The sequence below is a fragment of the Streptococcus constellatus genome, from assembly GCF_902167705.1.
Lineage (GTDB): Bacteria > Bacillota > Bacilli > Lactobacillales > Streptococcaceae > Streptococcus > Streptococcus constellatus_A.
In genome coordinates, this window is the sequence record NZ_CABHMZ010000029.1 from 1 (window position 1) to 57,671 (window position 57,671).

Annotated in this window: 53 protein-coding genes and 3 pseudogenes (1 of these 56 running past the window's edge); 50 read left to right on the forward strand and 6 right to left on the reverse strand. The window is 36.9% G+C overall.

Annotated elements, in window-relative coordinates; all coding sequences use genetic code 11:
• Positions 1-282 precede the first annotated feature (282 nt).
• From FQ204_RS08980 to FQ204_RS08995, 5 genes and pseudogenes are all read left to right on the forward strand, one after another.
• A complete protein-coding gene (locus tag FQ204_RS08980) occupies positions 283-693 on the forward strand; it encodes a sigma-70 family RNA polymerase sigma factor (protein ID WP_064605320.1) in 411 nt (136 codons plus the stop codon).
• Between the two features lie 485 nt (positions 694-1,178).
• Positions 1,179-1,343 carry a hypothetical protein gene (locus FQ204_RS08985; RefSeq protein ID WP_144210815.1) on the forward strand — a complete coding sequence of 55 codons (165 nt, stop codon included), beginning with the start codon at positions 1,179-1,181 and terminating at the stop codon, positions 1,341-1,343.
• An 87-nt stretch (positions 1,344-1,430) separates the two neighbouring features.
• Positions 1,431-3,107 carry a recombinase family protein gene (locus FQ204_RS08990; RefSeq protein WP_144210818.1) on the forward strand — a complete coding sequence of 559 codons (1,677 nt, stop codon included), beginning with the start codon at positions 1,431-1,433 and terminating at the stop codon, positions 3,105-3,107.
• Between the two features lie 324 nt (positions 3,108-3,431).
• Positions 3,432-3,605, forward strand: coding sequence for a hypothetical protein (locus FQ204_RS10545; protein WP_186286795.1), 174 nt, complete (start codon positions 3,432-3,434; stop codon positions 3,603-3,605).
• A pseudogene (locus tag FQ204_RS08995) lies at positions 3,602-4,419 on the forward strand (replication initiator protein A). Before FQ204_RS10545 ends, FQ204_RS08995 begins: the two are co-directional and overlap by 4 nt.
• A gap of 141 nt (positions 4,420-4,560) precedes the next feature.
• Here FQ204_RS08995 and FQ204_RS09000 read toward each other — a convergent pair.
• Together FQ204_RS09000 and FQ204_RS09005 are read right to left on the reverse strand one after the other, a co-directional pair.
• Positions 4,561-5,406, reverse strand: coding sequence for a nucleotidyl transferase AbiEii/AbiGii toxin family protein (locus FQ204_RS09000; RefSeq protein ID WP_144210822.1), 846 nt, complete (start codon positions 5,404-5,406; stop codon positions 4,561-4,563).
• Complete coding sequence (locus FQ204_RS09005; RefSeq protein ID WP_144210824.1) at positions 5,403-5,993, reverse strand: type IV toxin-antitoxin system AbiEi family antitoxin domain-containing protein; 591 nt, start codon at positions 5,991-5,993, stop codon at positions 5,403-5,405. The genes FQ204_RS09000 and FQ204_RS09005 overlap by 4 nt, the downstream gene beginning before the upstream one ends.
• A gap of 193 nt (positions 5,994-6,186) precedes the next feature.
• Between FQ204_RS09005 and FQ204_RS09010 the strand changes: the two are divergent.
• The 4 genes and pseudogenes from FQ204_RS09010 to FQ204_RS09025 all read left to right on the forward strand — a co-directional run.
• A pseudogene (locus FQ204_RS09010) lies at positions 6,187-6,462 on the forward strand (putative cross-wall-targeting lipoprotein signal domain-containing proteiin); the annotation flags it as partial.
• A gap of 86 nt (positions 6,463-6,548) precedes the next feature.
• A pseudogene (locus tag FQ204_RS09015) lies at positions 6,549-6,713 on the forward strand (cell filamentation protein Fic); the annotation flags it as partial.
• Between the two features lie 357 nt (positions 6,714-7,070).
• Positions 7,071-7,556, forward strand: coding sequence for a hypothetical protein (locus FQ204_RS09020; protein WP_144210826.1), 486 nt, complete (start codon positions 7,071-7,073; stop codon positions 7,554-7,556).
• A 25-nt stretch (positions 7,557-7,581) separates the two neighbouring features.
• Positions 7,582-8,205 (forward strand): HNH endonuclease, encoded by a 624-nt coding sequence (locus FQ204_RS09025; protein WP_144210828.1) that lies wholly within the window; start codon positions 7,582-7,584, stop codon positions 8,203-8,205.
• Here FQ204_RS09025 and FQ204_RS09030 read toward each other — a convergent pair.
• On the reverse strand, positions 8,138-8,926 hold the full coding sequence (locus FQ204_RS09030; RefSeq protein ID WP_144210830.1) for a helix-turn-helix domain-containing protein: 789 nt from the start codon (positions 8,924-8,926) through the stop codon (positions 8,138-8,140). The genes FQ204_RS09025 and FQ204_RS09030 overlap by 68 nt on opposite strands.
• Positions 8,927-9,168: 242 nt before the next feature.
• Here FQ204_RS09030 and FQ204_RS09035 point away from each other — a divergent pair, with 242 nt between their 5' ends.
• The 28 genes from FQ204_RS09035 (at position 9,169) to FQ204_RS09170 (ending at position 38,557) form a co-directional block, all read left to right on the forward strand.
• Positions 9,169-9,858, forward strand: coding sequence for an McrC family protein (locus FQ204_RS09035; RefSeq protein WP_260843579.1), 690 nt, complete (start codon positions 9,169-9,171; stop codon positions 9,856-9,858).
• A gap of 472 nt (positions 9,859-10,330) precedes the next feature.
• The gene (locus FQ204_RS09040) at positions 10,331-10,768 is read left to right on the forward strand and encodes a GNAT family N-acetyltransferase (protein ID WP_144211000.1); all 438 of its coding nucleotides are present in this window, start codon (positions 10,331-10,333) and stop codon (positions 10,766-10,768) included.
• A 332-nt stretch (positions 10,769-11,100) separates the two neighbouring features.
• On the forward strand, positions 11,101-11,586 hold the full coding sequence (locus FQ204_RS09045) for an acyl-CoA thioesterase (RefSeq protein WP_144210834.1): 486 nt from the start codon (positions 11,101-11,103) through the stop codon (positions 11,584-11,586).
• Between the two features lie 270 nt (positions 11,587-11,856).
• Positions 11,857-12,552, forward strand: a complete 696-nt coding sequence (locus tag FQ204_RS09050) for a glycosyltransferase family 2 protein (protein ID WP_144210836.1) — start codon at positions 11,857-11,859, stop codon at positions 12,550-12,552.
• Positions 12,553-12,559: 7 nt separating this feature from the next.
• A complete protein-coding gene (locus tag FQ204_RS09055; RefSeq protein WP_144210838.1) occupies positions 12,560-12,901 on the forward strand; it encodes a DUF2304 domain-containing protein in 342 nt (113 codons plus the stop codon).
• Complete coding sequence (locus FQ204_RS09060; RefSeq protein WP_144210840.1) at positions 12,885-14,153, forward strand: lipopolysaccharide biosynthesis protein; 1,269 nt, start codon at positions 12,885-12,887, stop codon at positions 14,151-14,153. Before FQ204_RS09055 ends, FQ204_RS09060 begins: the two co-directional genes overlap by 17 nt.
• A gap of 2 nt (positions 14,154-14,155) precedes the next feature.
• On the forward strand, positions 14,156-15,157 hold the full coding sequence (locus tag FQ204_RS09065) for a glycosyltransferase family 2 protein (RefSeq protein WP_144210842.1): 1,002 nt from the start codon (positions 14,156-14,158) through the stop codon (positions 15,155-15,157).
• Between the two features lie 33 nt (positions 15,158-15,190).
• Positions 15,191-16,735 carry a DUF2142 domain-containing protein gene (locus FQ204_RS09070; RefSeq protein WP_144210844.1) on the forward strand — a complete coding sequence of 515 codons (1,545 nt, stop codon included), beginning with the start codon at positions 15,191-15,193 and terminating at the stop codon, positions 16,733-16,735.
• A gap of 25 nt (positions 16,736-16,760) precedes the next feature.
• Positions 16,761-17,411 (forward strand): excalibur calcium-binding domain-containing protein, encoded by a 651-nt coding sequence (locus FQ204_RS09075; protein WP_144210846.1) that lies wholly within the window; start codon positions 16,761-16,763, stop codon positions 17,409-17,411.
• A gap of 103 nt (positions 17,412-17,514) precedes the next feature.
• Positions 17,515-18,441: a glycosyltransferase family 2 protein gene (locus FQ204_RS09080; protein ID WP_144210848.1), complete on the forward strand. Its 927-nt coding sequence runs from the start codon at positions 17,515-17,517 to the stop codon at positions 18,439-18,441.
• A 72-nt stretch (positions 18,442-18,513) separates the two neighbouring features.
• Positions 18,514-19,365, forward strand: a complete 852-nt coding sequence (gene rfbD, locus FQ204_RS09085; RefSeq protein ID WP_144210850.1) for a dTDP-4-dehydrorhamnose reductase — start codon at positions 18,514-18,516, stop codon at positions 19,363-19,365.
• Between the two features lie 107 nt (positions 19,366-19,472).
• Positions 19,473-20,621 carry a beta 1-4 rhamnosyltransferase Cps2T gene (gene cps2T / locus FQ204_RS09090; protein ID WP_144210852.1) on the forward strand — a complete coding sequence of 383 codons (1,149 nt, stop codon included), beginning with the start codon at positions 19,473-19,475 and terminating at the stop codon, positions 20,619-20,621.
• Positions 20,618-21,553, forward strand: a complete 936-nt coding sequence (locus FQ204_RS09095; RefSeq protein WP_144210854.1) for a glycosyltransferase family 2 protein — start codon at positions 20,618-20,620, stop codon at positions 21,551-21,553. The genes cps2T and FQ204_RS09095 overlap by 4 nt, the downstream gene beginning before the upstream one ends.
• A gap of 2 nt (positions 21,554-21,555) precedes the next feature.
• On the forward strand, positions 21,556-22,362 hold the full coding sequence (locus FQ204_RS09100) for an ABC transporter permease (RefSeq protein ID WP_144210856.1): 807 nt from the start codon (positions 21,556-21,558) through the stop codon (positions 22,360-22,362).
• Positions 22,362-23,582, forward strand: a complete 1,221-nt coding sequence (locus FQ204_RS09105) for an ABC transporter ATP-binding protein (RefSeq protein ID WP_144210858.1) — start codon at positions 22,362-22,364, stop codon at positions 23,580-23,582. Before FQ204_RS09100 ends, FQ204_RS09105 begins: the two co-directional genes overlap by 1 nt.
• A gap of 24 nt (positions 23,583-23,606) precedes the next feature.
• A complete protein-coding gene (locus FQ204_RS09110) occupies positions 23,607-25,358 on the forward strand; it encodes a glycosyltransferase family 4 protein (RefSeq protein WP_144210860.1) in 1,752 nt (583 codons plus the stop codon).
• Positions 25,355-27,115 carry a rhamnan synthesis F family protein gene (locus FQ204_RS09115; RefSeq protein WP_144210862.1) on the forward strand — a complete coding sequence of 587 codons (1,761 nt, stop codon included), beginning with the start codon at positions 25,355-25,357 and terminating at the stop codon, positions 27,113-27,115. Before FQ204_RS09110 ends, FQ204_RS09115 begins: the two co-directional genes overlap by 4 nt.
• A 114-nt stretch (positions 27,116-27,229) precedes the next feature.
• Positions 27,230-29,692 (forward strand): LTA synthase family protein, encoded by a 2,463-nt coding sequence (locus tag FQ204_RS09120; RefSeq protein WP_144210864.1) that lies wholly within the window; start codon positions 27,230-27,232, stop codon positions 29,690-29,692.
• 330 nt (positions 29,693-30,022) lie between these two features.
• Positions 30,023-30,712: a tRNA (adenine(22)-N(1))-methyltransferase gene (locus tag FQ204_RS09125; RefSeq protein ID WP_144210866.1), complete on the forward strand. Its 690-nt coding sequence runs from the start codon at positions 30,023-30,025 to the stop codon at positions 30,710-30,712.
• Positions 30,699-31,496 carry a Nif3-like dinuclear metal center hexameric protein gene (locus FQ204_RS09130; protein ID WP_144210868.1) on the forward strand — a complete coding sequence of 266 codons (798 nt, stop codon included), beginning with the start codon at positions 30,699-30,701 and terminating at the stop codon, positions 31,494-31,496. The genes FQ204_RS09125 and FQ204_RS09130 overlap by 14 nt, the downstream gene beginning before the upstream one ends.
• A 12-nt stretch (positions 31,497-31,508) precedes the next feature.
• Complete coding sequence (locus FQ204_RS09135; RefSeq protein WP_144210870.1) at positions 31,509-32,606, forward strand: NAD(P)/FAD-dependent oxidoreductase; 1,098 nt, start codon at positions 31,509-31,511, stop codon at positions 32,604-32,606.
• Positions 32,607-33,083: an 8-oxo-dGTP diphosphatase gene (locus tag FQ204_RS09140; RefSeq protein WP_144210872.1), complete on the forward strand. Its 477-nt coding sequence runs from the start codon at positions 32,607-32,609 to the stop codon at positions 33,081-33,083.
• Between the two features lie 18 nt (positions 33,084-33,101).
• On the forward strand, positions 33,102-33,929 hold the full coding sequence (locus FQ204_RS09145) for a ZIP family metal transporter (RefSeq protein ID WP_144210874.1): 828 nt from the start codon (positions 33,102-33,104) through the stop codon (positions 33,927-33,929).
• 201 nt (positions 33,930-34,130) lie between these two features.
• A complete protein-coding gene (gene rfbA / locus FQ204_RS09150; RefSeq protein ID WP_003027717.1) occupies positions 34,131-35,000 on the forward strand; it encodes a glucose-1-phosphate thymidylyltransferase RfbA in 870 nt (289 codons plus the stop codon).
• A 3-nt stretch (positions 35,001-35,003) separates the two neighbouring features.
• Positions 35,004-35,597: a dTDP-4-dehydrorhamnose 3,5-epimerase family protein gene (locus tag FQ204_RS09155; protein WP_144210876.1), complete on the forward strand. Its 594-nt coding sequence runs from the start codon at positions 35,004-35,006 to the stop codon at positions 35,595-35,597.
• Positions 35,598-35,628: 31 nt separating this feature from the next.
• Positions 35,629-36,675 (forward strand): dTDP-glucose 4,6-dehydratase, encoded by a 1,047-nt coding sequence (gene rfbB / locus FQ204_RS09160; RefSeq protein WP_144210878.1) that lies wholly within the window; start codon positions 35,629-35,631, stop codon positions 36,673-36,675.
• 37 nt (positions 36,676-36,712) lie between these two features.
• Positions 36,713-37,732 (forward strand): UDP-glucose 4-epimerase GalE, encoded by a 1,020-nt coding sequence (gene galE / locus FQ204_RS09165; RefSeq protein ID WP_144210880.1) that lies wholly within the window; start codon positions 36,713-36,715, stop codon positions 37,730-37,732.
• A gap of 249 nt (positions 37,733-37,981) precedes the next feature.
• Positions 37,982-38,557, forward strand: a complete 576-nt coding sequence (locus FQ204_RS09170) for a class I SAM-dependent methyltransferase (RefSeq protein ID WP_144210882.1) — start codon at positions 37,982-37,984, stop codon at positions 38,555-38,557.
• A gap of 504 nt (positions 38,558-39,061) precedes the next feature.
• Here the strand turns inward: FQ204_RS09170 and FQ204_RS09175 are convergent.
• Positions 39,062-40,144 carry a M24 family metallopeptidase gene (locus tag FQ204_RS09175; protein ID WP_144210884.1) on the reverse strand — a complete coding sequence of 361 codons (1,083 nt, stop codon included), beginning with the start codon at positions 40,142-40,144 and terminating at the stop codon, positions 39,062-39,064.
• Positions 40,145-40,407: 263 nt separating this feature from the next.
• Here FQ204_RS09175 and ccpA point away from each other — a divergent pair, with 263 nt between their 5' ends.
• The 13 genes from ccpA (at position 40,408) to ftsY (ending at position 55,170) form a co-directional block, all read left to right on the forward strand.
• Positions 40,408-41,412: a catabolite control protein A gene (ccpA, locus tag FQ204_RS09180; RefSeq protein ID WP_144210886.1), complete on the forward strand. Its 1,005-nt coding sequence runs from the start codon at positions 40,408-40,410 to the stop codon at positions 41,410-41,412.
• 91 nt (positions 41,413-41,503) lie between these two features.
• Positions 41,504-42,502 (forward strand): glycosyltransferase family 4 protein, encoded by a 999-nt coding sequence (locus FQ204_RS09185; protein WP_144210888.1) that lies wholly within the window; start codon positions 41,504-41,506, stop codon positions 42,500-42,502.
• 1 nt (position 42,503) lies between these two features.
• Positions 42,504-43,817, forward strand: a complete 1,314-nt coding sequence (locus tag FQ204_RS09190) for a glycosyltransferase family 4 protein (RefSeq protein WP_144210890.1) — start codon at positions 42,504-42,506, stop codon at positions 43,815-43,817.
• 26 nt (positions 43,818-43,843) lie between these two features.
• The gene (locus FQ204_RS09195) at positions 43,844-44,185 is read left to right on the forward strand and encodes a hypothetical protein (protein WP_144210892.1); all 342 of its coding nucleotides are present in this window, start codon (positions 43,844-43,846) and stop codon (positions 44,183-44,185) included.
• A 293-nt stretch (positions 44,186-44,478) separates the two neighbouring features.
• The gene (gene yycF / locus FQ204_RS09200; protein ID WP_144210894.1) at positions 44,479-45,180 is read left to right on the forward strand and encodes a response regulator YycF; all 702 of its coding nucleotides are present in this window, start codon (positions 44,479-44,481) and stop codon (positions 45,178-45,180) included.
• Complete coding sequence (vicK, locus tag FQ204_RS09205) at positions 45,173-46,525, forward strand: cell wall metabolism sensor histidine kinase VicK (RefSeq protein WP_144210896.1); 1,353 nt, start codon at positions 45,173-45,175, stop codon at positions 46,523-46,525. Before yycF ends, vicK begins: the two co-directional genes overlap by 8 nt.
• A 1-nt stretch (position 46,526) precedes the next feature.
• Positions 46,527-47,330, forward strand: a complete 804-nt coding sequence (locus FQ204_RS09210; RefSeq protein ID WP_144210898.1) for an MBL fold metallo-hydrolase — start codon at positions 46,527-46,529, stop codon at positions 47,328-47,330.
• Between the two features lie 8 nt (positions 47,331-47,338).
• Positions 47,339-47,698 carry a YbaN family protein gene (locus FQ204_RS09215; protein ID WP_144210900.1) on the forward strand — a complete coding sequence of 120 codons (360 nt, stop codon included), beginning with the start codon at positions 47,339-47,341 and terminating at the stop codon, positions 47,696-47,698.
• A gap of 135 nt (positions 47,699-47,833) precedes the next feature.
• Positions 47,834-48,532, forward strand: coding sequence for a ribonuclease III (gene rnc / locus FQ204_RS09220; RefSeq protein ID WP_144210902.1), 699 nt, complete (start codon positions 47,834-47,836; stop codon positions 48,530-48,532).
• Positions 48,523-52,056, forward strand: a complete 3,534-nt coding sequence (smc, locus tag FQ204_RS09225) for a chromosome segregation protein SMC (protein WP_144210904.1) — start codon at positions 48,523-48,525, stop codon at positions 52,054-52,056. Before rnc ends, smc begins: the two co-directional genes overlap by 10 nt.
• 1 nt (position 52,057) lies before the next feature.
• Positions 52,058-52,852, forward strand: coding sequence for a Cof-type HAD-IIB family hydrolase (locus FQ204_RS09230; RefSeq protein ID WP_144210906.1), 795 nt, complete (start codon positions 52,058-52,060; stop codon positions 52,850-52,852).
• A complete protein-coding gene (locus FQ204_RS09235) occupies positions 52,852-53,664 on the forward strand; it encodes a Cof-type HAD-IIB family hydrolase (RefSeq protein WP_144210908.1) in 813 nt (270 codons plus the stop codon). Before FQ204_RS09230 ends, FQ204_RS09235 begins: the two co-directional genes overlap by 1 nt.
• Before the next feature lie 12 nt (positions 53,665-53,676).
• Positions 53,677-55,170, forward strand: coding sequence for a signal recognition particle-docking protein FtsY (gene ftsY, locus FQ204_RS09240; RefSeq protein WP_144210910.1), 1,494 nt, complete (start codon positions 53,677-53,679; stop codon positions 55,168-55,170).
• A 52-nt stretch (positions 55,171-55,222) separates the two neighbouring features.
• Here ftsY and zwf read toward each other — a convergent pair whose 3' ends face one another.
• Positions 55,223-56,710 carry a glucose-6-phosphate dehydrogenase gene (gene zwf / locus FQ204_RS09245; protein WP_144210912.1) on the reverse strand — a complete coding sequence of 496 codons (1,488 nt, stop codon included), beginning with the start codon at positions 56,708-56,710 and terminating at the stop codon, positions 55,223-55,225.
• Positions 56,711-56,763: 53 nt separating this feature from the next.
• Positions 56,764-57,671, reverse strand: partial view of an MFS transporter gene (locus FQ204_RS09250; protein WP_144210914.1) — the 3' portion only. It continues 451 nt past the right edge of the window; only the last 908 of its 1,359 coding nucleotides appear in the window; the start codon falls outside the window, past its right edge; its stop codon occupies positions 56,764-56,766.

Sequence of the window (57,671 nt, forward strand, 5' to 3'; positions counted from 1 at the left end):
ATGGGAGTAGCTCATAGTTTTTCCTCGTGTTCTGTTTGTGTGGTTACTTACAGTTTACACCAATGAAACGCTATGAGATTTTTTGTTGAACTATATTTTACAATTTATCATATAGAAAAAAACAATAGACCTTTTTGATACTGGTAATTATCATAAAAAATCAAATTTAAAATATAGAGAAAGAGCAATTTTCTTTCATTTCAGAGGACTTATTATGCCTATGTGCAGAAGTCCTCCTTTTTTGTCTAAAAACGCAGACAAAAAAGAAATGGAGGAAATAAAATGCCAAAAGAATATTACCTTTATGTCAACGGACAAAGGGTTAAAGTCAGCGAGCAGATATATAAAGTCTACTGGCGAGAAAAAGAACACGAAAAGTATTTAGAGCAGGTGGACAAGAAAAACCACTTGCTCTTTTTTTCATCATTGGATCATGACGGACACTTTGTAGACAATATTGTTGATGAAAGTGTTGATGTAGAAAAGATCGTTGAAACACAGATGATGATTGAAGCAGTTAGAAATGCTATATCAAGGCTCAATGCAGAAGAAAGAGATATTATTGAACGCTTGTATTTCAATGATGAGACGGTTCGCTCAGTGGCAAAGCTCAAAAGTATTACACATCCGGCTTTAATCAAAAGAAGAAACAAAATTCTTGAAAAGCTGAAAAAATTCATCGAAGAACTTTAAAACTTCGGTAACCAAAGGGGTCAAATTTTCCTTATGTAAAGTGAAGGGGAGTTTGACCTCCTTTACTTTCTTGGGTAAGAGATATGCCTGCTTATGGCAAATAGGAAAATGTAAAGAAAACAATCCCTTTCAAATATTGCTCTTTGACAACTGAATAGACCAAGGTAGGACTTTATCTACTTACTGAGAGTTATGACCTACGCTAAGACTTTTCTGCTGATGAAAATCGGTTCAAATGAATACCGGCATAATGTCGAGGTTAGAAGAAAACGAGCGATAGATAGGAATACATAAAAGATAAGCGTGGCAGCTTATTTCGATGATGTAAGTGGTGATAATGATACTTCAATAGTTTAAGCTGCCTCGTCTGAAACAAGGGGCGGAGGTGAGATTCCTATGTAGCAGCCAATGCACCTACCAATGTCATAAAACTTAGTAAAAAAAATACTTGATTATAAAGAATTTAAAACGGAGGAGGTGTATTAGTGGATAATGACTGGAATGGATTGGCTGATTTGATAGCAAATCTGATTACAAAATATGCTGGAGTTTTAGATTTAGATAATCTTCAAAATCCAACTCCAGTAAAAAGTACAGAAGGTAAAAATAAATTTGACATGGCAAAAACACAGATTGAGAAAAAGCAATAAAAGTGATATAATATACTTGATATATAAGTCCAAACCATAATTGGTAAAAATATAAAGATATTGAAAAAGGATATTGAGGTTAATGCTATGTCAAAAGAAAAAATAAAAGTATACCTCTATACAAGAGTATCTACATCAATACAGATAGACGGTTATTCTTTAGAGGCACAAAAATCAAGAATGAAGGCTTTTGCTCTCTATAATGATTATGAGATTGTTGGTGAATACGAAGATGCAGGTAAGTCTGGAAAATCTATAGAAGGTAGAGTTCAGTTTACTCGTATGATGGAAGATATAAAATCCGGAAAGGATGGAGTGTCTTTCGTTCTTGTATTTAAATTATCGAGATTTGCAAGAAATGCTGCTGATGTACTTTCGACTTTGCAAATAATGCAAGATTTTGGAGTAAATCTTATTTGTGTTGAAGATGGAATTGATTCATCTAAAGATGCAGGTAAATTGATGATTTCTGTTTTATCAGCAGTGGCTGAAATAGAAAGAGAAAACATTCGTGTCCAAACAATGGAAGGTCGTATTCAAAAGGCAAGAGAGGGTAAATGGAATGGTGGATTTGCTCCATACGGTTATCAACTGATTGATGGAAAGTTGTTAATAAATGAGGAAGAAGCAATTGCAATAAGAACTATTTTTGATCAATATGTAAATACAAGTATTGGAGCTAATGGTCTTTCTAAATATTTAGAAAAGCATGGTATAAGGAAAATACCAAGACAAAATGGGAAAAATCCATTGTTTGACGCAGGTCTTATAAGAAAAATATTAAAGAATCCTGTGTATAACGGGAAAATAGCATTTGGAAGAAGAACTTTAGAAAAAGTTCATGGTACAAGGAATGAATACAGACAAGTAGAGCAGGACGATTATTTAGTAGCAGAAGGCATTCATGAAGCAATAATTCCGGATGAATTGTGGCAGGCTGCACAAGTTAAACTGAAAGCACAGGCTAAAAAGTATGAGCATGTAAATAAGGGCAAGAACATGAGGACACATTTATTATCAGGAATAGTAAAGTGTCCAATATGTGGAGCTGGAATGTTTGGGAACAAATCCATAAAATATAAAAAAGATGGGACGAAGTATAAAGACTTCTATTACTATGGTTGTAAGCATAGACTTATGAATAGAGGACATAAATGCACCTATAACAAACAAATTAGAGAAGAATTGTTAGACGATGCTGTCGCTGAGGTAATAATCAAGTTAGTAAGCAACCCTAAATTTGCGTCTATGATACAAGAAAAAATCAATATGAAGGTTGATACATCAGCTATTGAAAATGAGATAGATAATTACCAAAAAGAGCTGAGAAAAAGTCATTCTACAAAGTTTAAGCTCATTGAAGAAATAGATAACTTAGATGTTGATGATAAACATTATAAGAGAAGAAAAACCGATTTAGATGACAGACTTTATCGTATGTATGATAAAATTGAAGAGTTAGAAGGTCAGTTAATAGAAGCTAAAGCAAAAAAAGAAACAATAGAAGCTGAGAAACTTACGGGCGATAATATATATAAAGTTTTGATTTATTTTGACAAGCTTTATAAAGTCATGAACGATGTTGAACGCAGGCAGCTAATAGAAGCACTCATTTCTGAAATTCAAATTTATGAAGAGAAGCAGCCTAATGGGCAATGGCTAAAATCAATTACTTTTAAGCTACCTATTATTGATGAGGATCTAAATATAAGTTTGGACAATAATGAGCAAGCTGAGGCGGTAAGTTTGCTAGTTAAGGAGTGAAGCGACGAAGAGTAGCAATTACTTCCGCCCATGCGATAGCTGTCGCAGAATGAAATGATGCGGTAACAGCGAACCGCTGAGTGTGTAGTGTTGCTACAACGAAGAAAAGTGTAAAAATCCTTTATTTTAAGCACTTTTTCAAGCATTTCGTCTTTATTGAAAAGAGTGCTTTTGACATAAAAAAGGTTCAAAAAAGTACATTGATGTGAACGTCTGTTTGGATGTCGACTGCGTAGACAAAAAATAGATACGTCGTAAAATATTTTAGTTAGGTGAGAACATCTTAATAAGTGTTCTCACTTTTTTATTTTCAGGAGGAAAATCATGCAAAAAGAAGAAAAGTCCTCACGGTATGCTGTGATGTGTCATCTCATGGCTATCATGAGAATTGATGTTGATGAAGCAACACATTTAGTTGCTGAAATGGAGAAAGCAAAGCTGATTCAATTTGACGAACTGGGGAATGTTGGACTTTTATTGTTGGAGGGACAATCATGAAACGTATTACCGCAAATCACTATCAAACGTCAGAGCGTTACTATAAGCTCCCAAAACTTTTGTTTGAGAGTGCCCGCTATAAGGAGATGAAACTAGAGGTTAAAGTGGCTTATGCAGTCTTAAAAGACCGATTAGAATTATCTCTGAGTAAGGGATGGATTGATGAGGATGGGGCTATTTATCTGATTTACTCTAACTCCAAACTCATGACACTCCTTGGTTACTCCAAGTCTAAATTGCTGACGATTAAGAAAACATTACGAGATTATGGACTGATTGATGAAGTCCAACAGTCTTCCAGTGAAAAAGGGCGTTTGGCTAATAAGATTTATTTAGGGGAGTTGGAACATGACACCACCCCTGTCTTAAATTCAGACGGGGGTAGTGTTCAAAAAACACTAGAAGGGTCTCCAAATCAGCCGAGGCCGGTATTAAATTCAGCCCCTAGTGAGACTGAAAGAAGTGAGACTGAATATAGTGAAACTGAAAAGAGTGATTTCCTTTTTGAGGACGAGGAGGAGAGACAAGTTGTAGTTGAAAAACAAGAAGATACCTTTTCTCCAAAAGTAGACGATGTGACCAAGTACGATCGAGACTATATTTGGGGCTTGGTTCATGACCAGTTAAGACAGACAGGTCTATCTCAGTCGGCTAGTGACTATGCCATGATTTATTTTAGTGACCGTTATCAGTATGCTTTGGAACATATGAGATTTGCTCGGTCGGCAGAAGCGATAGCCGAATACGTGTTTAATGGTATACTGTCTGAATGGACAAGCAACTAAGGCGACAAGAAGCGAAGGGAGGTGAGTGAGATGTTTTGGTGGCTATTATTAGGTGTTTGAGGACTAATGGTAGAAAAAGGATATGCTAACAAAGTATAAAAATGTTAGCATATCCTTTTTGTTTTTTATGGCAAGGTCAGCTGCTACCTTTAAAGTCTTTCAGTCACGACTTAAGCGTTATGATTAGAATTGAGAGCTATCAGGAGGCTGATAATCTCATTAAGTATATCTGTGAATAGAATGTCTTTTGTATAACTATATTTTTTTGAATAATTTTGCCATTGTTGCTGTTGAACAGAGTCAGATTTGAATCTCTCCAGTAGTTCAATGATTTTATTGAAATCGAGTTCAGTTTCACGATAGGAAAAGGTTCTTTCACAAGCAATCTTTAATTGTGAGAAATCAATGTCATCTTTCTTTAGCTTTGAAAGGATATAGACATCGTAAAAATCTTTGCTGCGACTGTTCAAGAAATTTCGTGAATAAATGGTTTGGAGTTTTTCAGCCAAGATTGTTTCAATTGTATAAGCAATGATTGGAAAATTGTCATTATCAAAAATAGCTTTATAGTAGTAAGTAATTGGCTGAGGAGTCACAACATCACCTGTTGCAATATCCAAATGGATAATTTGTTTAATATTTTCTAGTTGACATAAAATGGTTGCTCGGTAACCACCATAATCATCGCTTTCCTTAATAGCTGTTATGGATTGAATTGAAAATTGAATACCATCTTTCGCTTCAGTTAAAATTTCTTTAAGTTGTTGTTTAATATTTTCTTCTGATAAAGTTTGTTTATGAAACAGAAAGTCAACATCCATAGTACTACGAGATTCGACCCCAATGACGTTTGAAAGTAGGAATCCACCTTTGAAAATATAGTGATTCGAATAAGAACTCTGACTTAATTTTTTCAGAATAGCTTCAAGAAAGTAATAGGTCATGACGGAATTAAAAGTTAATCCAGTATTCTTCGATATTTTATGGCAGAGTGCTGTTAATTTTGCTTTATTCATAGTAGAATCTCCAGAGTTCGTTTAACTTCATCTAAGATATTCATTTTTGTAGCATATTTATAGAGCTTTGCGAGATTTTTTTTAGGAAAGTTGCTATAAGTTTGAAGTGTTTTAACAAATAGCTCAGCATCAATGCTATCTCGATTAAGGATAAAATCACACAGAACACGTTCAAAATTATAAACGTTAACGGTGTTTCCCATTGGAGTTTTTACACTGATGACCCCTAGGTTGACAATATCTTTAGAAACAGTGTGGATATTTAAATTTAATGGTGTATTCCTAAAACGGTAGTCCTTTGGAACTGTTACTTCAAAATATTGAGGAATTTCATCTGTAAGTCCCTGTAGATAAAGAGCAGAGATATGAGAAAAAACAGTTCTGGGGTAACGATACTGAAAGAAATAGTATTCATCATAATTTCCACTAGAGGACAGATAGATTCCTTTATCGACCCTAAAGATAACCCCTTCGTTTTCTAGTCTAGTTAGATAAATGGTTGGAATACCTAATTTTTTACAATCTCTATAAGTAATCATGCCATTGTGACTGTCTAAGTACTCAAGTAACAATTCTTTTTTAGACATATTCGACCCTCTCTTTGTTGCTTTTGTACCGCAATTTTAACATTTTTACGGTACAAAAGCAACATTTTTAGATGTTATACATACAGTTTACTATTCTCTTACTTGATGTGATACCAAAATCAAGGCTTCTTTTTTATGATGGGGAAAGAGCGACAGATTGTTGCTACTTATCAAAAGAAAAGAAGGACCTTTTATGATCAAACAATGTTATCCTCACTTTTTAGTCAATCAGAAAAAAGCAGAAAAGCATGTCTTCCGTAAAAGTAAGAAGTATCGTACACTGTGTTCGGTAGCTCTTGGAACCGTGGTCACAGCTATTGTTGCATGGGGTGGTGCAGTGTTGCAGGCTGATGAAGTGACGACACCACAGCTACAAGATAACATCATTCAACGAACGGAAAATCCTGCTACTAATTTAGCTCAAGTTCAACCAGCACCAGTTGTTGAACAGACGAATAGTCTTGCGTCAAATTGTTCCGATAAAAGAACTATTGTTCCGAACTATGGTATAATGAGAGGGAAAGCGAGGATAAACATGGACTATATGAGCGTTAGGCAGGTTATCCACCGATTGATATTAAATTCACGGATAGGTTAGCCTACTATCAAGCCTTTGACCAGTATCATGCAAAAGGAGATTTATCTGCTATGGAGGATTTATTTGCACGATATATCAATGAGAAACTGGATATTTACTTAGGTATTTTAGGGTGGAGATAATCCGTTATTTTGCGTCATCGTAATGAAACTGATTAGAGTATTGACCTCAATTTTTAAAGATAGAATTAATTAGGGATCTAGAAATTTTACTTACTAAATAGTTTTTTAAAATAGTCTTCCTATAATGTAATTCTAAAATCACTTTTGTTCTGTTTCGCCTATTAGTATGGGAGAGAATTATCAGCACATGTTGAGACGGTGAAACTCTTAGTCAAAACCTCAACAGTATAACTCTTGTGTTTCCTTGTTTTAAGGTAGGTTGCTAATCACCCCCCACTGGAGATGATTACTTCTACAAGAAATTACTGGATTTTTGAAAGTCCCTATTATTACTTTTATTTTTTCAGAAAGGGAAAAATGCAACTTATTCTTGATTTAGGTAATTTATGGGAAATGTTATCAGCTATTGGTACAGTTGGAGCAGTTATTATCTCTTTGTGGCTGGCTAGACGAACAGAGAAGCCGAGCTGCTATATTTATTATTGTATAGATTATGATTCAGAAACTGATAAATCTACTCATATTTTTGAAATTTTAAATATTGGACAGGTTCCCACAACCCTCCTTTATGAAGGATTATCTAGGCATAAACGACTAGCCTTTAGTAAACAGGTGGATTTTGATGGGGTATTGGAATGGACTTATAGCGAAAAGAATTTACCTACAAACTATTCTAGTACATTACGACCAGGTGAGAGTGTCTATCTAGAAGTTGAAGATGATATTATGAAGCAAACGATGCATCAGTTAGTCGGTAGTCGGAAACAAGAAAAGTTTATTTTTATATTGTTGATCATCATAATCAGGCGCATGTTGCAGCCTTATCAGTTCAAGATATATTAGAGTAAAGGTTTTATGGAGGTAAATGATGACTAAACGACCACCGATAAGGACAACAATTAACGACATTGTGGCTTATTGGGCCAATAAAGTTTACGAAGGTGATTTGAGTGTTGATTGGTCGGAAGCCCACGAGAGATGTTGGCGATGTGCACATAAAACAAGGTTAGAACGTTGTCATATTATTCCCTATTCTTTGGGAGGAGGAGATAGTCCTTCTAATTTGGTTTTATTGTGCAAAAGATGTCACTTAGAAAATCCAAATGTTGTAGACCCGGAAATTATGTGGTACTGGCTAAAAGCCTATCAGACAAGCTTTTATGATACCTTTTGGATTGTTCAAGGAATGGAGGAATATCAAAAGATTTATGGCCAAGATTTTTTGAAACAATTAGTACAATTTGGAATGACTGATGACAAAAAGCTCCAGCATCTAATTAAAGAGAAAATGAGAGGGAGTATTCATCATTTTGGGGAACCTCATTTCAATAAGGTGACTGTCGCAGGTATTTTTAGGATGATTTATAAGGATATCATAAAAAACACTCAGACTGATTATGATGGTCTGAGTGTTTTTAATGTGATTATTGTGAGTCCATATAGAATTGATTGTCTAACCAATGGCAGAAGTGATAAGGATTGTCTCTATTGATACAGAAATCAGAATAGAGGAAAGTATAGACATCCATGTCATCAAATAAATCAAATATCCAAGTATTAGAATACATAAATTCTTCTTGTTCCTCTTCAGACAATTGTTCGGCCATGTCCTCCATGAGAATAGTGGATTCTTCCATTATTAAGTAGAGGCAGAGTTCCTCCAAAACGGAATGGGCAATGAGTGGAGTGTCAGCTTTGGCCTTTTGTCTAAAGCCCTGAATGGTCTTTGATAGATGGTACATGAATTCATAATCATATTCCATGAGGAATTGTTCAGGAAGTAAAGAACTGATGAAAGAAGTTCCCAATTCGCCGATATGTGTTCCCTTTGGTTTCTCAGCTAATTCTCGTAAGTCGTCAGCGACAAAGTCTGAGATAAGGTCGGAGCCAATAGCAAAAGAAATGGCAGCAGCTAGCCCAAAGTTTTGATAAAGGTAATCTGACCAAGCCTCATGTTCCTTATACTCGCCTAGAAGGGTTGTCAGAGAATGCCCTGACTGAAATTCTTCTGGGATTTCTCGCCATTTTAGTGTTTTAATAATCATGTTTAATTTATCCTTTCTAATAGGATTTCCAGCTTCGTAGCGGCTCCAAGTTTTAGTTCCAATTCCTGCTTTTTTGGCAGCTTCCTCAATGGTTAAGTTTAATTCTAAACGACGTTGCCTGATGGCTTTAGCAGTGTTTTGGTTATTTTCAAAAGATGTTTTTGGCATAATAATCCTCCTTTATTTTTAGTGACCTGTCATTTTATTGTATTTTATCACTAAAATCGTGTTTTGTCAATTATTTATAGTAAAATGTAAGAAGTTACTTCATTATTGTTTTGGTATCCCAAGAGATATTTAATGAAAGGGAACTATATAGCAGTTTACACCAATCGCAATATGTAGTATTTTAAAACAAGATTTTTGTAAATTCGACAACTATATTTTGGGGTTGTGTAAACAAGTATATAATTCCCTTACTTAAATTACAGAGACTAACCACTAGTGCTGAAAACTCAAAAGTAATTAGACAGTTGCTAGCTGCGTTCGAATTGGTAGAGCCATCAACAAATTATACGAAGGACTTTTCACAAGTTAAAATGGATAGAAATATGAAATATTATGACATGCTCATTCAGTGGTCAAGAATATTTCTTATGAATAAATCATTTTCAACATTCTCTGGTGAAGATCACTCGAGGTCATTATTATTCCCAATGGAGAAGGTCTATGAGAACTATGTTGCACAACAGATGAAAAAGATATTAGGATCAGATGGATGGGAGGTTTTAACCCAAAATAAAGGATACTATTTATTCATGGAACCAAGGTGTAAATTTGCTCTTAGACCAGATATTGTCTGTAAACGAGATAATAGAACTATCATTATGGATACAAAATGGAAGAGTCTCATCAATAATGAACGTAAAAATTATGGTATTTCTCAGAGCGATATGTATCAGATGTATGCCTATTCAAAGAAATACAATACTTCTGAGATATGGCTATTATATCCACTGAATGATGAGATGAGAAGTCGCACAGATATTAAGTTTAATTCCGGTGATGGAACAATTGTTCGATTGCATTTTGTTGATTTGGCTCGTATGACAGAAACGTTGGAGGAATTAAGAGATAAATTGGAAATGACTGAGTCATGATCTATAAAATTTATAATTTGTTTCGTTCCATAGTATAATCTCAGACTAACCTGTTTCATTTCGTTCTATAGTATAGGAGTTTGCTATCAACACATGTCAAGTGTGTAGCACTGCTTGTGAGAGCGTGAGAACCTCTTAGCGAAACCTTTCATGAAGTCACTTCTGATAGTGACTTTAGTTAAATTGGCGAGAATGATTTTGAGATTTCGAGTGCAGTTGTTTAATATGCTTCCACATACGAGGGTGGACAACTTGTAAAATCTTGTCAATCGTTATAAAATTTAAATAAGCTAACCCATCGGTTTTAAGTCAATCATCTAAAGCAAGTGAAATTTTAGAACAAATAGGATAGATAAGGTAAAAATCAATTCTTAATTTACTGGAATACAAATATTATTTTCTTGGAACATGAAATGATATAATACTAAAAATGATTTAGGAAGATAAATGAAAAGTTATGTGAGGTGTGATGATGATAAGAGAAGCTGTTAAAGAAGATTTACATGAATTATTGAGTTTATATCTGTTTTTGCACGAGGATAGGATTCCGAGAAATTCAAGTCATTTAGAGAATACATGGAAAACAATGATTGAAGATGCCAACCATCATATCATTGTCAATGAGATAAATGGCAAAATTGTTTCATCCTGTATTTGTGTCATCATTCCAAACCTAACCAGAAATATCCGTCCCTATGCCTTTATTGAAAATGTAGTTACAAACGAAGAGTACCGTGGGAAAGGCTTCGCATCAGAATGCCTTCATTATGCCAAGGAGATAGCGATTCAAAATAATTGCTATAAGATGATGCTATTAACAGGTACAAAAAGCGAAACGACATTAAGCTTCTATCAAAATGCTGGCTATAATAGCGAGGACAAAACAGCATTTATACAATGGCTTGATTAGCAAAATTACCAGTTATCGAACAGAATATCACTAAATTAAAAGCTTCAACAGAGCAATTTGAGGAACAGCCAATCAAAGAGATTGCTGTTTTTTATAGCTCAAAACTAAAAAGAAAGGAGAAGAAGCTCTAAAGCCTCATACAGCTCAGTCTAGCTCTATAGTATTATCGTTCTTAACATTCCAAGATGAGCTTTCCTTCCGCCACCTTTCTATAAATTCAACTTAGACGAACAATTAAAATATCTTGAATGTGCTTCGTATTTACTCTTCACTAAAAGACTGATATAATAACCATGAAAGCGCTTGGAAATTCAGTTTAAAAAGGAGAATAAATGACTTTAGAAACAAAAAATATTGCCATCCAAGATACTTATGGTGAGCGATTCCAGCATTGTTGGGGATGCGGTCCTAAGAATGAGTCAGGTTTGCATTTGAAAACTTATCCTAGCTTAAATGGAACGAGCTGCATTAGTAAGATAACACCAGCTCACCAGTATACTGGCGGTGTTCCAGCTAATCTATTTGGCGGTATGATTGCCATGATTTTTGACTGTCATGGTACCGCTTCAGCAGCTTGGTTTGCCCATCAAAATAAGGGTTTGGATTTGACAGAAGAAACGATGATTGGACGATTTATCACAGCTCGATTGGAAATAGATTATAAAAGTCCAACACCTATTGATGAGGAAATCACGGTCATCTCTCGACTTGAGGAATTGGGTGAAAGAAAAGCCATTGTGACAATGGAAATGACAGTAGCGGGTCAGGTGCGTGCCAAAGCCAGAATGGTAGCAGTCGCAGTGAAAGATAATATGTAGCAGATTTCCCTTGATTCATTATATCAAGGGGATTTTTGTTAAAAAATATCTTTAATAAAGCTTTGGAAAGTATGGCTTTCATTGCAAAAATACTTAACCAGCATTTAGAACTTGTAAAATTTGCTTTTCTAATGCTGAAGTGTTGGTATAAAATAAAAGTATTTTGATTTATAATATTGAGAATTTCTTGTTTCTTTTATGGAAATAGTAGAAAATGCCGCGTGGATATAGTATAATGAGTTATATAATTTTGAAGGAGAATGAGATTAAGTGAAATCTTCGGATTTATTGATTATTATCCCTGCCTACAATGAAGAAGGCTCTATTGAAAATGTTGTAAATAATATTATTCAAAATTATTCACAATATGATTATGTGATTATCAATGACGGATCAAAGGATAGAACATCAGCCATTTGCCATGCAAACGGTTATAATATTGTGGATTTGCCAGTCAATTTAGGATTGGCAGGCGCATTTCAGACGGGTCTTCAATATGCTTATGAGCAAGGGTATAAAAAGGCGGTGCAGTTCGACGCGGATGGGCAACATTTGCCTGAATATATCTCGGTTTTAGAAGCAAAAATGGACGAAGGCTATGAAATGGTTATCGGATCTCGATTTGTGACAGAAAAGCGAGAAACGTCTCTGCGGATGATGGGGAATATTCTCATTAGCGCAGTTATTAAATTAACAACAGGAAAGACAATCAATGACCCAACCTCTGGTATGCGGATGTTTTCTGAAGGACTTATCAAAGAATTTGCTCTCAATATCAATTATGGACCTGAACCAGATACCGTCTCATATCTAATTCGTCATGGTGTGAAAGTAGCAGAAGCCCAAGTGCGAATGGAAGAGAGACAAGCTGGCGAGAGTTATCTGACACTTTCTCGCTCTATTCAATATATGACGCATATGTTTGTATCTATCTTGATTATTCAGAATTTCAGAAAGAGAGGGTAGACATTAAATGACTATTTGGTTTCAAATTGTATTGATTTTTGTCTCTGTTATGACTTGTGCCTTTATTTTGCGTAGCATTCGAAAATCACAAGTTCAAATCAACGATGCTATATTTTGGGTGTTTTTCTCTTTAATTCTATTAGTATTTAGCATTTTCCCAAGTTTAGCAGAAACTATTGCAAGTGCATTAGGAATTGTATCAGCGGTCAATTTTATCTTTTTATTTGTCATTTTTTTATTGCTCATCAATCAGTTCCAACTCACCCTTAAATTATCAAAATTAGATACAAAATTTAAAAATTTAGTTCAAACAATCGCATTGAGGGATAAAGATGAAAATAAAAACTAACCCTTCTGCTAAAGAGATTTATTTTTGGAATTTATTGGGGAATTTAGCGGCTTCAGGAGTTTCTGTCCTTTATCTACTAATTGTAACAAGATTAACTTCTGCCAAAGTAGCAGACCAATTTAGCTTGGCGAATTCCATTGGGACTCTTTGGATTGTTATCGGACTTTTTCAAGTCAGAAATTATCAAGGAACGGATGTGAATCAAAAGCATTCGTTCATAGGATATTTTCAAACTAGGTTGATAACAATTTTAGCGATGTTGGTTACATTGTATCCCTATTTATATATTGTCGGAGAAGGCCGTTATTCTTTTGAAACGATTTTACTGACATTTTTAATGATTTTGTATCGTATGTGGGATGCGGTGTCTGATTTATTTCAAGGCTTATTTCAACAAAGAGAACGTATGGATATAGCTGGGAAAACAATGTTCTATCGCTACTCTACTAGTGTAGTTGTTCTGTTCTTTAGTATTTTGCTTTCCAAATCTGTGATTGTAGGTTTATTTTCATTAGTCGTTTGGAATGGCTTAGTTATCATTTTTTATGAAACCAGTTTTCTTAAGTATTTTGAAACGATTCACTGGAAAGAACTCTTCTCTAGCAATTACAAAAAAGATATAAAAGATATTTTTCTGGCTTGTTGGCCATTATTTGTGAATGGATTTATTTTATTATATATTTTAAACGAGCCTAAGATTATTATTGAAAAAGGCCTAAATCAAGGAGTTTTGCAGACTGGCATGCAACGTGATTTTAACATTCTTTTTATGCCTGTTTTTTTTATGAGTCTCATCATTTTAATGGTTAGACCCCTAATAACCCAAATGGCTATTTTGTGGAATCGAGAAAAGTATGCAGAATTTTCTCTAATTGTGAAAAAGCTCTTGTTCTATTTATTTCTAGGTGGGATAGCCGTTACGATAGTGGCTTACTTCATAGGTACTCCAATTCTTAGTTTGGTATTTGGAGTGGCATTATCACAATACACTCTTCCTTTTGCAATTTTAATCTTTGCAGGAGTTTTATATGCCTTAGCCATTGTTTTTGAAAATATTTTAACCATTATTCGAAAACAACACTTATTAGTAGGTTTATATATCGTATTATTAGTTATCACTAAGTTGGTGACAGAACCATTTATTTATCATCATCATATGTTAGGTGCAGCACTCAGCTTTTTGATTGTTATGACCGCTTATTTAGTCGGTATTTTTGGCATTTATATGGTAGCTGGGAGAAAAAGGAAATAAGAATGAAGTATGATTTAACTGTCGTTATTCCCGTTTATAATACAGAAAAATATTTAAGAAGATGCTTAGATAGTATTGTCAATCAAGACAATTTAGAGAAATGCGCGCTCCGCGTTATTTGTGTTAATGACGGGAGTACGGACCATTCGGAAGAGATCATTAAGGAATATGTTGCAAAATATCCATTTATCGAACTGTTTTCAAAAGAAAATGGAGGAGTGTCAGATGCAAGAAACTATGGATTAAATCAAGTTTGTGATAGTGAGTATACCACTTTTATTGATCCAGATGATTGTATATATCCTAATTATTTAACAGAGTTTTTGTTAGCAAAAGGAAATGATGTTATTTATTTTGATTTTGATTTAATTGATAGTGATGAGAAATTGATAAAACATTTAAATGTCAATCCTTTCTTTAATGATAGTAAAGATTCAAACAATAACATTCGTTCATTCATGCTAACAAAACACGCTTCTTGGACTAGAATTTACAAGTCACATTTTTTTGATTCCAATTATTTTCCAAAAGGGAAAATTTATGAAGATGTTGCATTGATGCCCTATATGACTTCAAAATGCACTAGTATTTCTTATATAAAAAAATATTTATACCGATATACAGTTGATACTTCTGGCTCAATCATGAATTCAAGTAAGTCAAATATTTTTGATATCTATGATGCTTTAGAATATCTGTTTGCTTTATTTGGTGATGATTTTGATAAATATAAAGAAGAATTACAATATTTAGCTTTGGAACATCTATGTGTTGGTCATACCTACAGATTGTTGAAATATCCAGAAGTGAAGAAGCAAGATTTTAAAGATATTATCCTCTTTATGGAAAAGTATTTTGGAAAAAACTGGGAAAAGAATAAATATATCAAACAAGGTGTACAAAAAGTAAATATTCACTCTAAACTAGCTTACGTTGTACCATTGTTTTTAAAAGTATTGAAGAATGAATGGTTTGGGTTACTATTGTTGGCAAAAAAACGCTAATATTCTATTAAAAAGATTGGAGAATGGGTAATTGTGATAAAGAAGTCTATTAATTGGTCGTTTATGTTCAATATAAAAGGCTGGTTTTATTCTTTTGTATTGAATATAACAAAACGCTGGAAATATTTATTTGGATTATGGGGTCTGTTATTCCTTACTTATTTTTATTTAGGTGGTTCAACGGCTACCATTCCAAGGACTTTATTGTTTATAACAGGTTTGGTATTTAGCATAACTATTTGTTTACCTGGAAAATTGCATAATAAGGTATTTTGGAGTATTCTTTTTTCGGGGGGGCTTTTTGTTATTTTAACTCCTGTTTTAGATGTTCCTGATGAGACTGCTCATTATTCAAGAGCTTTGTACATATCAGAAGCGCACCTCTATCTTCCCAAAAAGTCTTCAGAGTTTAGAGTTTCTAAGGATGCTGTAGAAGCTGAAAAAGTATTTAAAAAACCGTTGATACATTCTGGGTTAGATAAAGTTAAGACCTCTTCAAAAACTGCACGTTATCCTAAATTTTTAGCAACGAATGCTTCATCGTTTATTCCTTATTTACCCCAAGTATTTGGCTTGACAATCGCTAAGATTTTAGGATTAAGTGTTCTATCTTCAATCATTTTAGGGCGTTTATGTAATCTTTTGGCTTATGCGTTGTTAATTAGGTTAGCTATAAAAAAAGCTAAGGGGAAAGAATTATTGTTCGCAAGTCTAGCGATGCTACCAATGAGTGTATATTTAGCCTCTTCTTTCAGTACAGACGGTATGGTGAATGGGTTTCTCTTCTTGATTATTGCTTTGTTTTGTGAGTATGTTCAAAAAGATAAGGTTTCTTTATTAGATATTCTATTATTTGCAACATTATGTTTAATAATGACTACCATGAAATTGCCATATGTATTATTGATAGGATTGTTATTATTTATACCAAAAAAGAAATTACCAGATCGGTATACTTATGTATTTATTATTGGGCTCATTTTGCTAGTAGGAATTTTAAGCTTCTTTTGGTTGCGTTTATCTAGTAATATTAATATGAATCAGGTAACTTCTGATGTAAACCCAGTTGAAAAGATTAAATACACAATAGGACATATGAATGAATTTTTAAGAATGATTGTGCAAGAGTGGGTGAATTTAATTCCAAATAAAATCCCTTCCCTGTTTACATTTGGCTGGTTAACCTATGGTTTAGGAAACTTACTATGGTTCTATTTAATATTTATCAGTTGTGTCATATTTATGATACCTCAATATAATCCTTTACCTAAAATTAGTAAATATGGAACTTTTTTAGTCGGGGTTGGAATTACGTTTGGCATTTTGATGACAGCCTATTTAATGTGGGGGAAAGTTAATGAAATTGCTATTCAAGGTGTTCAAGGTAGATATTTTACTGGGGTTATTTTACTTTTAGGTTTAACGTTTAATAGTATTAAACTATTTGTGCCGATATCCCCTACACTCTCTTCAGAAGAAGAGGAGAAAAGAGATACCTTTGTTTTATTTATTGCATTGGTCTTTATAATGATGTCTGTTGTGTTAACAGTACTTCAATATTATGGTTTTAAAAATTAATAGCTAAAGTTAGGAGTGATGTAAAATGAAAAAAGCACTAAGCGGTTTTGTTTTATTGATATTAATGATACTGTTAGGAGTTGAAAAGGCTAGCGCTGACAATGAAGGCTTAGAAATGTACCGTCTGTATAATCCAAATAGTGGCGAACATTTTTATACAGCTAATTGGAATGAAAAAGAAATGCTTTCAAGAGTGGGCTGGCGTTATGAGGGGGGTGGTTGGATTGCTCCTTTGCAAGGACAAGATGTATATAGAATGTACAATCCTAATGCTGGCGATCATCATTATACTTTGAATGCTAATGAAAGAGATTTCCTTATTAAGTCAGGATGGAGATATGAAGGAGTGGCATGGAAATCTTCTGGTCAATATCCATTATATAGACTTTATAATCCAAATGCTAGAGCAGGTAGTCATCATTACACATTATCTGAAGCAGAAAAAGTGCATTTAACTCACGTTGGTTGGCGTTATGAAGGTATTAGTTGGTATGCTGTTGGGTTAGGAGCTCCAATTTCTCATCAATCGTCTTCTAATTCAGGAAATATAGCTAATCCAGAAATGTATCCAAATTGTGAAGCTGCCCGAAGAGCCGGTGTAACTCCTATTTATCGTGGACAGCCTGGTTATAGTAGTAAATTGGATAAAGATGGAGACGGGGTCGCTTGTGAATAGTTAGCAAATCATTTATTTTTAAATAGTCCTTTTAAAGTTAGGCTTTGTTCCTAACTTTTTTATTTTTATGTTAGAATATATTTAATGATATAAGGAGGCTAAAATGACAATTTCAATCATCGTTCCTTGTTTTAACGAGGAAGAGTCGCTTCCGTTGTTTTATGCGGAAATGGAAAAAATTAAATCTCAAATAAATGATCATTTTGAATACATCTTTGTCAATGATGGCTCAAAAGATAGAACTTTAGCTATTTTACGAGAACTCAGTCAGAAAAATAATAATGTTCGTTATCTTTCTTTTTCGAGAAATTTTGGAAAAGAAGCAGCTCTGTATGCAGGTCTCAAACATGCAACTGGTGATTTAGTGACTGTCATGGATGCGGATTTGCAAGATCCTCCAGAACTTTTACTTACAATGAAATCTATGCTAGAGAAGAACTCGGATTTGGATTGTGTGGGGACACGACGGACAACACGTGATGGAGAACCACCAATTCGTAGTTTTTTTGCTAGGATGTTTTATAAATTGATTAATAAAATTAGCCAAGTTGAGATGGTGGACGGCGCGCGTGATTTCCGTCTCATGCGCAGGCAAATGGTAGATGCCATTTTAGAAGTTTCTGAGTACAATCGTTTTTCCAAGGGAATATTCGCATGGGTTGGATTTAAAACAGAATATTTGGAGTATAAGAATGTGGAACGAGTTGCAGGAAAAACCAGTTGGAGTTTCTGGCAATTATTGAATTATTCTTTAGAAGGGATCATCAACTTTTCAGATGCTCCTTTGACGATAGCCTTTTGGGGAGGTGTTGTTGCCTGTTTATTGGCATTCTTCCTTATCATGATTGTCATTGTTCGTACGTTGATTTTTGGTGACCCAACGTCTGGCTGGCCTTCTATGGTTTCGATTATTCTTTTTCTAGGTGGTTTTCAGTTGTTGACAATTGGCATTCTTGGTAAATACATTGGAAAAATTTTCATGGAAACCAAAAAAAGACCAATTTATGTCATTAAAGAGAAGAGCAAGTAGAAAGCAGATTTTTTCTGCTTTTTTTGATATAATGGATTTATTGAATGTTTATTGTTCAGAAAGGAATTTCAAATGATTTTAATTACAGGGGCTAACGGACAGCTTGGGACAGAACTTCGTTATCTTTTAGATGAACGCAATGAAGAGTATGTGGCAGTTGACGTGGCAGAAATGGATATTACAAATGCCGAAATGGTAGAGAAGGTTTTTGCAGAAGTGAAGCCAAGTCTTGTTTATCATTGTGCTGCCTATACAGCTGTGGACGCAGCAGAAGATGAAGGTAAAGAACTGGACTATGCAATCAATGTCACAGGAACTGAAAATGTTGCTAAAGCAGCAGAAAAGCATGGTGCAACACTTGTTTACATTTCTACAGACTATGTTTTTGCTGGAGATAAGCCAGTTGGGCAGGAATGGGAAGTAGATGATCAACCCGATCCTCAGACGGAATATGGTCGCACGAAGCGCATGGGAGAGGAATTGGTTGAGAAATATTCTAGCCGTTTCTACATTATCCGCACAGCTTGGGTCTTTGGAAATTATGGAAAGAACTTTGTTTTCACTATGCAAAATTTAGCGAAAACACATAAAACCCTGACTGTTGTGAATGACCAACATGGTCGTCCAACTTGGACGCGTACGTTGGCTGAATTTATGACGTACTTAGCAGAAAATCAAAAAGAATTTGGTTATTATCATTTGTCAAATGATGCTACAGAAGATACGACTTGGTATGATTTTGCAGTGGAAATCTTAAAAGATACAGATGTCGAAGTTTTGCCAGTAGACTCTAGCAAGTTTCCAGCGAAAGCGAAGCGACCTCTCAATTCTACCATGAGCCTCGCTAAAGCTAAGGAAACCGGCTTTGTCATTCCAACTTGGCAAGATGCCCTCAAGGAATTTTATAAACAAGGAAAGAAATAAGGTAGAAGCAGCCGAAAGGTTGCTTTTCTTTTCTATTTTATGTTACACAAACGATTTATAAAGTGATATAATAGATTAGATTGCAAAATCTTGAATTGAGGGAAATCATGAAACATGTATTCATCATCGGAAGTCGTGGCCTTCCTGCTAAATATGGTGGATTTGAAACCTTTGTTGAGAAATTAGTGGAGAACCGCCTATCTCCTCAAATCCAATACCATGTAGCTTGTTTATCAGATGATGAAGCTTATCATCATTTTGATTACAAAGGCGTAGATTGTTTTACGATTAAAGCACCAAAACTTGGTCCAGCTCGCGTTATTTCTTATGATATGATGGCAATTAACTACGCTTTGAAGTTAGTAAACAGTCAAAAAATTGCTCAACCGATTTTTTATATTTTAGGAAATACAATCGGCGCTTTTATCGCACCTTTTGCTCGAAAAATTCACAATGCTGGTGGTATCTTTTATATCAATCCTGATGGACTTGAGTGGAAACGTGCCAAGTGGTCTAAGCCCGTTCAAAAGTACCTCAAATATTCTGAGAAAGTGATGACTAAACATGCCGATTTGGTGATTTCGGACAATCAAGGAATTGAAAGCTATATCCAGAAAGCTTATCCGTGGGCTAAAACCACTTTTGTTGCCTATGGGACCGATTTGCGCTTGTCATCTTTAACTGCTCAGGATGAAAAAGTCCGACACTTTTTTGACACGTGGGCAAGTAAAGAAAAAGATTATTATTTGATTGTTGGGCGTTTTGTTCCAGAAAATAACTATGAAATCATCATTCGTGAGTTTATGAAGTCACAGACGCAACGAGATTTACTGATTGTCTGCAATCATCAAGGCAATGCTTATTTTGAAGAACTACGACAAAAAACAAATTTTGACCGAGATGAGCGGATTAAGTTTGTCGGAACCGTTTATGATCAAGATTTATTGAAGTATATTCGCAATCAAGCTTTTGCTTACATTCACGGTCACGAAGTCGGAGGTACCAATCCAGGACTGCTGGAGGCGCTAGCTCAGACAGATTTGAATTTAGTGCTGGGTGTGGACTTTAACCGACAAGTGGCAAAAGAAACGGCTCTTTACTGGGATAAGAAAGAAGACAGCCTAGTTGATTTCATTCATCAGGTAGATAAACAGTCCGACTTTTCAGACCTAGGTCAAGCAGCGAAAGAAAACATGAAAGAACACTACACTTGGGAAAAAATTGTGGGTGAATACGAGGAATTATTCTTATCATGAAAGTGACCATTCTCATGTCCACCTACAATGGTGAACGGTTTTTAGCAGAACAAATTGAAAGTATTCGGCAGCAGACCTATACAGACTGGCAGCTGTTAATCCGAGATGACGGTTCTAAAGACAGGACGCGTGAGATTATTCAAGATTTTTGTCAAAAAGATAATCGCATTCATTTTGTGAATCCTGATAGCGTCGAGAATCTTGGTGTTATCAAAAGTTTCTTTTATCTTTTGAAATATCAAACATCAGATGTTTACTTTTTTAGCGACCAAGATGATGTCTGGTTGCCTGAGAAAGTAGAAATGCAGCTAAAAGAAGCGATTAAGTACGATGGCAGTCAACCTTTACTGGTTTACACGGATTTAAAAGTTGTTGATCAAGAGTTAAATGTCGTACATGAAAGTATGATTCGTACACAGTCTGACCATGCAAACACAGAACTGCTTCAAGAATTAACAGAAAATACTGTTACAGGCGGCGTTTCGATGATTAACCAAGATCTGGCTGACTTATGGACAGGTCAAGAAGTTCATGACCTTCTCATGCATGACTGGTATTTAGCTTTGTTGGCAGCAGCTTTTGGTCGTTTAGTCTATATAGACCACCCAAGCGAATTGTATCGGCAACATTCCAATAATGTTTTAGGTGCAAGAACCCTCAGAAAAAGAATGCAAAATTGGATTCGCCCGCATATTCTTTTTGCCAAATATTGGAAATTGATTCAAGATAGCCAAGAACAAGCGAGGAATTTATTGGCTTTGCCTCTGACTGCTCAAAATAAAGAACTGATTGAAAATTTTGTGACAATCATGGAAGTCCCTTTTATGGAGCGTTTGCGCCGTCTTCAAAAATATGGCTATCGAAAAAATCGTGCCTTCCATACTTTTGTCTTTACAACACTCATTCTTACAAAATTTGCTTATAAGGAGTAATGATGGACTTATTTAGTCGAAAAAATATGATTCTCTTACGCGAGATGATTAAAACAGATTTTAAATTACGGTATCAAGGGAGCTTGATTGGACATTTATGGTCCATTTTGAAGCCCTTGCTCTTGTTTACGATTATGTATTTAGTTTTTGTGCGCTTCTTGAGATTTGATGATGGAACACCACATTATGCTATTGGTCTTTTAGTTGGTATGGTAACTTGGAATTTCTTTTCTGAAGCCACAAATATGGGAATGATGTCTATCGTTTCTCGTGGTGATTTGCTTCGGAAACTGAACTTTTCAAAAGAAATTATTGTCATTTCTTCAGTTGTCGGCGCAGCAATTAACTACTCTATTAATTTATTGGTCGTTTTCATCTTTGCTTTGGTTAATGGAGTAGCAGTATCCATTGGCTGGCTCACAGTTGTCCCATTATTTGTTGAATTGATTTTATTTTCAACAGGAATCGCTTTTGTGTTGGCAACGTTATTTGTTAAATATAGAGATATTGGTCCGATTTGGGAAGTGGTGATGCAAGCAGGAATGTATGCGACACCTATTATCTACTCTCTTACCTTTATTTTGCAACGTGGTCAGGTAACAATTGCAAAACTCATGATGCTAAATCCTTTGGCACAGATTATTCAAGATTTGCGGCACTATATTGTTTTTTCAGGAAGCATGCGTGGCTGGGATTTAATTGGTCATAAAGGTGTTGCTATGGTACCCTACATTCTTCCTTTCTTTATTTTTGGAATTGGGTATTATATTTTCCACAAAAATGCTAAGAGATTCGCGGAGATTTTATAATGTCAGATAAAAAAATTGCAGTAAAAGTTGATCATGTCAGCAAGTATTTTAAACTTCCTACTGAAGCAACGCAAAGTTTACGTACCAATTTAGTCAATTATTTTAAGGGAATTAAAGGCTATACGGAACAACATGTTTTAAAAGATATTAACTTTGAAGTTGAAGAAGGTGATTTCTTTGGGATTGTGGGCCGTAATGGTTCAGGAAAGTCCACTCTTTTAAAAATCATTTCTCAAATTTATGTCCCTGAGAAAGGAAAAGTCACAGTCAACGGGAAAATGGTTTCTTTTATTGAACTTGGTGTTGGCTTTAACCCAGAATTAACTGGACGTGAAAATGTCTATATGAATGGGGCTATGCTTGGTTTTACAACAGAAGAAATTGATGCCATGTACGATGACATTGTTGATTTTGCTGAGTTGCATGAATTTATGAATCAAAAACTGAAGAATTATTCAAGCGGAATGCAAGTTCGTTTGGCGTTTTCGGTCGCGATTAAAGCACAAGGTGATGTTCTCATTCTTGATGAAGTTCTTGCAGTCGGTGATGAAGCTTTCCAGAGAAAATGTAACGACTATTTCTTAGAACGAAAAAAATCTGGGAAAACAACCATTCTTGTTACGCACGACATGGGCGCTGTTAAGAAATATTGCAATAAAGCTGTTTTGATTGAGGACGGATTGATTAAGGCGATTGGAAATCCTGATGATGTTGCAAATCAGTATAGCTTTGATAATGCGATTCAACCAACACAAGAAAAAGCTACTGCTTCAGAGAATAAAACGAAACAAGTTGCATTGGTTGAGAACTTTGAAGTAAAATTGTTATCTCCAAATCAAGTAACACCAGACGATGAATTGAAGTTTGAATTTACTTTTACACAGCTTCAAGATATTGAGACTCATATTGCTATGTCGTTCGTTGATATTAACACTAATTATGGCTATTACAATGATAATTCTATGGATTTAAAAATTAGTGGAACAGGAGAAAAGAAAGTCATCTATACATGCAAACTTCCTTATTTAAATCATGCTCGTTTAAGATTGGAAGCAACTGTTCGTGATTCTGACAAACGTGTTTTAGCCTTTGCCGTATCTTCAAAAGCTCCAATCGTCTTTATTGAACGGAATGATATTCCAGAGGATGACGAATCTGCACTAGATTCAGCAACAGGTTTACTTGTTAGAAATGGAAGTTGGCAAGAATCGCACACATAAAACTTTACAAAGCGAGGGCTTAATATGGTAAAGCGTATTTTATTTATCTCTCCAACTGGAACATTAGATAATGGAGCCGAGAAATCAATAACGAATTTAATGGTTTATTTATCTGAAATAGGCTATGATATTTACAACGTCTATCCTGAAAATGGGCACCCAACTCATGCAAATTATGAAAGCAAGCTGTCTAATGCCAATGTTCATTTATTTCCACTATCTACGATAAAATGGTGGTGGGAAGAAGCACCTGGTGAGCGTCTTTTTTCTAAGGAAGAAAGGGTAATATATTATCAAAAGAATATTAAAGAAATACGAGATATTATTGTTGAGCAAGATATTGATTTAGTTATTTCTAACACAGCAAATGTTTTCCAAGGAGCTGTAGCAGCAGCCTGTGAGAATATTCCACATTTTTGGCTTATTCATGAATTTCCAGAGAGAGAATTTCAATATTATACTAAAAAAATGAATTTTATTTTTGAGAATTCGGATAAAGTTTTTTCTGTACGAGGAAATCTAGCTCAAACATTAGCTGCGCTAAACAACAATCCTGCTAATTTAGAAACATTTATTCCTTACACACAATTTACATCTGAAGTTTTGGGCAAGTCCAATCAAAGAAGAATCGTTTCAATTGGTGTTATAAATGAAAATAAAAATCAAATTGAGCTTCTCAAAGCCTATAAAAAACTGGGTCGCTATGATATTCCTTTAATTTTTATTGGCGGCTGGCAAAAAGAGGCGAAAGAAGAATGCGATGCTTTTATTGAGAAATATGAATTAACCAATGTCCAATTTTTAGCTTATAATGATCAGCCATGGACAGAAGTGACAGATTCAGATATTTGTGTGTACACCTCTAAATCCGAAGCCTTTCCTCTTGTTTTTATTGAATCTATTTTAAGAGGAGTTCCTACAATAGTTTCAAATAATAATGGTTATAAATCAGTGAAAGAGTATTTTGGTGTAGGTACAACCTATCAGTTAGGAAATATTGATTCATTGGCTGATGAGATGGCAGATGTTCTTGAAAATTTCGATATAAATAAGAGTAATGCAGTTCTTGCAAGCGAGAGAGCTAAACAGCTTTATACACTTGATAAGTGTTATAATAATTTACTTGCAAATATAGCATCTCTTTCGACAAGAACAGAAAAATCACTACAAGCTCTTAGCACCATGTTAGGAGAAACGTTGCCAAATCATTCCATATTGAATATAAAGAACCAGCATATTACGATTTTTTATGCACGGGCGGATGAAGAATTTTCGGAAACAAATAGTCTGAAATTCCCATTGCAATATGCAGATGAGCTTTATTTTCAGATACCACATGAAGCGGCTAGATTGAGAATTGATTTATCTGAGGTTCCAAATTATTATAAAAACGTTAGTCTAAAAACTTATCATAACCAAACAGAGTTGAAAGTCGCCTTTACAAACGGGCTCTTGCTTTCTAATGAATTGCTTTTCGGGAAAAATGATCCTCAGCTTCATTATCATATTAATGATGTTGAGGATTCAGAATTTCTTTTTTCGTATGAAATGAAAGATATTTCTGATCCTATGAAAGAAGGTTCAGTTTTGACTGAGCTTTCAGAGGCGAATGAAGTTAACCAGAAATTGCTGGAGAACATTACGGATTTGGAAGAGCGCATTCACCAGTTAGAATGTAATTATCAAGAATTAGTTCATGAATACAATGCGGTTATAGGAAGCCGACGCTGGATAATTCCGACTAAAATTATTAACTTCTTTAGGAGAAGACAATGAAACGATTATTAATTTATGTTCATTTTAATAAATACGACCATATCAGTCGACATGTATTTTACCAAATTGAGCATATGCGACCTTTATTTGAAAAACTTATTTTCATTTCAAATAGTCAGTTAAGCCTATCTGAAGTAGAAAAACTTCGTGACAAAAAGCTGATTGATGAATTTATTCAACGTGAAAATACTGGCTATGATTTTGGAGCTTGGCACGATGGCATGGATCTAGTTGGTTTTGATAAGTTGAAAGAATATGATTCAATTACCGTGATGAACGATACTTGTTTTGGTCCACTTTGGGATATGGAACCTATTTATCAAAGATATGAGTCTGATTCAGAAGTAGATTTTTGGGGAATGACAAATCATCAAGAAGTAAAACAAAGAAATCTGTTCATTAATGAGCATCTTCAATCTTATTTTATTTCTTTTAAAAAGAGACTCGTTCAGTCAACTGTATTTCAAAACTTCTGGCAATCGGTTGAAAATTATATAGATGTACAAAAGGTTATTGATAATTATGAGACCCAGTACACTAAGAAATTTGTAGATGCAGGTTTTAAATACCAGGCAATTTTGGATACAGTGCCTTTAAAGGATGACTTCTTCCATAGTAACTTCACAATTCATTATCCGCATGTTTTGTTGGAAAATCACGTTCCTTTTATTAAGATAAAAACGTTTGATTTAACTCAACATTTATCCCCTTACTTACTGCAAGAGATTGAAAAGGTATCAGATTATCCGATAGAATTTATTTTATCTCACATGTCTGATATGAGTTTACCAACGCCTCCATATTTGCTTGATAGAAAAGTATTAAAAGATAATCAACTTCAGTATTCAAATCAAAAGAAAGTTGCGGTGCATCTCCATACTTATTATGTAGATCTTTTGGAAGTATTTTTAACGGCTTTTGAAAATTTTCATTTTAATTATGATTTATTTTTGACAACAGATTCTGAGAAAAAGAAAGCAGAAATTGATAAGATTCTAACAGAATGCGGCAAGGTAGGCAAAGTTTATATTACTGGGAATCGCGGTCGTGATGTTATTCCGATGTTGAAACTCAAAAATGAACTATCAAAATATGACTATATTGGTCATTTTCATACGAAAAAATCTCCAGAATATCCGCATTGGGTAGGAGATTCATGGAAAAATGAACTTTTTGATATGTTAATCAAACCGGCGGATAAAATTATGGCTAGTTTGGAAAATGATGAACGGTTAGGTTTAGTTATTGCTGATATTCCAACTTTTTTCCGTTATACAAAGATTGTTGATCCGTGGAATGAAAATAAATTCGCAGACGATATGAATTTGCTCTGGGAAAGAATGAATATTAAACGGTCTATAGATTTCAATCAATTAAATACATTTATCATGAGTTATGGAACTTTTATTTGGTTCAAATATGATGCTCTAAAGCCTTTATTTGATTTGAATTTGCAAGATGCTGATATTCCAGCAGAACCATTGCCACAACATACCATTCTACATTCTATTGAACGAATTTTAGTTTATTTAGCTTGGTCTCAACGTTATGACTATGCAATCTCTAAAAATGAGATTTATATCACTCCTTTTGTGGATAATATTGTTTTAAATATCCGTCCAGATACCTTACCAAACACATATATAAACTTCGACAATATTGGCGGTATTAAAGGGGCTCTGAAATATATCTATCGTGGACCGGGGAGTGCTGTTAAATATTTACTGAGAAGATTGAAAAGAAAACTTACTTCGTGAAGTCTTTCAAGTTAGTTTTATCTTATAACAAGCATCGAGGAATTTTACTTATTAAAGACTGTGTAGACTTGTCTTTTAGTAATTAAGATAAATCAGTTTTATTGGGCAATCATTATGAAATTTTTAATTAAATATTATAGACAATTTAGTATATTGTTAATCAGCTTCTTATTTTTTAATGTAATAGGGACTTGTTTACATTTTATATTAGAAGAAAATAGAAACAAAGCAGTCAATTCTTATATGATACTGGGATTACTATGTGTGTTGTTCATCGCAGTATGTTTAGGGTATATTGTATCAAAGCTTTTAAATAAAAGATTATATTTTTTTATATTATTTATTTATATAGGATATTTAATTTTTTCTTATTTACTAGAAATATCCATACACTTAACTGTACCTTCTTATGATTTATGGGATTTTAAAGCTAACCATTTATTGCAATTTAACTCTTTAATTTTTATTATTCCAACATTATTGATAGCAATTATTTTTAAATATACTCCAAAGTTAAATAACATAAATTTTTTAGATAGTTTGGCAGTTGATGAAGAAAATTGTGATATTTTAGAAACATTCTTTTTATCACAAATATTATTGAATTTCATATTATTGGACAGTAAAACATTAGAATTTCTTAAACAGACCAGTTTTTTAAAAAAATTTATTGTTAATAATAAATTTCAAATAACTGATTACTTCACCTTCTCTTTAATAGGATTACTTGTTTATTTAACGATTTTACTTATCATTCCTAGTTTTTTCTCAATAAAAGCAATAAAGGATATTTGTAAAAATAAAGCTAGTTTTTCAGTTGCTAGTTTACTAAGTCTATTATTTGCGATTGTTTTTAATTTTACAATACAAAATAGTATAAGAGGAGATGCGGAATTTCGCCTTTCAACAGGAGCAACTCCATTTCAAATTATTATTTTCTTTGCTATTTTTTTGATTATCTATCTAATATTTAATCGTTTTTTAATTTCTACAATATTTATCTTATTAGTTATTAGTGGAGTGACAGTAGCAAGTAGCCTTAAATTCCAATTTCGTCAAGAACCAATATTACCTAGTGATATAGTTTGGTTAAAGGATCCTAAGTTACTATTAGAATTCATCAACGGATTTTCGTATATAGTATATCTTTTACTAGGCCTTCTTGTAATAGTAAGTTTGTACTATTTTTTCAGGAACAAAATACTAGTAAGTAAGATCATACAAAATTACAAATATCGTTTATCTATTTTGATGTTAACTGTAATATTTCTCACCTCAATTGTAGGGATATTTGCAAATAGAAAAGATGGGAAAATTCAAGAGAATATACCTATAATTTCTGTTCTTAATAATTATGAAGATTTGAATTGGTATGGAAACACAATAAATGCTCGCTCGCGTTCACTTGCATTTGTATGGTTATCGCAATTGTCAGACAGTACCATGTATAAACCTCAGGGTTATAGTGCCGAAAAAATTAAAGCAATTGAGCAAAAATATCAAAAAGCTTCTCAAATTTTAAATACAGAACGAACAACTAAGATAGAAGAACAAACGGTTGTTTACATATTAAGTGAAAGTTTTTCTGATCCTGCTCGCGTTGAAGGGGTTAAGCTTTCTCAAAACCCTATTTCAAATATTCAAGAAATTAAGAACCAAACTACGAGTGGTTTAATGAAATCAGATGGCTATGGTGGTGGAACAGCAAATATGGAGTTTCAATCGCTAACCGGTCTACCATTCTATAATTTGTCACCTAGTATTTCTGTTGCTTATACAGAAGTTGTTCCTAAAATGAACAAATTTCCTGTCATTAGTGACCAATTTGAAGCCAAGAATCGCATTGCTATTCACTTGGCCGCACCAACAAATTATTCTCGAAATGTTATTTATAAGTCTCTAGGGTATTCTAAATTTGTTAGTTTATTAACAAAGGGACTAGATGTTCATTATCAGGGAGTAAATTATAGTGATAGTTCTTCTTATCAATTAATTCTTGATAATATGAAAGATAGCCAAAATCAATTTTTCTCTGTTATGACGATGCAAAATCATTCTCCTTGGAAAGAAGAAGAGCCAAATAATATTGAAGCTTCTAATTCAAATTTCTCTAGTGAGGAGAACAACCAATTAAGTAACTATACTCGTTTGTTATACCATACAGATATTGCTACAAAAGAGTTTCTTGACCAACTCTCAAAAGTCAATAAGAAAGTTACAGTTGTTTTTTATGGAGATCATTTACCAGGGCTTTATCCGCAGTCGGCTTTCAAAAATAATCCAGAGAGTCAATATTTAACAGACTATTTTGTGTGGAGTAATTATGAAACACCTAAATTGGACTATCCAATTGTAAATTCAAGTGACTTCACAGCTTTATTGTTAGAACAAACCAATTCAAAAGTGTCACCTTATTATGCTTTATTAACAGAAGTTTTGCATAAGGCAAGTGTTGATAAAAAAGATTTAGATGCAGAAGGGCAGCAAATTGCAGAAGACCTGAAGTTGATTCAGTATGATATGGTGGCAGGTAAAGGCTATTTGTCAAAGGATTTTTTCAAAGTACATAGTGAATAAAAGTTGTGATATGCGGTTCTAAAATTGCATAGTTGGTTAAAAAAATCAACTATTATTAACTTCCATTTAAAATGGACGAAAATTATACTAGATAATAAGACTTGACTTCTGGCACATAGGAGTCAAGTCTTTAATTTTTTATGGTCACTAATCCATGTAAACTCTAAATATGACAATGATTTCCTCCTCTGTATTGCGAGGTGGATATAGTTGTAAGGTTTCTCCCGTTTGGATTGACAAGTAGGAGGGGAATCCTTTGGATCAGCTCTTTTTTTAGTTCTTTAAAAATGATATACTAAAATGAAACGATTATTTTAGAAATGAGTTGTTATGCAAGTAAAGAATATCTCAAAGCGATTGAGGAAAGTGGCTAGTTTTGTTCCACAGGGTGCTAAAATCTTGGATGTGGGGAGTGACCACGCCTATTTGCCCATTTATTTAATGCAACAGGAACGGATTGTGTCGGCTATTGCTGGAGAAGTTGTTGAGGGACCTTATCAATCTGCGGTTGCCAATGTGGCGGACAATGGATTGGCTGATAAAATTTCTGTTCGTTTGGCAAATGGTTTGGCAGCTTTTGATGCAGAAGATCAGATTGATGTTATCGTTATTGCAGGAATGGGAGGAAGATTGATAGCAGATATTTTAGCCAATGGCAGTGCGAAATTGGCATCTGTTAAGCGTCTGATTCTTCAGCCTAACAATCGGGAAGATGAGCTTCGCAGGTGGTTATGTGGTCATAATTTTCAAATTATTGAGGAAGCTATTCTGGAAGAAAATGGGAAATTCTACGAAATAATGATAGCCGAGCAGGGAAAACAGATACTAAGTGCCAAACAAGGACGCTTCGGACCATACCTGATGAGGGAACAATCGATTGTTTTTCAAAATAGATGGCAGCGAGAAGCAGATAAGCTAGAAAAAGCTCTGGCTAAAATCCCAGAGAAAAATCTGGTAAAACGCTCTGCTATGTCCCAAAAAATTAAACAAATCAAGGAGGTACTCCATGCTGGCGAGTGATGTCATTAACCGTTATGAAGCATACTGTCCTCAGGACTTGTCCGAGGAGGGAGATGTTCGAGGGCTGCAAATTGGAACTCTGAATAAGGAAGTTAAGCGGATATTGGTAGCTTTGGATATCCGCGAGCAGACAGTTGCAGAGGCGATTGAAAAGGGAGTGGATTTGATTTTGGTTAAGCACGCTCCAATTTTTCGTCCTATTAAGGATCTGGTGGCGGAGCGATCTCAGAATCAGATTTATATCAATCTGATTAAGCACGATATTGCAGTTTATGTTAGCCATACCAATATTGATATTGTAGATGACGGTCTAAATGATTGGTTCTGTGATTTACTGGAAATCACCGATACGGATTATCTTAGCGAAACGGCTCCTGGACACGGTATTGGTCGTGTTGGTAAGATTGCACCTCAGACTTTTGGAGAATTTTCAAGCAAGGTTAAGGAAATTTTTGATTTAGATAGTTTGCGTTTGGTGAGTTATTCGGCTGTGGATCTGGAGCGAATGATTGAGAAAGTAGCAATCTGTGGTGGCAGTGGTCAATCCTTGTATAAAGAGGCGCTTGCTAAGGGAGCACAGGTTTATATTACGGGTGATATTTACTACCATACAGCACAGGATATGCTGAGTGATGGGCTGTTAGCTTTGGATCCAGGTCACCATATAGAAGTGCTCTTTGTAAAAAAATTGGTTGAAAAGTTTCAAGACTGGAAAGTAGAAGAGGGTTGGGAAGTAGAATTTTTAGCCAGTCAGGTTTCTACAAATCCTTTTAAACATATCTAAGTAGGAAATTGTATGAAAAAAGTAGCGATTATCGGAGCAGGGATTGTCGGATCAACTGCCGCCTATTATCTATCGAAAAATCCTACCTTTCAGGTGACAGTTTTTGACTATGGTCAAGGTCAGGCAACCAAGGCAGCAGCTGGTATTATCAGCCCATGGTTTTCTAAGCGGCGCAATAAAGTGTGGTATCGTATGGCGCGACTGGGAGCAGATTTCTATCTGGATTTGGTAGCTGATTTACAGAAGGACGGTTTTGCAACGGAGTTTTATCAACAGACCGGTGTCTTTTTGCTGAAGAAAAAAGAGGAAAGCTTGGAGACATTCTATGACTTAGCAGACCAACGGCGAAAAGAATCACCGCTCATTGGCGACTTGCAGCTACTTTCACAGGCGGAAGTAGCAGAGTACTTTCCCAATCTTAAAGGGTTTGACCGTCTGCTCTATGCTTCTGGAGGAGCACGCGTGGAAGGCTCATTATTGACCCAGACTTTGCTTGTGGCTAGCGGTGCAGAAGTAATCCAAAAGAAAGTAAGTTTGGACATTCGAGATGATGCTTTCTGGGTTGATAGTTGCTATTTTGACCAAGTTATATTAGCGACAGGAGCTTGGTTGCCTGAGCTTTTGAAACCATTAGGTTATCAAGTGGATATTCGTCCTCAAAAAGGCCAGCTACGAGATTATCAGACTGATCTGGTGACAGATGATTATCCAGTTGTTATGCCAGAAGGAGAGCTAGATATTATTCCTTTTCAAAATGGCAAAATCAGTATGGGAGCTACTCACGAAAATGAAATGGGCTATGATCTAAGAGTAGATCAAGGTTTGCTGGATAAAATGGAACAAGAAGCTTTTTACTATTTTCCTAGTTTATCTCAGGCAAAAGTGGTGAGCGAGCGGATTGGAATTCGAGCCTATACAAGTGACTATTCTCCCTTCTTTGGTCAGGTGCCAAATCTTCCGCAGGTACTTGCAGCCGGTGGCTTAGGTTCTTCTGGTTTGACGACAGGGCCGCTCATCGGATATCATTTAGCTAAGATGGTTCAGGGAAAAAGTGGTAGTTTAAATCCAGCGGATTATCCTATTGAAAGATATATTAAGAAAGAGAAATAGATGACAGAGAATATTTTAAATTGGGTCAATATTTGTGTGAAAAAAGGGAATCAAGTTCTCTTGCTCAATCGACAGCATGATGATTTTAAAGGCTGGATTCAGCCAGGTGGGAAAGTTGAGTTTCCAGAATCTTTTTTTGAAGCAGCGGCTCGTGAGTTGAAAGAGGAAACTGGACTGATAGCTTTGAATTTACAGCTTAAAGGCATTTCAGGTTTTACCAATCCAACAAAAGCAGAGCGTTATGTCTATTATGATTTTCTCTGCGAGGATTTTGAAGGGGAACTACTAACGGAATCACGAGAAGGTCAGCCCAAATGGTGGTCAATTGATGAGTTGGAGTCATTACCCATGCAGGATGACATCAGAGACAGGCTTCCTTTGTACTGGCGCAAAGGCTCCTTTGAGCGGATTCACTATTGGGATGAAGAGAACCATTGCATCAAAGAAACCAAGACGATATTGTATGATGAAAGATAATGAGGAGATGAATTTGTTATGAACTGGTTGCAGGAACAGTCTGTGGTGCTGCAGGCTTTTTTGGCGGGACTCTTTACATGGGGCTGTACCATTGTAGGCTCTGCGGTTGTCTTTTTCTTTAAAACAGTCAGTCGTAAGCTACTGGATATTATGATGGGATTTGCAGCTGGTGTCATGATTGCAGCTTCATTTTGGTCGCTCTTGCAGCCTTCAATTGAGTATGCAAAAGGTAACTATGGAATCTGGTCTTGGGTACCAGCAGCCTTTGGTTTTCTGTTGGGCGGTTTCTTCTTGCGCTTTATTGATGCGGTAGTACCCCACCTATATCTTAGTAAGAAAGATGTATCTGAGGCAGAAAGCCTGCCGGAGCACAATCGGAATAAATTGTCCAAAACAGCTCTGCTTTTTCTGGCTATTACCATACATAATTTTCCGGAAGGCTTGGCAGTAGGAGTAGCCTTTGGTGCCTTATCCAGCAATTCCAGTCCGGAAGTTTTTATTGGAGCTGTAGGTCTGGCTCTGGGAATTGGTCTCCAAAATGTGCCGGAAGGGGCGGCCTTGTCCATTCCTATACGGACAGACGGGGAATCGCGTCTTAAAGCTTTTTACTGGGGTTCAATGTCGGCTATTGTTGAGCCTATTGGAGCAGTCCTTGGTGCTTATGCAGTTATGGCAATGACGGCTATTCTACCCTATGCCCTGTCTTTTGCGGCAGGAGCCATGATTTTCGTCGTCGTGGAGGAGCTGATACCAGATTCTCAGACAAATGGCAATACAGATGTTGCGACTTTAGGTCTCATGGTGGGCTTTGTGTTGATGATGGTATTGGATGTGGCTTTAGGATAGCAGATACTTTTTTGAAACCAATCGTATATTTTATCAGCCTATTTAGATAACAGCAGTTCTACTTTGGCTGATTTTTTGTTTCGTTTTGGATTTTCATTAAGTATGAGAGACTTTAAATGAAAGCACTCTCTTTCTTGAGGGATGACATCCGCTTTCAAAAATGGTAAAATAAAGAGAATACATTAAGAGAGGAAACTCATTATGAAAGGTATTATCCTTGCAGGTGGTTCTGGTACACGCTTATATCCTTTGACTAGAGCTGCATCTAAACAACTCATGCCGGTTTATGATAAACCCATGATTTATTATCCGTTGTCAACTCTTATGCTGGCTGGTATCAAGGACATCTTGATTATCTCAACACCAACAGATCTTCCTCGCTTTGAGGATTTGTTGGGTGATGGCTCGGAGTTTGGTATCAAACTTTCTTACGCTGAGCAACCAAGTCCAGATGGTTTGGCCCAAGCCTTTATCATCGGTGCTGACTTTATCGGAGATGACCATGTGGCTTTGATTTTAGGTGATAATATTTATCATGGTCCAGGTCTTAGCAAAATGCTGCAAAAAGCTGCTTCTAAGGAAAACGGAGCGACTGTCTTTGGTTATCAAGTAAAAGACCCAGAGCGTTTCGGTGTGGTTGAATTTGATGAAAATATGAATGCAATCTCTATCGAAGAAAAACCAGAACAGCCACGTTCTAACTATGCAGTTACAGGACTTTATTTCTATGACAATGACGTAGTAGAAATTGCTAAAAATATCAAGCCTAGTCCACGTGGAGAGCTGGAAATCACTGATGTCAATAAGGCTTACTTAGACCGCGGCGATTTGTCTGTTGAGCTTATGGGACGTGGTTTTGCTTGGTTGGATACCGGCACACACGAGAGCTTGTTAGAAGCTGCTCAATACATTGAAACCGTCCAACGTATGCAAAATGTGCAAGTAGCAAACTTAGAAGAAATTGCCTACCGTATGGGTTATATTACCAAAGAACAAGTGCATGATTTGGCACAATCGCTTAAAAAGAACGAATACGGTCATTACTTATTGCGCTTGATTGGAGAAGAATAAAACATGTCTGAACAATTTTTTGAAAAAAAATTAGCAGCCCGTAAGATTGAAGCCATTCCTGGCATGCTGGAATTTGATATTCCAGTTCATGGAGACAATCGTGGCTGGTTCAAGGAAAACTTTCAAAAAGAAAAAATGGTGCCACTTGGTTTTCCAGAAAGCTTTTTTGCAGAAGGTAAGCTCCAAAACAATGTCAGCTTTTCCCGCAAAAATGTGCTCCGTGGTCTTCATGCGGAACCTTGGGATAAGTACATTTCTGTCGCAGATGGCGGAAAAGTTCTCGGTTCTTGGGTTGATTTGCGTGAAGGAGAAACGTTCGGAAATACCTACCAAACGGTCATTGATGCCAGCAAAGGAATTTTCGTTCCTCGTGGTGTAGCAAATGGCTTCCAAGTATTGTCAGATACAGTTTCTTATAGCTATTTGGTCAATGATTATTGGGCATTGGAATTAAAACCTAAGTATGCCTTTGTCAACTATGCTGACCCCGCTCTTGGGATTGAATGGGAAAATCTTGACCAAGCAGAAGTTTCTGAAGCAGATAAGAATCACCCAATGCTTAAGGATGTTAAGTCTTTGACCAAAGATATGTTATAATACCCCCAGAAAAATAGGAGAAAATCTTTTCATGACTGAATATAAAAATATTGTAGTGACAGGTGGTGCTGGTTTTATCGGCTCTAACTTTGTTCATTATGTGTACAACAACTTTCCAGATGTGCATATCACAGTTCTGGATAAGCTAACTTATGCTGGTAACCGTGCCAACATTGAAGAAATTCTAGGCGACCGTGTGGAGTTAGTCGTTGGAGACATTGCAGATGCAGCGATTGTTGACCAAGTGGCTAAGAATGCGGATGCTATTGTTCACTATGCGGCAGAAAGCCATAATGACAATTCACTTAATGACCCACGTCCGTTTATTGATACGAACTTTGTCGGAACTTATACGCTTCTTGAAGCAGCTCGTAAATATGATCTTCGCTTCCATCATGTATCTACTGACGAAGTTTACGGCGATCTTCCTCTTCGTGAAGATCTTCCAGGTCACGGTGAAGGACCGGGTGAAAAATTCACTCCAGAAACCAAGTACAATCCAAGTTCACCTTATTCTTCAACCAAGGCAGCTTCTGACTTGATTGTCAAGGCTTGGGTGCGCTCTTTCGGTGTCAAGGCGACCATTTCTAACTGTTCAAATAACTATGGACCTTATCAACACATCGAAAAATTCATTCCGCGTCAAATTACCAATATCCTTTCAGGTATTCGTCCAAAACTTTATGGTGAAGGAAAGAATGTTCGTGACTGGATTCATACCAATGACCATTCATCAGGGGTTTGGACTATTCTCACAAAAGGGGAAATCGGTGAAACCTACCTAATCGGTGCAGATGGTGAGAAGAACAACAAAGAAGTGCTAGAGCTCATTCTCAAAGAAATGGGACAACCAGCTGATGCTTACGACCATGTAACAGACCGTGCCGGTCACGACCTGCGCTATGCTATTGATGCTAGTAAGTTGCGTAATGAACTAGGCTGGAAACCAGAATTCACTAATTTTGAGGCTGGATTGAAAGAAACAATCAAGTGGTACACGGATCACCAAGATTGGTGGAAAGCTGAAAAGGAAGCTGTCGAAGCCAACTATGCCAAGACTCAAAAAGTATTAAAATAAAAAGTAACTATTGAAGTTTTGTCTTAAAAGGAGAATCATGAAACATAAAATTCTAGTAACAGGTGGAGCCGGATTTATCGGAACTCATACCGTTATTGAGTTAGTCAATGCTGGACACGAAGTTGTTATTGTTGACAATTTAGTGAACAGTAGCAAAAAAAGTGTAGAAGTTGTAGAACGAATTATTGGTCAGAAAGTTCCATTTTACCAAGTGGATATTCGTAATAAGAAAGCCTTGCTGGAAATTTTTAAAGCAGAACAACCAACGGGTGTGATTCATTTTGCGGCGTTGAAAGCAGTCGGTGAATCAACACAAATTCCGCTGACTTATTACGAAAACAACATTACAGGAACGTTGACATTATTGCGCGTCATGGAAGAAGTTAATTGTAAAAATATCATTTTCAGCTCTTCTGCAACTGTCTATGGCGATCCTCATACTGTTCCAATTTTAGAAGATTTTCCTCTGTCAGTCACCAATCCTTACGGACGCACAAAGTTAATGATTGAAGAAATGCTGACAGATATTTACAAAGCTGATTCAAGTTGGAATGTTGTCCTGCTTCGATATTTTAACCCAATTGGTGCCCATGAAAGTGGTGATCTGGGCGAAAATCCAAATGGCATTCCAAATAATCTATTGCCGTACGTGACGCAGGTTGCAGTTGGAAAATTAAAAGAAGTGCAAGTATTTGGTAATGACTATCCTACAGTTGATGGTACCGGTGTTCGTGACTATATTCACGTGGTGGATTTGGCAAAAGGTCATGTGGCTGCTCTTCAAAAGATTGAAGGGACTGCAGGCTTGAATATCTATAATCTTGGTACTGGCAAAGGATATTCTGTTTTGGAAATCATTCAGAATATGGAAAAAGCAGTCGGCAAACCAATCCCTTATAAGATTGTTGACCGCCGCCCTGGTGACATTGCTACTTGTTATGCCGACTCTACAAAAGCAAAAGAAGAACTTGGTTGGGAAGCACAATTTGATATTTCACGTATGTGTCAAGATGCTTGGCATTGGCAAAGCAAACATCCAAATGGATTTGATGATTAAGTAAAAGGATATTTCAAATAATAAACGAGGTTGAGATAATAGTTTCTCAGCCTCGCTTTTTAATAGAAATAAGTCTGACGCACAGTAGTTGATTGCTCTTGAGGCTTGTAATAGTTCTAGCCATTTATTCTGAGAAACCTTGTGTGAATGATAAACTGATAGTAATTTCAAAATAAGTTTACTAAGAAATTAGAAAACCAGTTAAGCATTTTTCTGGAAGAATGACTTACTTTCTGTTAAACTAAAAGTATGGAACATCATTTTAATCATAAAGCAGAATCATTTGATTCTCCCAAAAATAGATTTATTGCCAATCTCATTCGCCAAAGAGTGGAAAAACAAGTTTTGGATTTTTCTGACAAGCGCATTTTAGATTTTGGCGGTGGTACAGGATTGGTGAGCCTGCCATTGGCGACACAATCAAAGTCAATAACGCTTGTTGATATTTCTGAAAAGATGCTTGAGCAAGCTCGTCTAAAAGTGGAAAAGCAAGCTATTGATAATGTTCATTTGTTGCAGCAGGATTTACTGTCAAATCCAGTAAATCAATTGTTTGACATCATTTTAGTCAGTCGTGTTCTTCATCATATGCCAAATGTTGAAGAAACTTTAACTGTGTTTAGAAATCACCTTGCTGATGACGGGCAACTTTTTATTGCTGATTTTGTCAAAACAGATAGAAATCATCATGGTTTTCATCTTGCTGACTTGGAAGGAAAACTGTCTCAAAGCGGTTTCTCATCCGTCAAATCTCAGGTTATTTATAGTGCAGAGGAACTCTTTTTAGGAAATTATGCGGAGCTTTTCTTGACATCAGCACAATAACATAGGAAGTGAACAAAAATTTTTCTTCAGAGACTTTGATTTTCTTTTATTTTATAAGTTCAGTTTGAAAAATACTTTCAGATTTTACAGTAGTTACCGACTCTATCAATTTTCTTTTTTGAGTTTTCAAGTTGTTTAATTTCATATTGAGCATAACAAAGTGAGGCTGGGACAGTTGGGTTAGGAGCGCCACTATCACAGGTATAACAAGGGATAAGGATATCCAACCAACCACTGCGTTTTTGCAGGCCAAACTATAAATACAATGAGGCTGGGAACTTTTGTCCCAACCTCTTTTTATTATCTATATTTTCATCTTCTTGAACCAAGCGGTATAAGCTGGTTGGATGAACACTTAGGCTGTTTGTACAGGTTCAGCCTCTTCCAAGATAAGGTTAATAACCGCTAGGTTGCAAGTCTTGTTGAATATTTTCGTGACATAATATTTCCGTGTTTCCACTTAATTTATGGTCACTTTATTATGCCAAGTTTAATTTTTAGCATTTAATCAAAATAGAGTAAATCTTTGCTTGTGCTTGTAAAGACTTCAAAGCCATTTTGAGTGACATGACCGCAGTCTTCGATACGGACACCAACTTTTCCTGGAATATAAATTCCAGGCTCGACAGAGAAGCACATACCTTCTTCAATCACCATGTCGTTTCCTTCCATGATAGATGGAAATTCGTGAACGCTCATGCCGATACCATGCCCCAGACGATGATTGAAATATTCTCCATAACCAGCTTTTTCAATGACCGTACGAGCAGCACGATCTACTTCATGAGCGGTGACACCTGGTTTGATAAATTCAAGGGCAGCTCGTTGAGCTTCAAGTGTTAGATTGTAAATGTCCTTTTTGAATTGATCCGGTTTTCCAACAGCAACTGTCCGAGTCATATCACTAGCATAGCCATTCACCATGCAGCCAAGGTCAAAGAGAAGCAAAGCATTGTTTTCAATCTTATTCGCGCCTGGGATGCCGTGTGGATTAGCAGCATTATCACCTGTTAAAACCATAGTTTCAAAGCTCATCTCATATCCGAGTTGTTTGATACCGAAGTCAATTTGAGCAATAATATCTGTTTCTGTCTTATTGAGAGAAATAGTCTCAAAACCAATCTTAACAGCTTTATCTGCATATTCTCCTGCGACAAACATTTTCTTGATTTCATCGGCCGATTTGATGAGGCGCATACGATTGATACAAGGGGTTAAGTTTGTAAATTCAGCTTGTTCAAAAACGGTGCGCAATCCATTGTATTTGGTCAAAATTAAGTTATCAAATTCAACAGCAACTTTGCGGGCGCTGTCCGTTGGCAAGGCTGCTTTGATTTTTTCCCAAGGATTCTCAGAGTCAACATAACCCACAACCTTAAAATCAACAATTGCGCTAGCTCGCTCTACCTCAAGAGCAGGAACAAAGAGTAGTGGTTCATGATTTGTGAAAATAAAAAGAAACATCTGACGTTCGTGAGGATCGCTATAAAATCCTGTTAAATAATTGATTGTAACAGGATCAGAAACCACGGCAACATCTGTTTTTTCTGTTTCTAGATAAGAAATAATTTGATTTATTTTGGTCATTCTAGTACCTTCTTTCTACCCCTCTATTTTTGCAAAAAAAAGGGTAAAAATCAAGAGGACAGTAAAAACTTTTTTTCACTTCAGAAATTTTACAGATTGGGTACATTTTTCTTGTAAAATCATTGGTAAAATTGCTAAGAATTTGCCTAAAGAACAAGATTTTTCAAAAAGTTATCAAAATGCTTGAAAGTGTTTCCAATAAGTGATAAAATGAGTATGGTAGGAATGTGAAAACGATATTTTCAATATAGAAAGGAAGAAGCATGAACACAGACGATACAGTAACCATTTATGATGTCGCGCGTGAAGCGGGAGTTTCAATGGCAACCGTTAGCCGTGTGGTAAATGGAAATAAAAATGTAAAGGAAAATACAAGAAAAAAAGTCTTGGAAGTGATTGACCGCCTTGATTACCGTCCAAATGCGGTGGCGCGTGGTCTTGCTAGTAAAAAGACGACGACTGTTGGAGTTGTCATTCCAAATATCACAAGCAGTTATTTTGCAACGCTTGCAAAAGGAATTGATGATATCGCAGAGATGTACAAATATAATATTGTTCTAGCCAATAGTGATGAAGATGATGACAAAGAAGTTTCTGTTGTCAATACGCTGTTCTCAAAACAAGTGGACGGTATTATCTTTATGGGCTATCATTTGACAGAAAAGATTCGTTCTGAGTTTTCTCGTTCACGGACGCCAGTTGTGCTTGCGGGTACAGTTGATGTCGAGCATCAATTGCCAAGTGTTAATATTGATTACAAACAAGCAACTATGGATGCAGTTGAACGCCTTGCCCAAAGCAACCAAAAAATTGCTTTTGTGAGCGGTCCTTTGGTAGATGATATAAATGGTAAGATTCGCTTGGCTGGTTACAAAGAGGCTCTGAAGAAAGCCAAACTTTCTTATAGCGAAGGGCTTGTTTTTGAGTCTAAATATAGCTATGATGATGGTTATCAATTGGCAGAACGTGTGATTACTTCTAAAGCAACAGCAGCCTTTGTGACTGGTGATGAGCTGGCAGCTGGCTTGTTAAATGGCTTATCAGACAAAGGTGTAAATGTACCAGAAGATTTTGAAATCATTACTAGCGATGATTCGCAGGTAGCACGCTTTACTCGTCCGAATTTGACAACAATTGGTCAGCCTCTATATGATCTTGGTGCGATTAGTATGCGCATGCTGACGAAGATTATGCACAAGGAAGAGCTGGAAGAACGTGAAGTGGTGTTAGCTCATGGTCTTATTGAGCGCCGTTCAACAAGGAAATAAGGAAGAGACCGTAAGGTCTTTTTCTTTTGCTTTTATAATGCCTTGACCTTCTTGGTTTTAATTTTTCAATCTTTTGGGTATAATAGAAGACATGAAAGTATTACTTTATTTAGAAGGCAAGGCAGTTTTGGAAAAGTCAGGTATTGGACGAGCTTTGCAGCATCAGATGAAAGCACTGGACTTGGCTGGGATTCCATACACGACAGATCCTTCAGGAGATTATGATGTGGTGCATATCAATACCTATGGACCTAGGAGTTTGCGACTTTTACACAAAGCAAAAAAGCAAGGAAAAAAAGTGATTATGCATGGGCATTCAACGAAGGAAGATTTTCGCAATTCGTTTATTGGGTCAAATCTCTTTGCCTCTGCTTTGGGGAAATATCTAGCTCACATGTACCAAATGGCGGATTTTATCATTACACCGTCTGAATACTCCAAAAAGTTGATTCAGGGCTATGGCGTGACAACACCAATTGTGGCTGTTTCTAATGGGATTGACCTTCATAAATATCAAAAAGATCCACATAAAGAGGAAGTGTTTAGAAAACATTTTCATATTCAAGAAGGAGACAAGGTTGTTGTCTGTGCGGGACTTTATTTCAGACGCAAGGGAATAGAAGACTTTGTAGAAGTAGCACGCAGAATGCCAGATGTTCGCTTTATTTGGCTGGGCAGTATTAACAAATGGATCATTCCACGGAAAATCAGAAATCTTGTGCTTTTTAATCATCCTAAAAATGTTGAATTTCCGGGTTATTTCAAGGGTTCTGTTTTTGAAGGAGCTATGAGTGGCAGCAGTCTCTTCTTTTTCCCCAGCTATGAAGAAACAGAAGGGATTGTAGTGCTAGAGGCGCTGGCTAGTCATCAACACGTGGTTTTGCGAGATATTCCTGTGTATGAGGGCTGGATTGATGAGCAATCGGCTGAATTGGGGCACAATGTAGATGAGTTTGTAGATTCTATCCAAAAGATTTTGGATGGAAAGGTGGATAAGCGGGAGGCTGGCTATAAGGTAGCGCAGAGTCGTTCAATTGATGATGTGGCTTATAAGCTTGTGGATGCTTATCGAGAAGTATTGGAGATGTAGCATGCGAATTGCTCTTTTTACGGATACCTATTTTCCTCAGGTTTCAGGAGTGGCAACCAGTATTCGGACATTAAAAACAGAATTAGAAAAGCTTGGACATACCGTTTTTATTTTTACAACGACAGATAAGGATGTCAATCGCTATGAAGATTGGCAAATTATTCGAATTCCTAGTGTGCCATTTTTTGCTTTTAAGGATCGACGAATTGCTTATCGCGGGTTTTCAACGGCTTTAGAGATTGCACGTCAATATCAATTGGATATTATCCATACCCAGACTGAATTTTCTTTGGGCTTATTAGGTGTTTGGATTGCGAAGGAGCTGCGAATTCCAGTTGTTCATACTTATCATACACAGTATGAGGATTATGTACGTTATATTGCTAAAGGCATGGTCATTCGTCCTAGCATGGTCAAATACATTGTTCGCGGTTTTATGAGTGATTTAGACGGTGTGATTTGTCCGAGCGAGATTGTTTATGATTTGCTCATGAAATACAAAGTAAAAGTAGAAAAACGTGTTATTCCGACTGGAATTGAGCTGGCCAAATTTGAACGTCCAGAAATTACTAGTGAGAATATTGCTGATCTACGGGAAAAATTAGGCATTTCAAATCAAGAAACTATGTTGCTTAGTTTGTCACGTGTTTCATATGAAAAAAATATTCAGGCAGTTTTAGCTGCTCTGCCGGCTGTTTTGGAAGAAAATCCAGATGTGAAATTGGTAGTCGCAGGAGATGGACCTTATTTATCTGACTTAAAAGCACAAGCCAAACGCTTGGGTATTACAGATGCAGTCGTTTTTACGGGAATGATTGCGCCAAGTGAGACCGCATTATATTATAAAGCAGCTGACTTCTTTATTTCTGCTTCAACAAGTGAGACGCAGGGCTTGACGTATTTAGAAAGCCTGGCTAGTGGCACTCCGATTATTGCGCATGGAAATCCTTATCTAGACAATGTTATCAATGATAAAATGTTTGGAACGCTTTATTATGAAGAACGTGATTTGGCGGGAGCGATTTTGGAAGCCATTATTGCAACACCAGACTTGGATGAAAAGAGTCTTGCTGCAAAATTATATGAAATTTCTGCTGAAAACTTTGGACGTCGTGTCTATGAATTTTATTTGGATTTGACCATTTCAAAAGATTTCAACAATGACTTGTATCCAGAAGAGTCGATTAGTAAGCGATTGGCTAAATCGGTCATCTATCTTCCCCAAAAAGCGATTGCCCTTCCTGTAAATGGCTCAGCACGAATATTTAAAGCCTCAAAACGACAAATCAAAAATATACAGAAATACCTAAAATAAAATTCCTAAACTAGCGAGGTGAGAAAATGAAACGCGATATTCCTTTTTTAGCCGTACTACTCTTTTTCTATTTGTTATTTTATGGAATTGTTCACGTGATACCGATGGACGAATTGTTACGAAAGGGTTTGGTGGTAAATAATGTTTTGATATATTCACCGCTGGTAACATTCCTTGTGGGAGCTGTCTATGCGGGATTGTACGGTTTTTCTCGTCGTTTCGTGCTTCTAGCAACGCTTATGTTCCTTGTGACGATTCTGTCCTTTGGTGAATGGATTTTACTATATCATGCAGCTTATTTTATATGCTTATTAGTGGGGACGCTGTTAGGTTATGGCGTATTTCGCTGGAGAAAGACAAGTAAATGAACATCGAGCGGTTCAGGGCAGTTGCTTCTTTAGGAAATTACTACAGTAGCAGTAAAAAGTGAAGACAATTAAAGTGTAACTTGTAATTTTCAACTAAAAATTTAATGAATGGTCTAAGATTTTTGTCTTGACCTTTTTTGATATTCAAAAGTCTATCTTCACGAAGAAAGTGTGTTATATTTTGAACAGATTTGTTCTAAATTTGTAAAGTAAAGAAATGATGTTTTATAGGTTAAATTAGTAAATTTTAAGGAAATTTTGGTATAATGAAAAGATAGAAAAAGGTGAATAGAATGAAAAAAATATTAGTTGTAGATGATGAGAAACCAATCTCAGATATTATAAAATTTAATATGGTAAAAGAAGGTTATGAAGTAGTCACAGCCTTTAATGGTCGCGAAGCATTAGAGATGTTTGAAGCAGAACGTCCAGATATTTTGATTTTGGACTTGATGTTGCCCGAAATGGACGGCTTAGAGGTGGCGCGAACGATTCGGAAAACGAGTAATGTGCCAATCATCGTTCTTTCTGCCAAAGACAGTGAATTTGACAAAGTTATTGGTCTTGAAATCGGTGCAGATGACTATATGACAAAGCCCTTCTCTAACCGTGAGTTACAGGCGCGTGTCAAAGCGATTTTGCGTCGCACAGATTTGACAATTGAAAATCAAGAAGCAGAAGCTGCTCCGACAGAAATTGTGATTGGAGATTTGCAGATTTTGACCGATGCTTTTGTCGTGAAAAAGCATGGAGAAGAATTGGATTTAACACATCGTGAGTTTGAATTGCTGCATCATTTGGCAACGCATATCGGGCAGGTGATGACACGTGAACATCTACTAGAAACGGTGTGGGGGTATGATTATTTTGGAGATGTGCGGACGGTCGATGTGACAATTCGCCGTTTGAGAGAGAAGATTGAGGATATTCCTAGCCGACCAGAGTATATTTTAACACGACGCGGCGTTGGATATTACATGAGAAACAATGATTGATAATATTAGACAATTTGTTGTATCAAAGGATTTTGTATTTGTCTTACTCATTTTAGGATTTATTTTGGTTATTACCTTGCTTTCCTTGGAAAACCGACGTGACAACGTTCGTATTCGCCAATTGAATCAAAAAGTGAAAGACTTGATCGCAGGAGATTATTCAGAAGTTTTAGATATGCAAGGTGGTCCAGAAATCACGGATATTACCAACAGTATCAATGACTTATCTGAGGTAATTCGCCTAACGCATGAAAATTTAGAGCAAGAAACCAAGCGCTTGTCGAGTATTTTGTCCTATATGACGGACGGCGTTCTTGCGACCAATCGTCGTGGGCAGATTATTATGATCAATGACATGGCGACCAAGCAGTTGGGAGTCAAGGAATCCGAAGCACGAAAGATGAATATCTTAAAATTGCTGGATATTGAAGACGAATATGACTTACGAGACTTGATTACGCAAGTTCCAGAATTGACCATTGATTCGCAGGATGAAAATGGAGAGTTTTTAAGTTTACGTGTCCGATTTGCCTTGATTCGTCGAGAATCTGGCTTTATTTCAGGGCTGGTTGCGGTGTTGCACGATACAACGGAGCAGGAAAAAGAGGAGCGTGAGCGGAGGCTATTTGTTTCTAATGTCAGTCATGAGTTGCGTACTCCCTTGACCAGTGTCAAGTCTTATCTGGAAGCATTAGATGAAGGTGCTTTGCTAGAACCAGTTGCACCGGATTTTATCAAGGTTTCGTTAGATGAAACCAATCGGATGATGCGTATGGTTTCAGACTTGCTGAGTTTGTCACGTATTGATAATGCTACCAGCCATTTAGACATTGAACTGACGAATTTTACAGCATTTATCACCTTTATTTTGAATCGTTTTGACAAGATTAGAAGTCAGAACGATGATAAAAAATATGAAATTATCCGAGATTATCCGATTAACTCTACTTGGGTCGAAATTGATACGGATAAGATGACACAGGTGATTGATAATATCATCAACAATGCCATTAAATATTCTCCTGATGGTGGTAAGATTACGGTTAGTATGAAGACGACGGATACCCAAATGATTTTGTCGATTTCAGATGAGGGCTTAGGGATTCCAAAAAAAGATTTACCGAAAATTTTTGACCGATTTTATCGTATAGACAAAGCGAGAAGTCGTGCACAAGGTGGATCTGGACTAGGCTTAGCCATTGCCAAAGAGATTATCAAGCAACATCACGGATTTATCTGGGCAAAGAGCGAGTATGGCAAAGGCTCAACATTTACAATCGTTCTGCCTTATGACAAAGAAGCTGTCAAAGATGATGATTGGGAAGAAGATGAATTAGAAGGATAGCATGAACGAGAAAGGATTTAAGTACAGTATTTTAGCGTCAGGTTCTACTGGCAATTGTTTCTACTTAGAAACCCCAAAGAAAAAGCTGCTGATTGATGCGGGCTTGTCTGGGAAGAAAATTACTAGTTTGCTGAGTGAAATTGACCGTAAACCGGAGGATTTGGATGCCATTTTGGTAACGCATGAGCATAAGGACCATATTCATGGTGTCGGAGTTTTAGCACGAAAATATCATTTAGACATCTATGCCAATCAAGAAACATGGAATGCTATGGAAGCAGCTCTTGGGAAGATTGATGTCAATCAAAAACATATTTTTGAAATGGGAAAAACCAAGACATTTGGTGATATTGATATTGAAAGTTTTGGGGTCAGTCATGATGCGGTTGCGCCGCAATTTTATCGCTTGATGAAAGATGATAAAAGTTTTGTGTTGCTGACGGACACAGGCTATGTCAGCGACCGTATGGCAGGGATTATTGAAAATGCGGATGGCTATTTGATTGAATCCAATCATGATATTGAAACCCTTCGCAGTGGTGCCTATCCTTGGAGTTTGAAGCAGCGGATTTTATCTGATCAAGGACACTTGTCAAATGATGACGGGGCAGAAACCATGATTCGGACATTGGGGCATAGGACAAAGAAAATCTATTTAGGACATCTTAGCAAGGAAAATAATACCAAAGAATTGGCTCATATTACAATGGTCAATCAATTGGCACAGGCTGATTTGGCGGTTGAGCATGATTTTCATGTTTATGATACCTTACCAGATACGGCTACGCCCTTAACAAATATTTAGGAGAAATCATGCGAATTTTTTACTTAATGATTGGTTTTACTTCATTAGGATTAGCACTTTTAGGAGTTGTTTTACCGTTGTTGCCGACAACTCCCTTTTTACTGCTTACCATTGCTTGTTTTTCACGCAGTTCTAAGCGATTTGAAAAATGGTTGTATCACACCAAGCTATACCAAATCTATGTGGCGGACTTTCGTGAAACAGGCTCCATTGCTCGTGAACGTAAAAGAAAAATTCTTGTTTCCATTTATATTCTAATGGGAATTTCAATTCTCTTTGCGCCAATTATTTGGGTCAAATTTGCTTTGGTGGGACTCACTATTTTTATAACTTATTATTTATTCAAAGTCATTCCAGATAAGGAATGAAAATTCATTTCGTCTCTGGTGAACTTTTGCTATCAAATTCTTGGTATCGTTGGAGTATCAAGGATTTTTTTGATATAATAGTAGAGAATTTGTTTTCATTTTAAAAGAAAAAAGCTCTTCTTGAAAGGAGAAAAAATGAAAGATTTACATAAGGTTTTGAGGAAACAGTTTGAAATTGTCTTCCAAGATGAGAAGTTGTTAGAAACAGCTTTTACTCATACTAGCTATGCCAACGAGCACCGCCTCTTAAACATTTCACACAATGAGCGCTTGGAATTTTTAGGAGACGCTGTTCTGCAATTATTGATTTCAGAATATCTGTATAAAAAATATCCGAAAAAACCAGAAGGAGACTTGTCAAAACTTCGCTCAACGATTGTACGTGAAGAAAGTTTGGCTGGCTTTAGCCGAGATTGTCAGTTTGATCAATTTATCAAATTGGGGCGTGGCGAAGAAAAGTCAGGTGGCCGTAATCGTGACACTATTCTTGGTGATTTATTTGAAGCCTTTTTAGGTGCTCTTCTGTTAGATAAAGATGTGGAAGCTGTTAAGAATTTCCTTTATCAAGTCATGATTCCAAAGGTGGAAGCAGGAGACTTTGAGCAAGTAATTGATTACAAGACCAAGCTGCAAGAATTGCTCCAAGTGAATGGCGATGTTGAGATTGTCTATCAAGTTATCTCTGAGTCTGGTCCAGCTCATGCCAAAGAATTTGCTGTATCTGTGTCAGTAGACGGCAGAGTGGTTGGGCAAGGGCAAGGTCGTTCTAAGAAATTAGCGGAGCAGGAAGCCGCAAAAAATGCATTTGAAAAGGAAAATTATTCATGTATTTAAAAGAAATTGAAATTCAAGGTTTCAAATCTTTTGCTGATAAGACTAAAGTTGTTTTTGATCAAGGAGTGACGGCTGTCGTTGGACCAAATGGATCAGGAAAGTCCAATATTACAGAAAGTCTGCGCTGGGCGCTGGGTGAATCCAGTGTTAAAAGCCTTCGTGGTGGCAAAATGCCAGATGTCATCTTTGCGGGTACGGAGAGTAGAAAGCCATTAAATTATGCTTCTGTTGTTGTTGTATTGGACAATAAAGATCGTTTCATCCAGCAGGCTACAGACGAGATTCGTGTAGAACGACATATTTATCGCAGCGGAGACAGCGAGTATAAAATTGATGACAAGAAAGTGCGCTTGCGGGATATTCATGACTTGTTTATGGATACTGGACTTGGACGAGATAGTTTTTCTATTATCTCTCAAGGAAAGGTAGAAGAGATTTTTAACAGCAAGCCAGAGGAGCGTCGTGCTATTTTTGAAGAAGCTGCCGGCGTGCTGAAATACAAGACGCGGCGCAAAGAAACCGAAAGCAAGTTAGCCCAAACGCAGGATAATTTGGATCGCTTGGAAGACATCATTTATGAGCTCGATAGTCAAGTGAAACCTCTTGAAAAGCAGGCTATAACAGCTAAGCAGTTTTTGACATTAGACGAAGAGCGACGAGCCCTCTATTTGGATGTGCTGATTGCTCAACTCACAGAAAACAAAACGCAGTTGAATACGACGGAGGAACAACTAGCAAGCATTCAGCAGGATTTGTCTGCTTATTACAATAAGCGGGAACAGCTGGAGCAAGAAAATACTCTTCTGAAAGAAAAACGCTATGCTTTGCAGAAACAAATGGCAGATGACCAAGCGAGTTTGCTTGAATTAACACGTCTCATCAGCGACTTAGAACGCCAAATTGAAGTTTCTAAGTTAGAGTCAAGTCAAGCTGCCAGCAGTCGGAAAGAAAACGAAGAACGTCTGCAAGGGCTAGAAGAAAAACGAGCTGTGGCTCAAAAAGAATGGCAGGAAAAAAATGAACAGTTGACTGATTTTGCAAAAGAATTAGAGCAAAATCAACAGGCTATTCATAAATTGGAAGCTGAAATTGAGACATTCTCGGATAATCCTGACCAGATGATTGAAAAATTACGTGGTAAATTTGTTCAATTGATGCAAGAAGAAGCGGATTTGTCCAATGACTTAACTGCTTTGGAAAGTCGTTTAGCCAGCGAATTGCAATTATCTGAAAGCAAACAAGCAGAATTTGCCAAGCTGCAAGAAAATTTAAAACACACACAAGCAAACGAGCAGAGCCAGCTAGAAGATTTGGAGACAGCTCGACAGTCGGTTCAGCAATTGTTGGTAGATTATCAGGAACAGCTCAAGCAAGTTCAAACTGTAAAAGCGGATTATCAGCAAGTTCAAACAGCAATGTTTGATTTGATAGATGATGTAAAAAATAAAAAGGCGCGTGTTGGTAGCTTAGAGGCTATTTTGAAAAACCACAGTCATTTCTATGCTGGGGTGAAAAGTGTGCTGCAAGAAGCAGAGCGATTAGGTGGTATTATTGGTGCTGTCAGCGAGAATTTGAGCTTTGATTCGCATTATCAGACAGCACTTGAAATTGCGCTTGGAGCCAGTAGTCAGCATATCATCGTTGAAGATGAGCAGGCAGCGACACAAGCGATTGAATTTTTAAAACGCAATCGAACAGGGCGGGCGACTTTCTTGCCATTGACAACGATTAAAGCGCGGTATTTACCAGATCATCATCGAGCAAGCATTGAAAAAAGCACGGGTTTTCTTGGCCTGGCTTCGTCTTTGGTGCATTATGATATGAGTTTGGAGCACATTTTCCAAAACTTGCTGGGAACGACAGCCATTTTTGATACGGTAGAAAATGCGCGAGCAGCTGCTCGCAAAGTTCGCTATCAAGTACGAATTGTCACGCTGGACGGAACAGAATTGCGGACAGGCGGTTCTTATGCAGGTGGTGCCAATCGGAATAACAATACGATTTTCATCAAGCCGGAACTGGACGCTTTACAAAAGGAACTTTCTGAGAAGAATGCGACTTTAGCAGAGCAAGAAAAACAAGTGGAAGATTTGCACACACAGCTAAGCAAAGCCAATAATCTTTTAGAAGAGATAAAAGCAAGTGGTGAAGAAGCTCGGTTAGCAGAGCAAAAGGCTCAATTGGCTTATGAGCAAATGCACAAACAGGTTGAAGACCTATCTGAGCTTTTGGCCTTGCAAGAACGCGAGCTGTCTCGTGAGGTACTTCCTGACATGGCGGAGCAAAAAGAACGATTGGTTAATCGCCTTGCAGAAATTGAGCAGGAAAAAACAGAAACGGAAACTGAAATTGAGCAGATTAAGTCAGATAAAGATGCTGTTCAAGCACGTTTAGATAAGCTAACAGCTCACTTATCTGAACTTCGTTTGGCTCGCACTGAAGTGACGGGGAATCAACGTTATGTTCAGACAGATCTTACACGTTTGTCCAATGAAAAATCTGAATTGGACAAAGAGATTTCGACCTTGCAATATTTGATGGAACAAAAGGAAGAAACTGCTTCAAAAGTGGATATTGCTGTTTTAGAAGAGCAATTGGCACAGGCAGAACAGGAAAAAACAGAGCTGAACCAAACAGCCATTCGTCGTCAGTTTGAGTTGGACGATTTGGAAGGGCAAGCAGAAGATCTTACGAATCATCTGGAACAAGCCCGCCAGCAAAATGAAGATTTGATTCGCAAACAAGCTAAGGCAGAAGCTGAAAAAGATAAGATTGCAGATGTCCTTCGTCGTCTTTTGACGAATGTGACAGATGATTATCAAATGTCTTTTGACGAAGCCAGCAAACAGGCTCGTCCACTAGAAAACCTAGCAGTTTCTGAAACCAAGGTTAAAGATTTAGAAAAAGCCATTCGGGCACTGGGACCAGTCAATCTTGATGCGGTAAAACAATTTGAAGAAGTCAGTCAACGACTGCATTTCCTCAATACTCAAAGAGATGACGTACTTTCTGCGAAAAATCTGCTTTTGGATACCATTGAAGAAATGAATGATGAAGTAAAAGAGCGCTTCAAATCAACTTTTGAAGCGATTCGCGAGAGCTTCAAAGTGACTTTCAGACAGATGTTTGGCGGCGGTTCAGCGGACTTGATTTTGACCGAAGGCGACCTGCTGACCGCTGGGGTAGAAATCTCAGTACAGCCACCTGGCAAAAAAATCCAATCCCTCAACCTGATGAGTGGAGGAGAAAAGGCTCTATCAGCCTTAGCATTACTCTTCTCCATTATCCGTGTCAAGACGATACCATTTGTCATTTTGGACGAGGTGGAAGCTGCACTTGACGAAGCTAATGTCAAACGTTTCGGAGACTATCTCAATCGTTTTGACAAAGATAGCCAGTTTATCGTGGTGACACACCGTAAAGGAACAATGTCCGCAGCGGATTCTATCTATGGAGTAACCATGCAAGAATCTGGTGTGTCAAAGATTGTCTCTGTAAAATTAAAAGATTTAGAAAGTATGTAAAATGAATATAAAATTAGTTGCAACAGATATGGACGGCACCTTTTTAGATGACAAAGGGCAGTTTGATATGGAGCGTCTCAAACGACTGCTCGAACGTTATCGTGAGAAGGGCATCTACTTTGCAGTAGCCAGTGGACGCGGCTTGCTGTCATTAGAAAAGCTATTTGAAGATGTGCGAGATGAGATTATCTTCATTGCTGAAAATGGCAGTTTGGTAGAATTTCATGGAAAAGATCTTTACGAAGCGACTATGCCTAAGGACTTTTACTTATCAGCTTTTGAAAAATTAAAAACATCTCCTTTTATCAATACCAGTGAATTGCTCTTGACAGGAAAAAAAGGCTGTTATGTTTTGGAAACAGTTGCTCCAACTTATTTAGCTTTTAGTGCGCACTATAATGAAAATATCCAAAAAGTAGCTCGCTTGGAGGATATCACAGATGAAATTTTCAAATTTACAACGAATTTTTCTGAAGAAACAGTAGCTGCAGGTGAGGCTTGGGTCAATGAACACGTTCCTGGTGTCAAAGCTATGACGACAGGTTATAAGTCCATTGATATTGTCCTAGACTATGTGGATAAGGGAGTTGCTATTGTCGAATTGGCGAAGAAGTTAAATCTTGAGATGGATCAAGTCATGACATTTGGAGACAATTTGAATGACCTGCACATGATGCAAGTTTCTGGTTATCCCATTGCTCCTGAAAATGCTCGTCCAGAGATTTTGGAAGTAGCCAAAGAGGTTATTGGACACCATGCAGCGCATTCAGTGATGACGTATATGGAGGGCTTATAATGACAGATATAAAATTGATTGCCTTAGATTTAGACGGAACTTTACTGACTTCTGAGAAAAAAATTTCTGCTCGAAATTTAGCAGCTCTTAAGATGGCTCAAGAGCAGGGAATCAAGGTTGTTTTGACGACTGGTCGCCCTCTCAAAGCAATGGAACTTTTCTTAAACGAATTAGGCGTTGCTAATCAAGAGGACGAATACACCATTACTTTTAATGGTGGTTTGGTGCAACGCAACACAGGGGAAATTCTTGATAAAACAGTTTTTGTCTATGACGATGTGGCGCGTATTTTTGAGGAAACAGAAAGGTTGGGCTTGCCGTTGGATGCGATTTGCGAAGGAACTGTTTATCAAATCCAGTCAGACCATGAATCGCTTTACCAAACTTGCAATCCTGCTCTAACATTTGAGTCAGTTTCATTTGCAGATTTATCTAGCCAACAAACGTATAATAAATGTGTAACAGCTTATGCACCAGATCCGCTTGATCGTGGTATTGCTCAACTTTCGTCCGATTTATTTGACAAATATGAAATTTTTAAGTCACGCGATATGTTGTTAGAATGGTCTCCGAAGAATGTTCATAAGGCAAATGGTTTAGAGAAATTGATTGCTCATTTAGGAATTGAACAAAGTCAAGTCATGACCTGCGGAGATGAAGCAAATGACCTGTCTATGATAAAATGGGCAGGGCTTGGTGTAGCTATGCAAAATGCAGTAGCAGCAGTCAAAGAAGTCGCCAATGTAGTGACGCCGATGACGAATGACGAAGATGCTGTTGCTTGGGCTATAGAAAAATATGCACTAAAATAAAGGAGGAATTGAATGGGCTTATTTGATCGCCTTTTTGGTCGCCAAAAAGAAGAAAAACCAGTTGAAAATATTCCTGAAGAAGCTGTAGAAACAGCATCAGAGGATTATCAAGGAGAGAAGCTAGAAACAGCAGAGACAGCTCCTATAGAGAATGCGCAATCTGAGAATCTAGATGAACAAACATTCCAAACAGAGCTGAAAGAGCGCCTTGCTGAGGATGAAGCACGTCTTGAAACCATTCAAGAAAAAGTAAAAGAAATGGAGCCAAAGGCGGCTGATACAGTGGCAGACGTAGAGTCAGCTGAAAATGATTCGCAAGCTCCAGAAAAGCATGTATTGCCAAATGAAGCTGTAGTTGTTTCACAAGCTGATGAAAAAGTTCTTTCACCCAATCCAACTCACCAAGCAGGTGCTGCTACAGATTTACAGGAACGTCTAGCTGAAGCTAGAAGACGCCTACAAGAACAAGAAAAAATGAGGCAACTGGATGCAGCGAATGCAGTATCCAGCTCAGCAGAGTCGACTACGGTAGAGAAAACTATTAGCGAACCAGTTGAAGCAAGTTCATCTAGTCAAGAAGAAACGGTTCAGGAAAAGTATGACCGCAGTCTCAAGAAGACACGGACAGGTTTTGGAGCGCGGCTTAATGCCTTCTTTGCAAATTTCCGTTCAGTAGATGAGGAGTTTTTTGAAGAGTTAGAAGAGCTCTTGATTACGAGTGATGTTGGGGTGCAAGTTGCTTCCAGTCTGACTGAAGAATTGCGCCAAGAAGCTCGCCTTGAAAATGCCAAAAAGCCAGATGTCCTTCGTCGGGTCATCATTGAAAAGTTAGTAGACATCTATGAGAAAGATGGTCAATTTAACGAAAAAATCAATTTACAAGACGGTTTGACAGTCATGCTTTTTGTGGGTGTAAACGGAGTTGGGAAAACCACTTCGATTGGGAAATTGGCTTATAAATATAAGCAGGCTGGCAAGAAAGTCATGTTAGTTGCAGCAGATACTTTCCGTGCAGGAGCTGTTGCTCAGTTGGTGGAATGGGGACGTCGAGTAGATGTTCCTGTTGTGACAGGTCCAGAAAAGAGTGACCCAGCTAGCGTTGTTTATGACGGTATGGAGCGTGCAAAGGCTGAAAATGTGGATATTCTCATGATTGATACAGCTGGACGCTTGCAAAACAAAGATAACCTAATGGCAGAATTAGAAAAAATTGAACGGATTATCAAACGGGTAGACCCAGCTGCGCCGCATGAAACTTTCTTGGCGTTAGATGCATCAACTGGTCAAAACGCCCTTGTTCAAGCTAAGGAATTTTCAAAAATTACGCCAGTAACAGGGATTGTCTTAACAAAAATCGACGGAACTGCGCGTGGTGGTGTCGTTCTTGCAATTCGTCAAGAACTCGATATTCCAGTTAAACTGATTGGATTCGGAGAAAAAATTGACGATATTGGAGTATTTAACTCTGAAAACTTTATGAAAGGACTCTTGGAGGGCTTGGTATAAGAAAAGAGACTTGCAATTTATTCATTTTGCAAGTCTTTTGTATATATTTACTTTACCCCAATCGTCCTTCTTTGCGATAGGCTTCATCTGGACGCCAATTCCAATCAGCTTCAAATTGGCTAAGGAGCTCAAAACTGGCTTCGGGTCCCATAGTACCTGATTTGTAATGATGAAGGGGAACTTCGTTATTTGCCCACAAGGCTTCAATACGTTCAATCAATTCCCAACTAGAACGCACTTCGTCCCAGTGGCTAAAATTGGTTGAGTCATTGTTTAGCACATCGTAAATGAGCTTCTCATAAGGCTCCGGTGATGCACCAGAAGCTGTCGCATCTGTACGATAATCAAGTGTCAATGGAGCTAAGTTAAATTGCTCGCCTACCTCTTTGCCATTCATGCTAAGAGAAAATCCTTCAGTTGGCTGAATGTAAATCGTCAGTACATTTGGTTGGAGCGAGGAGCCGAAAATGGATTCCATTTGTTTGAAAACAATATTGACATGGGTTCCTTTGGCAGTAAGACGTTTTCCAGTACGGAAAAAGAACGGCACGCCGCGGAAGCGGTCACTGTCCACAAAGAACGCACCAGAAACGAAGGTTTCTGTGGTAGATTCTGGGTCAACATTTGGTTCGCTGCGATAGGAAATATACTTTTTCCCGTCCACTTTACCAGAAGTATATTGACCACGAATGAAGAGTTTTTTCAGATCATTGTCGGTGGGTTTGTGCAAGTGCTTGAAAACCTTAATCTTTTCAGCCCGAATGTCATCTTTGGTAAAAGTTTTGGGTTTGTCCATAGCAAGCAAGGACAGGAGCTGAAGTGTGTGATTTTGCACCATATCGCGCAGTGCACCTGAATGGTCATAATAACCACCACGTTCCTCCACACCTAACTTTTCAGCAAAGGTAATCTGTACATTGTCAATATAATCACGATTCCAGACATTTTCAAAAAGAAGATTGGCAAAGCGAATGGCAAAAATACTTTGAATCATTTCTTTGCCGAGATAATGGTCAATACGGAAAATCTGCTCTTCTTCAAATGTTGCCAACAAATCGTCGTTCAGTTTGCTGGCAGAGGCAAGGTCTGTGCCGAAAGGTTTTTCTACAATTAAGCGTTCAAATCCTTTCCCGTCTACAATTTGCTCGGATTTGAGATGTTTGGCAATCGTACCAAAAAACTGAGGAGCCATAGACAGGAAGAAAAGTTTATTGTGTTCTGCTTGATATTGCTCATTGAGGTGATTTTGCAGTTTTCTTAATTCAATATAATGCTCAGTATCTTGGACATCGTGACTTTGATAATAGAAATGGCTAGCAAATTCTTGCGCTTGTTCAGGGCTGTCTGCGAGGTCTGTGATAGACTCAACCACGACAGATTCAAAATATTCCTTGCTCCAAGGTCTGCGAGCTGTACCGATAACGGCAAAATGCTTAGACAGATTGCCAGATTTATACAATCTAAAAAGAGAAGGATAGAGTTTTCTTTTTGCCAAATCTCCACTGGCACCAAAAATTGTAATAATCACTTTTGAAGACATTTTGAACACCTGTTTTCTAATATTTTATTTATTTTACCATAAATTGATTAAAATTACTGATTTTTGATAGCTCGAAATAAAGAGTAAAAGAGATAAAAAATAAGGATAACGAGGAAGAAAAGGAGTAGAAAGACAAGATGCACACCGGTCGTTGTATTAGGAGCTTGATTGACGATAATGGCAGCGATAGCTGTTCCTAAAGCACCGGCAAATGTTTGTGCCATTTGAAAAAGTGCTGTGGCATCTGGCGACTTCTCTCGGCTAATCTGTGAAACAGACAAAGCCATCGTGTTATTGAACGCCATATTGCGTCCAATCGTAAAGAAAATATAAAAGAGAATAATCAGTGGTAATGTTAGAGACTTCGTAAAGAATGCAAAAACGGAAACGGCTAAGAAAAAGAGAAGATTCCCACCATATAGGGAAAGTTTGGGTCCTTTGGTGTCATATAATTTTCCCAAGAAAGGTGCTGAGAAAGCTCCTAACATTGTTCCAGGTAGCAATGCAAAACCAGCAGCAGAAGTAGCCTCATGTTTCACTAAAACCAAGAAATTAGGAATTAGAAAATTGGCTGATAAATTTGAAAATTGGTAGAGGAAAAACGGAATAATTCCGAGTAAAATAGCTGGATTTTTCAAAATACGGATGTCTAAAAAAGGATGTTCAACGGTTAGACTTCGCCAAACGAACAGTAGAAGTGATAATAAAAAGATGATGACAAAGCTCCAATTAAAGCTGCCTTCTTCTAAACTAGAAATTGCCATGATAGAAAAAGTCAGTGAGACTGCAAGAAGCAAGAAAGAAATCCACTCAAAAGGACGTTTCTTTTTATTGGGCGTATTTTCTAAAAAGAAAAATCCTAAAATGAACGAGATAATTGGAACCGGCATGATGAATGTATAAATCATGTGCCAATCAAACAAGCCAATCATAAAGCCACCGTAGGTAGGGCCGATCGCAG

Bases quoted from the DNA above. Each gene is read 5' to 3' on its own strand.
- vicK (WP_144210896.1), top strand. From the start codon at position 45,173: ATGATTGATAATATTAGACAATTTGTTGTATCAAAGGATTTTGTATTT.
- FQ204_RS08990 (WP_144210818.1), top strand. From the start codon at position 1,431: ATGTCAAAAGAAAAAATAAAAGTATACCTCTATACAAGAGTATCTACA.
- yycF (WP_144210894.1), top strand. From the start codon at position 44,479: ATGAAAAAAATATTAGTTGTAGATGATGAGAAACCAATCTCAGATATT.
- FQ204_RS09025 (WP_144210828.1), top strand. From the start codon at position 7,582: ATGACTAAACGACCACCGATAAGGACAACAATTAACGACATTGTGGCT.
- FQ204_RS09235 (WP_144210908.1), top strand. From the start codon at position 52,852: ATGACAGATATAAAATTGATTGCCTTAGATTTAGACGGAACTTTACTG.
- rfbB (WP_144210878.1), top strand. From the start codon at position 35,629: ATGACTGAATATAAAAATATTGTAGTGACAGGTGGTGCTGGTTTTATC.
- FQ204_RS09175 (WP_144210884.1), bottom strand. From the start codon at position 40,144: ATGACCAAAATAAATCAAATTATTTCTTATCTAGAAACAGAAAAAACA.
- FQ204_RS09080 (WP_144210848.1), top strand. From the start codon at position 17,515: ATGACAATTTCAATCATCGTTCCTTGTTTTAACGAGGAAGAGTCGCTT.
- cps2T (WP_144210852.1), top strand. From the start codon at position 19,473: ATGAAACATGTATTCATCATCGGAAGTCGTGGCCTTCCTGCTAAATAT.
- FQ204_RS09185 (WP_144210888.1), top strand. From the start codon at position 41,504: ATGAAAGTATTACTTTATTTAGAAGGCAAGGCAGTTTTGGAAAAGTCA.
- FQ204_RS09020 (WP_144210826.1), top strand. From the start codon at position 7,071: ATGCAACTTATTCTTGATTTAGGTAATTTATGGGAAATGTTATCAGCT.
- FQ204_RS09005 (WP_144210824.1), bottom strand. From the start codon at position 5,993: ATGTCTAAAAAAGAATTGTTACTTGAGTACTTAGACAGTCACAATGGC.
- FQ204_RS09095 (WP_144210854.1), top strand. From the start codon at position 20,618: ATGAAAGTGACCATTCTCATGTCCACCTACAATGGTGAACGGTTTTTA.
- FQ204_RS09030 (WP_144210830.1), bottom strand. From the start codon at position 8,926: ATGCCAAAAACATCTTTTGAAAATAACCAAAACACTGCTAAAGCCATC.
- rfbA (WP_003027717.1), top strand. From the start codon at position 34,131: ATGAAAGGTATTATCCTTGCAGGTGGTTCTGGTACACGCTTATATCCT.
- FQ204_RS10545 (WP_186286795.1), top strand. From the start codon at position 3,432: ATGCAAAAAGAAGAAAAGTCCTCACGGTATGCTGTGATGTGTCATCTC.
- FQ204_RS09055 (WP_144210838.1), top strand. From the start codon at position 12,560: ATGACTATTTGGTTTCAAATTGTATTGATTTTTGTCTCTGTTATGACT.
- ftsY (WP_144210910.1), top strand. From the start codon at position 53,677: ATGGGCTTATTTGATCGCCTTTTTGGTCGCCAAAAAGAAGAAAAACCA.
- FQ204_RS09100 (WP_144210856.1), top strand. From the start codon at position 21,556: ATGGACTTATTTAGTCGAAAAAATATGATTCTCTTACGCGAGATGATT.
- FQ204_RS09140 (WP_144210872.1), top strand. From the start codon at position 32,607: ATGACAGAGAATATTTTAAATTGGGTCAATATTTGTGTGAAAAAAGGG.
- rnc (WP_144210902.1), top strand. From the start codon at position 47,834: ATGAAAGATTTACATAAGGTTTTGAGGAAACAGTTTGAAATTGTCTTC.
- FQ204_RS09215 (WP_144210900.1), top strand. From the start codon at position 47,339: ATGCGAATTTTTTACTTAATGATTGGTTTTACTTCATTAGGATTAGCA.
- FQ204_RS09040 (WP_144211000.1), top strand. From the start codon at position 10,331: ATGATAAGAGAAGCTGTTAAAGAAGATTTACATGAATTATTGAGTTTA.
- smc (WP_144210904.1), top strand. From the start codon at position 48,523: ATGTATTTAAAAGAAATTGAAATTCAAGGTTTCAAATCTTTTGCTGAT.
- FQ204_RS09000 (WP_144210822.1), bottom strand. From the start codon at position 5,406: ATGAATAAAGCAAAATTAACAGCACTCTGCCATAAAATATCGAAGAAT.
- FQ204_RS09195 (WP_144210892.1), top strand. From the start codon at position 43,844: ATGAAACGCGATATTCCTTTTTTAGCCGTACTACTCTTTTTCTATTTG.
- FQ204_RS09230 (WP_144210906.1), top strand. From the start codon at position 52,058: ATGAATATAAAATTAGTTGCAACAGATATGGACGGCACCTTTTTAGAT.
- FQ204_RS09170 (WP_144210882.1), top strand. From the start codon at position 37,982: ATGGAACATCATTTTAATCATAAAGCAGAATCATTTGATTCTCCCAAA.
- FQ204_RS09120 (WP_144210864.1), top strand. From the start codon at position 27,230: ATGAAATTTTTAATTAAATATTATAGACAATTTAGTATATTGTTAATC.
- FQ204_RS09075 (WP_144210846.1), top strand. From the start codon at position 16,761: ATGAAAAAAGCACTAAGCGGTTTTGTTTTATTGATATTAATGATACTG.
- FQ204_RS09145 (WP_144210874.1), top strand. From the start codon at position 33,102: ATGAACTGGTTGCAGGAACAGTCTGTGGTGCTGCAGGCTTTTTTGGCG.
- FQ204_RS09125 (WP_144210866.1), top strand. From the start codon at position 30,023: ATGCAAGTAAAGAATATCTCAAAGCGATTGAGGAAAGTGGCTAGTTTT.
- FQ204_RS09210 (WP_144210898.1), top strand. From the start codon at position 46,527: ATGAACGAGAAAGGATTTAAGTACAGTATTTTAGCGTCAGGTTCTACT.
- FQ204_RS09105 (WP_144210858.1), top strand. From the start codon at position 22,362: ATGTCAGATAAAAAAATTGCAGTAAAAGTTGATCATGTCAGCAAGTAT.
- FQ204_RS09045 (WP_144210834.1), top strand. From the start codon at position 11,101: ATGACTTTAGAAACAAAAAATATTGCCATCCAAGATACTTATGGTGAG.
- FQ204_RS09190 (WP_144210890.1), top strand. From the start codon at position 42,504: ATGCGAATTGCTCTTTTTACGGATACCTATTTTCCTCAGGTTTCAGGA.
- zwf (WP_144210912.1), bottom strand. From the start codon at position 56,710: ATGTCTTCAAAAGTGATTATTACAATTTTTGGTGCCAGTGGAGATTTG.
- FQ204_RS08980 (WP_064605320.1), top strand. From the start codon at position 283: ATGCCAAAAGAATATTACCTTTATGTCAACGGACAAAGGGTTAAAGTC.
- FQ204_RS09155 (WP_144210876.1), top strand. From the start codon at position 35,004: ATGTCTGAACAATTTTTTGAAAAAAAATTAGCAGCCCGTAAGATTGAA.
- rfbD (WP_144210850.1), top strand. From the start codon at position 18,514: ATGATTTTAATTACAGGGGCTAACGGACAGCTTGGGACAGAACTTCGT.
- FQ204_RS09130 (WP_144210868.1), top strand. From the start codon at position 30,699: ATGCTGGCGAGTGATGTCATTAACCGTTATGAAGCATACTGTCCTCAG.
- galE (WP_144210880.1), top strand. From the start codon at position 36,713: ATGAAACATAAAATTCTAGTAACAGGTGGAGCCGGATTTATCGGAACT.
- FQ204_RS09115 (WP_144210862.1), top strand. From the start codon at position 25,355: ATGAAACGATTATTAATTTATGTTCATTTTAATAAATACGACCATATC.
- FQ204_RS09110 (WP_144210860.1), top strand. From the start codon at position 23,607: ATGGTAAAGCGTATTTTATTTATCTCTCCAACTGGAACATTAGATAAT.
- FQ204_RS09065 (WP_144210842.1), top strand. From the start codon at position 14,156: ATGAAGTATGATTTAACTGTCGTTATTCCCGTTTATAATACAGAAAAA.
- FQ204_RS09135 (WP_144210870.1), top strand. From the start codon at position 31,509: ATGAAAAAAGTAGCGATTATCGGAGCAGGGATTGTCGGATCAACTGCC.
- ccpA (WP_144210886.1), top strand. From the start codon at position 40,408: ATGAACACAGACGATACAGTAACCATTTATGATGTCGCGCGTGAAGCG.
- FQ204_RS09060 (WP_144210840.1), top strand. From the start codon at position 12,885: ATGAAAATAAAAACTAACCCTTCTGCTAAAGAGATTTATTTTTGGAAT.